The organism is Flavobacterium sp. Root186, from assembly GCF_001428525.1.
Lineage (GTDB): Bacteria > Bacteroidota > Bacteroidia > Flavobacteriales > Flavobacteriaceae > Flavobacterium.
This window is the reverse complement of record NZ_LMHW01000001.1, coordinates 1-57,671: the sequence shown is the minus strand read 5'-3', so window position 1 is coordinate 57,671 and position 57,671 is coordinate 1. Positions and strand designations below refer to the sequence as shown.

The window sequence follows — 57,671 nt, the reverse complement described above, 5'->3', positions numbered from 1 at the left end:
ATTCTATAAGTATCTGCCTACAATAATCTTATTATTATCTGCCTTTTAAGTAATCATTGGTATTTGATAAACTAACTAAAAAATAACAAGCATGGATATAGTTACTGATCTTACTGCAGAAGCGGTCTCTTATATTACACTATTTCAAGATATTTTAAAAAGTAAATCTAATTATGACTTTCCTGCTAATTTGTTGGATAAAAATGATTGGAAATCTCTTGGTGTAGATGACGTATATAGTAATGACTTAACAATTAGTCAAAAAGAGAAAATTATAGATCTAGTCTGGCACAGCCCTACAAAGGCCGATACCAGTAGTCTTATTAAAAAATATTTTTACAGGACGATTTCGCTTTTTCATTGGTTATCAGATATTGTTCCAGATGATGAGAAAACATCAGGCACATCTCTTTCGGTAGAAGAAACAGAAGAGCTAATTTTATTTAGACCTCCATTTTTTTGGAGGCAGGCAATTAGAAATTTTTTATATACTAATCCAGAGAAAAGACTTGAACTGGTTGAGATATTGCAATATATGCCCTTGCAGATAATTTTAGCCATTACAGGAAAAAGTGAATTAGATTATACTATTCGATTATACCAATTCTATGAAAAACCCGCTCAAAAGAATATTGAAAAAAAGGTAGAAAAAAAGGTAGAAACTAATAAATATGATCTTCTTGAATTTTGGGATAGAAAAAAATATAAGGATTTTTGGGAAACTAAAAGATTAGATGCTGAATCATATCTTAAAAATGATCAAAAATTACTAGAACAACTAAAAGATAAGGAATTTTCTCTTCCTTTTGAAACTCTGTTTCGAGAAGAATTAATTGAGATTTCCGCAGCTAGAAAATCTAGAAACAGAGAATTTAGGATTACTTCTAAAGAAGAGGATACTCAAAAAATATCACCATTATTGTCTTCGGAAGAAAAAGAAAAAAGACGGAAAGAGAAAAAAGAAAAAGAAGAAAAAAAATTAAAGGAAGAAAAGGAAAAAGTTTTTGATCCGCTGGCAAAAGCCAAGGATATGAAACTGATAGGAATTGCTTTGTCAGGCGGAGGCATTAGATCTGCAACTTTTAACTTGGGCATAATACAGAAATTAGCGAGTCTAAATGTACTTCACCGATTTGATTATATTTCTACCGTTTCAGGTGGGGGATACATTGGTTCCTGGCTCAATTCATGGATACACAGAGCAGGATCTGTTAGTAAAATAAGTGATCGCCTTTGCCCCGGAAAATCGGGAGATCCTTTAGCAGATGAAGTTCGTCCTGTTAGATGGCTTAGAATGTTTAGTAATTATTTATCTCCCAATGTTGGTATTATGTCACCAGATGCATGGTCATCAGGAATGACATGGCTTCGCAATACATTAATCAATCAAATAGTATTACTGCTGACTCTTTTGACAGTTTTATCTTTTATTTCAAACATATATTCTGCATGGGTTTTCATAAAAGACAGTATGTATAAACAAAGCCCCTTTAATATTTTCTGCTACAGTTTTGTTATGTTTATAATTGGAGGTTTTATGGCTGCAACGGCAATGCGTTCTTTTTATAATATTGAGAAAAAAGAGTCAGGCAAAAAATGGGTTAAAGAAGTTAAAATATTAATACTGCGCCTTACATGGAAATTCAACCAATCTAACTTAATCCCGCAGCTAATTGTGTTTTGGGGCGGAATCAGTGCCTTGATTATTAGTACATATTTTGTATCATGTAAGTTATCTTTTTATGATGAAGTGAAGTTTCCGCTTTTCATGGGGATTTTCTCTTCCGCTTTTCTTGCCTTTTTTTTGGTAGCGTTACGTGGTAATTATCATAAAAGATTGGACTTAATGCAAATGGGAATGAAAAATGTTGCTACAAAAGTCCATTTTGATAGAAACCTTTCTGGGCAAGTTCTGTTTGCAATAGTAGGATCTACTCTTGTTGCCTCGGCTGCATTGGTATTTCTTTTATTGTTTTTTTGGGAAAATGTAGATAAAATTAGCGGCTTAGCAGATCTAATTGAACTGGAGGATCATGGTGATAAAATGTTTTTAGTGATTGGTATTCCCATGATACTGGAAATTTTTTCTATAGCAGTAATTCTAAGAATGGCGCTTATGGGTAATCTGTTTCCGGATTATCGAAGAGAATGGTGGGGGCGTATGGGAGGATATATTCATCGCTTTATGCTGTTTTGGATTATTGTAAGTTTTGCTTCTTTGATTATGCCTCATTTATGGGATGTATTATGGGGAAAATGTAAAGATCAGCTAGTACCTTGGTCTCTTGCTTTAGCTGGTGGCAGCTGGGCAGGAGTTATTGGCTGGGCTTTAAAAAAGGCATTTGAATCCAGAGATGAGACCCAAAATGCACCAAAAAGCTATACTGCTACATTAATAAAAGTAGTGCCTTTTATTTTTATGATTGGACTATTATTGATAGGCTCATGGATCATGGAAAAAATAGGTGAATATAATTTTGTTTGGAATCCAAGAGATGTCTGGAGAAATGTATTTATTACTTTAATTTTATTAGCAATAACCTTGTTGCTCAGCTGGCGTATTGGTGTAAATGAGTTTTCACTTCATCATTTTTATAGAAACAGATTAATCCGTGCATTTCTTGGTGCAACACGAAGTAGAGAAGAAAGAATAAAAACAGCTAATGTATTTACAGGTTTTGATACTAATGATGATATTTTATTATCCTCGATGCGCGTAGATAATGGTTATTTTGGACCATTTCCTCTTATTAATTCTACGCTTAATGCTACCGTTGTTATTGCTTTAGACAGACAAGACCGTATGGGAGAATCTTTTGTTTTTTCGCCATTGTACTGCGGATACGATTTTAGTCCCACACGATCTTCAACCTATAATATTGACCATGTGTATGAATACGGATACCGACCTACAGCTCAATTTTCTAATGAAAAAGGCGGACCTACTTTAGGAACTGCGATGGCTATATCCGGTGCAGCAATTAATCCGAATTGGGGTTATCATTCTTCAGCAACGATTGCATTTTTGCTTACATTATTTAATTTGCGCCTTGGCTGGTGGATTGGGAACCCAAGATTGAATGAATGGAAAAGACCCGATCCTCCATTTGGACTTTTATACTTAATGCGAGATCTTATTGGCAAATCAGATATTGATATGAATTATGTATGTCTTTCAGATGGTGGTCACTTTGATAATATGGGATTGTATGAACTTGTTAGGAGACGCTGCCAATATGTTTTAATTGGAGATGCTGAACAAGATCAGGAAAATGCATGCGAAGGTCTTGCAAATGCCATAAGAAGATGCCGTATTGATTTTGGGGTTGAAATTGAAATTGATCTTGATAAAATCGTTAGTAAAAAAGAGCATATTATTAAAGGAACTATATTTTACCCAGGCGCAGCTAAGCAGGAAGGAACGCTTATTTATATAAAAGCAGTTTTAACAGATAAGACATCAGTAGATGTAAGGCAATATGCCATGACCAACGAAGATTTTCCTCAACAGTCAACAGGAGATCAATTTTTTGATGAAGCTCAATTCGAAAGCTATAGAAAACTAGGTTATGATTCAATTAAAGATGATATTAAGGAATTATATTTACCATAGGTAAATGAATTGAGAAACAAGAGAATAAGAATATTTCAAATTAATTTAAGGAGACTTAAACAATTTTTACAAAAATTTTGTCTCCTTAATTTTCATTCCCAAATTTTTAAAACATTCAATTTGTTCGAAAGTTCCAATTTTTGTTTCTTTAATTAAATATCACGCTCTTCTCGGATCTCCTTTTAAATACGTTTTACTGAATTTAAAATACTCAGTTGAGGTTCTTTCGCCTGCTTTTCCGTCGACTCTTAGTATAGCTCCGGCTTTATTAAGCAGTGTTTGCAAATCTTTAGCTTCGTTGGTAACAGTTCCAGTGTAATATAAAGTCTTATTGCCCTGCGCTAATATTTGTTCTACAATATGACCATTTGGGAGTGTTATCAGCTTTTGCTCGCTAAGACGTCGCAGTAATACCGCAGCCCCGCATTGTTTAGAAACAGCATTAGGATCATATTTTCCGTCTTTAACATATTTTCCTTTTGTATAATGATTCGAATAGCTCCATAAATAAGGTGAATTAATGCCTTGTTTATAATAGCCCAAGCCATTAAATAACTCTAGTTTATAGAGAATTCCGGCAATTTCCCAATTTGTCCATAAGTTTAGTTTATCAAAAATTAAAGCATCATTAGCACTAAATTCCCATGTAAATGGAGGATTTCCTGTTTTTGGACGCCCTGCAGGAACCTGAACGGTACGTGCGGTAAGCGGGTCTCCGTTATGCAAATGAGTATCAAACCTTAAGCTAGCTTCCATGCAATGTATTATTGCAATGACATACCAGGGAATATTTAACGGATCTCCCACAGCTTGATATCTCGCTTTGTTCGAAGCTATTTTCTCAACTAGTTTATCAATTTCAGGATATTTAGCTTCTTTTATAATGCAGGAAGCAAATAATTTTTCATAATTGGCTTTCTTGTCTGGTGGTACTATTGAACTCATAATCGTTGGTTTTAATTTATTAATTCATTTGATATCGTTATTTTAATTTCAAAAGTTTGATAAATAAAAGGGCAATGAGGTAATCAATATGTTATGCTGCCTGATTCATGCAAAAGCATATTAAATAAATTAAGCAGACGTTAAAAAGAAGGCATGTAGAATATTCTCTTTGTAGATGTGTATGAGAATAAATAATTTACTGATTGTAAATGTGTTATGTAAATATGATTCAAATTTATCACAATATGAGAAATGAAAAAAGGGTATAAACACCCTTTTTTCGATTAAAAACCCCAACGATCATCCCATCCTTTATATAGCTTGTTTTGTGACCAATAATTTCCGCTTTATGTCATTTTTTTATAATTGATTTTCTATCTCCAGTAATTTAGATTCATAACAATGCTTTTGAATACCCAGATTTACTAATCAAAAAAATAAAACTATGCTAAAACGAAAAAACGACGCTGATGAGTTAAACCTGCCTCATATAGCTCAAAATCTAGATGTAAATAAAAAAGAACTATTATTCGGAGCTGCCCAAGACAAGGAAAGTAAGGGAATATTAGGAGATTTGATGGATGGATATGCAAAAGTTCAAATTGAAGATCCAATTAGAGCTTTTCATGAAAATAATTTACAGCAAATTGTAAATAATGTAGATTATGGTATTTTAGAGGTATTGCAAGGAACTTGGGTGAGCTACAATCATAACGGACAAAATGATAGAAAATTAATAGGAAGCGGAATCCATACGACCATTATGCCATCACCGGGCACAAATGCAGGAACTATTCCCGGAAAATATAGTTTTGATTGTGAAGAATATATAGAAAAACTAACATTTGATTTAGTCCCGGGCGGAGTTCGTAATCGCGGCGGTGCAAACGAACAATTTTGCGGAGCTGTTAAATACGAGCAAAGTATAAAAAGTGTCAACACTGTAGAAGGAGAAGAAACTTTAAAATACACTCCAATCCACGAAGAGAATGGTATGTATTTATGGCTGAGTGATATATTTAATTATGCAGCAACAGAGAAAACGATTAAAGAAGATCGCGGCGTACATCCTGTATCACCAAAAAACCCGAATAAAGATTTATATAAAAGCGGGTATCAGGACGAAACTCTTTTTTTAGTTTATAATGATCTTGGAGAAAAAGAATACGTAACGTTAGAAAATTTAAACGGAAGACCTTATTCTGAAATTATAGCATCTAAAGAATTGAAGCCCGGAGCTGGACAAACAGGACCTTATTTTATTCCCGATTATTCTATTTCACGAAGTGGTGTAATTCCGCATGGAAGTACTATAACTTTATTAGGAGACTTGGTTCAGGGTGAGACAAGCTACCTGAATGAAGGTCCCCCTGAATTTCCACATGGAGATGCAGCCTGGAAATACGATCATCTTTCCATCTCTAGAACTATGGGTGGAGCGGGAGCAAGCGAAAAAAAGCCAATAAATCTTGACAAAGCACCGCCTGCCTGGGTATTTGAAAAATTGAATGATAAAAATGATCCCGGAGAAAACAAAATCTATACACAGCGAATTCTTGCTCACGATTTATATCCATATTCTGTAAGACCAGATTTACGACTGCGTGATTCTATTAAAGGAGAAAAAATAAAAAATCATGTGCTTATTCAGTTATCATCCAAAAATAAAACGGGAGCACAGGGAGGAATATTAAATGTTCCATTTGTAAATCGTTTTGTTACTACGGTCGAAATGAATATGAGCATGTGGGTTGAAACCGTTATAGAGGAAGGAAAAGAAATCCTTCAACTGCAATACGAGCAGATTATATTTTTCGAATTTGATTTTGGGGATGACGGCGGAACCACAAGCTGGCCGCACATTCAGGTAAACACACTTCGTAAATTAGAAGATGTTTCTCCAGAGCAGAGACGTTTAATTGAAGAACAATTCCCAAGCTCTAACACCATTAAACCTTCTGCAGCTACCGGATCTTCTGCACCTTCAGGATGTCCTTATCATAAAGAGTAATTTTTTTTAAACACGCTTTTTGTTCCAAATAAAACCTCCAATTTCATTTGATTTGGAGGTTTTTGTATTTAAGTCCTAATTGCATGATTAGGATAGAAATAAAGACTTAAATATTTAAAAATATTCGCATAATATTTTCAAAAACGTGTTTTTTATGCATTAATTATTAGCCCATTTTTGTTAAAAAAAAGTGATTCTTCTTTTTTTTATTTAAAAAACTGATAAATAAAGAATAAAACCCGTTTATGTTATTATTATTTGGAATAAATACAAATAATTTGGTTTGTTTTAACACAACACATAAATTTGCGCTATTAAAAATAATTCTAAATAACATGAAAGTAAAAATACTACTTCCGCTATTGAGCTGTTTTCTGCTGCTTATGGCTGCTACTTCGTTTGCACAGACAAGTACAATCAGAGGTACAGTTTCATTATCGAATGATGAAATTGCTGATAATATCTCTGTAACTTTGAAAGGAACAAAGATTGGAACTGTTACTGATGCTCAGGGGAACTATGAAATCAAAAACATTAAGCCGGGTAATTATACATTAAAGGCTTCTGTAGTAGGATTTTCGCCTAAAGAAGAAGGTATCACTGTTACAGCAGGAAAAGAACTTGTAGTAAACTTTACCTTAATAACAACATCTGAAGCGTTGACTGAAGTATTTGTTAAAGGAAATGCAAACAAGTATACTAAAGCAGAAAGTCAGTATGTATCTAGAATGTCTGTTAAAAACCTTGAAAACTCACAAGTTTACAATGTAGTAACTAAAGAATTAATTAAAGACCAGTTAGTAACAAACCAGGACGAAGCTTTAAAAAACGTTCCGGGTTTATATCAATTATGGGCTGCTACTAACCGTGCAGGTGACGGAGCTTCTTGGTATTCACTTCGTGGGTTTACTACACAGAGTTTAGTAAGAAACGGTCTTGCAGGAAAAGTAAACAGTAATACAGATGCTGTAAACCTTGAAAGAATTGAGGTTATAAAAGGGCCATCGGCTACACTTTTTGGAAACGTAGTTTCTTCATACGGAGGATTAATCAACCGTGTAACTAAAAAACCTTTTGAAACTTTTGCCGGAGAAATTTCATACCAAAACGGAAGCTACGGTTTTAACCGTTTAACTGCTGATGTTAATACTCCAATCAACGATGACAATACAGCATTATTCAGATTGAATGCTGCTTTTGGAAATGCCAATACTTTTCAGGATTTCGGTTACTCTAAAAGCTTTTTTGTAGCGCCATCTTTCTCTTATAAAGTAAATGATAAACTTACCATTTCTATTGATGCAGAAATAGGAAACCAAGATAACTCTGGTATGCCTCTAATTTATTTTGGTGCAGCTCCATCTCAGTTAGGAGTAAGCAATGCTAAAGATCTTGACATCAACTTTAAAAGATCATTTTTAGGAGACGAATTTGTGATGAATACTAAAACATTAAATGTTTTTGCACAGGCTTTATACCAAATGTCTGAACAATGGACTTCACAAACTGTATTTAGCAGCAGTTCTAATAAAGCAACTGGTTTACAAACATGGTTTTACTTGTTAAAAGACCAGCAATTTTCAAGAAATGCCTGGGATGCAAATGGTAGAGACAATGCTATTGAATTCCAACAAAACTTTAATGGTGATTTCAACATTGGATCAATGAGAAACCGCTTTTTAGTAGGTGGTGATATCTATTATGGTTCAAACAATTTAGTATTTAAGAATATCAAAGATTATGCTCCGTATGATGTAATCAATTATACAGGAACGGCAGCTAATTATTATGATTTTAATCCAACGAATGTAAGGGATATGCTTGCTGGAAATGGTAATAATCCATATACTAGCAACAGTGCTATAACAACTTACAGTGCTTATGTTGCAGATGCCATTAACATTACAGAAAGATTAATTCTTTCGGCAGCAGTACGTTTTGATCATTTTGAAAATCAAGGATCATTTGACCCACTTTCAGGTTCAGAGGCTGGTAAATTTTCTCAAAATGCATTCTCGCCAAAATTTGGTGCTGTTTTTCAAATCTTGAAAGATCAGTTATCTGTATTTGGTAACTACCAAAATAGTTTTAAAAATGTTGGATTTGCAAGTGCAAATGAAGGAGGTTCTCTTGTATTGAAACAATTTGACCCTGAAAGAGCAAACCAGTTTGAGTTTGGTGTTAAAGCAAATGCTTTCCAAAATAAACTAAGTGCTACAATTAGTTACTATAACATCAAAGTAAAAGATATCGTAACTTCTGACCCAAGCTTACCAAATGCAAGCATACAAAACGGTACACAATTCAGTAAAGGTTTTGAATTAGAAATTACAGCAAACCCAATCCCGGGATTAAACTTACTTGTGGGTTATGCAAAAAATGATTCTGAGTTAAATGATCTAAGACCTATAACTGCAGGGCCAGAAAATTTAATTAACTACTGGTTTAGCTACAACCTTCAAACAACAAAACTAAAAGGATTAGGTTTAGGATTTGGTGGTAACTATGGAGATGCTACATATGTTTACAATGCTGGACCAAGTGAAACTTTTGAACTTCCATCTTACGCTGTAGTAAATGCTGCATTGTATTATGATCAGCCTAAATACAGAGTATCATTAAAAGTAAATAACCTTACAGACGAATTATACTTTAACGGTTATTCAACAATAAACGTTCAGGCTCCACGTACATTAATGGGAAGCGTAGCGTATAAATTCTAAGAGAATTTTAAAAGCAATATAGAATAGAAAAAGGCTCGGACATTGTCCGGGTCTTTTTGTTTTTAATACCTTGAATCTATAATAATATTCTTGGTCAATCTATCAATTTAGTAAACAGAAGTTCATCAATAAACAACAGGCGTCTCATAAAAAGTTAATTTTTATGATTATAGGAAAAAAACTATTTTTTTGAATCTAATATCTTTAAATTTTATATTACTTTTGTTTAGACTAAATCTAAATAACAAAATGAAAAATTTCCTTATTGCCGATTCTGAAAACCTACACATAATTGGATTGAGGCACACACTAAAAAAGCTCGTCAAAACACCCAGCTTAAAAGTGGTAAATTCACGAGAAGAGTTGTTTAAATGTTTGGATAAAAATAATATAGAATGTTTGATTATTGATCCCAATAATATTTTTTTATTTTATGATGATGATCTTAAGATTATCAAAACAGAATACCCCCAATGCAAAATCATAATCCTATCGTATTTTAAAAACAAACAAACTATTGACAGTTTTTTAAAAGATAATATAAATGGCTTCATATCAAAAGATTGTGAAGAACAAACTATTTATGATGCCTTATATAAAATTCAGCACGGAGAACGTTATTTATGCCCCAAAACCTTAAATGCACTTATTGATGTTTTTGCTTTGCCAACTGCCGAAAGTGATGAAAAACTTACTTTAAGAGAGTTTGAGATTCTCAAACAAATAGCGAAGGGAAATAATGGAAAAAATATCGCATCTCAGCTTTTTATCAGCATTCATACTTTCAGGACACATCGAAAAAATATTATGAAAAAAACAGGCAGACATACAACATCTGAGTTGATATTGTACGCATTAGAAAAAAAAATAAAGTAATTTTCGTATTATTAATCTATATTTTATGCTTTATTTCCTACTATATTTGAGGTATTTTAACTACCTCAATTATAGAAATAATTTTCACTTTTTTATGGTATTGATTTAATTTTCGTACAAATCTACATTTGTGGAAAATTATTCTTTAGAATCAATCTAAATAAATACCACAAATGAAGGCACAAGAAAAATTAGAAACAATACTGCAAGAAGCTGCTATTAATAATGCGCACGATAAGCATGTCTTTTCTAACAATAATAAATCAATTGGGATTTATAAGAAGAGCATGAAAAAGGCCATTAAAACAATTGGAAACCATTTAAAAGAAAGAGATACCCCATTTACAGGAACCAGTATTTCGACGATCAAGAAAAAAATCGACAACATTTATCTGGAAGAAAATAAGAATGGAAAAAGCCTGGATTATGTTCTGGACGAATTAAAAGATATTTATTTAAATGATTGTATTCATTTTCATAATCCCAAATACATAGCGCATCTTAATTGCCCCATTCTAACGCCAACACTTGTGGCAGAAGCTTTTGTATCTTCATTAAATTCTTCAATGGATACGTACGATCAAAGTACCGGAGCAACTTTCATAGAATTAAAATTGGTTGAATGGACACTTGACAAATTGGGTTATCCTGAAAATGCAGACGGAATTTTTACGAGCGGAGGGACGCAGTCTAACATGATGGGATTACTGTTGGCAAGAGATCATTATATCAAAAAGCATTTCGGAATTGATCCAAAAATGGACGGACTTCCTCCTGAAGCCTCAAAGTTCAGGGTTTTATGTTCAGAAGTAAGTCATTTTAGTTTAAAGAAAAACCTAAGTTTGCTTGGCTTGGGGCAAAATGCAGTAATTCCTGTTGCTGTAGATCCTGATTTTAAGATGAATACTAACGCCTTAAAAAAGGTAATTCAGCAGCAAAAAGATTTAGGAAATATTCCCATTGCAATCGTAGGAACGGCCGGAACAACTGATTTTGGTTCTATAGATCCGCTGGCTGAAATAGCTTCAATTGCAAATCAAAATGATATTTGGTTTCACGTAGATGCAGCTTATGGCGGTGGTTTATTGATTAGTAATTTTCACAAAGAAAAATTGAACGGAATCGAATTATCAGATTCTGCTACAATTGATTATCACAAAACTTTTTATCAGCCCGTAAGTTCAAGCGGGTTTTTCATGCGAGATAAATCATTTGTAGATTATATCAAATACCACGCTGATTATCTAAATTCTAAAGAACAGGAAGACGAAGGAATTCCAAACATGGTAAAAAAATCAATCCAGACCACACGTCGTTTTGATGCTTTAAAATTGTGGTTTACGTTGAGAATGATCGGCACGGAAGGTTTGAGTTCTTATATGGAAAAGGCGATTGCCAACGCACAATTCACAGCAGATTTACTGAGAAACAGAGACGATTTCGAAATCATTCACAAACCGGAAATTAGTGCTATTGTATTTCGTTATACGCCTTTTACCGGAAACGAAAATTCGTATTGCGGCATCAACAGTTACATTCGTAAAGCTATTTTTAATGAAGGTAAAGCCATCATTACCAGTACAAAAGTCTACAACGAAGTATTCCTCAAATTCACTTTATTAAATCCGTTAACAACTCCAAAAGATATTGAAGAAATCATCGATTTGATTGTATATCACGGAAATGAATATTCATTAAAAAATTAAAATAAAATGCAAAACAAAATATACGATTTCATCGCAGTTGGAGTAGGGCCTTTCAATTTAAGTCTGGCTTGTTTAACCGCACCAATTGAAAACCTTGACGGATTATTTTTCGATAAAAATGAATCTTTCAACTGGCACCCGGGAATGCTGCTGCAAGACACGACATTACAAATTCCGTTTCTGGCAGATTTAGTGACTCTGGCTGATCCAACAAGTCCGTTTAGTTTTTTAAATTACATCAAAGAACAAGGCAAAATGTATTCGTTTTACATTCGTGAAAACTTCTTGTTACTGAGAAATGAATACAATCAGTATTGTCAATGGGCGATTAGAAAGTTACCCAATATCTATTTTAATACTGAAGTTACGGCAATTGAATACGATGAAAACCAGCAGCTTTATATTGTAAGTACACTTTCAACTAAAACAAATGATACTACAATTTACAAAACTAAAAAGATCGTTTTAGGTACCGGAACAGCTCCGCATATTCCAAAATCTTGTCAGTCTTTAAAAGGAAAAGCAATTCATTCCTCAGCTTATATTCAGAATAAAGCTTCACTTCAAAAACAAAAATCAATTACAGTTTTAGGAAGCGGACAAAGTGCTGCGGAAGTATTTAATGATTTATTGCAGGAAATTGATGTTTATGGATATCAGTTAAACTGGATTACAAGATCATCAAGATTTTTTCCGATGGATTACAGCAAGTTAACGCTCGAAATGACTTCTCCGGAATATGTAGATTATTTCTACAATCTTCCTTCAGACAAAAGAGATCATTTGCTTAAAAATCAGAAATTATTGTATAAAGGGATCAATAAAGATTTGATTGCGACGATTTTTGATACCATTTACAGTAAAAAAGTAATTACAGAGATTGATGTGAATCTAAGAACTAATGCGGCTTGTACCAAAGGAACTTATGATGAAACAAATCAATCTTTTGAATTAGAATTACATCAGGTGGAGCAAGATAAAAGATACCGCCATAAAACCGATGCATTGGTTTTAGCAACAGGTTACGGATATAAACTGCCCCATTTTTTAGAAGGAATTGCTAACCGAATTCAATGGGACGACAAAGGTCGTTTTGCAGCCAACAGAAATTACTCGATTGACAATAACGGAAGCGAAGTTTTTGTACAAAACGCTGAATTGCACACGCACGGTTTTGTAACACCAGATTTAGGAATGGCGTGTTACAGAAACTCATACATCATTAAAGAAATTACAGGAGTGGAACATTACGCAGTAGAAACCAAAATTGCTTTTCAGGAATTTGGCGTTCCCGCAGCAGAAGTGATTGAATCTCCGGCATTTGAAACTATTGCATAATTATGGAAACAGTACAACAAAAAAAGAGAGTTTTGGCAATTGATTTTGCCAGGGGAACAAGTGTAATCTTAATGATGATGGTGCATACAATGTTGATTTACGGAACAATTGCCACACAAACCAATACTGTTTTAGGGGAAATCATTTTATGGCTGGGCCGCGGAACAACAATGTTTTTGGTTAGTATGGGAATTTCTTTTGTATTATCAAGAAGACAAACTTTTACTGCCGTTTGCAAAAGAGCGTTATACATTCTGGCAGTGGGCTACGGAATGAATTTTTTAAAATTTCTGGTTCCTGAATTCCTTTTTGGAGGACTTCCAGAAGCTTTTATTTCGGCTTATGGTTTAAAATCAGGTACATTAGAAACAGGAATTTTCTTTTTGCTTTTGGGAGATATTTTGCAGCTGGCAGGAATCACTTTGTTTATCATGGGGCTTATCAATCATTTTAGTAAAAGCAAATATGTTCCGTTGATTGTGGCTTTATTGATTATTTCAATTTCAAAAGAATTGAGCGGTTTCAGGGTTGGAATTGCAGGATTGGATTATATCTGCGATCTGTTTTTCAGTAATCAGTTTAATGTTTATTTCCCGGTTTTTCCTTGGAGTGCTTTTATTCTAATCGGAATGTTTTTGGGAAGATGGTATAAAGAACTCAACGAAAATCAGTATCTGTTTTTCAAAAAAATGATGTTCGTTGGTTTAGCTTTTATTGTTACTGGCGGACTTTTAAATTTCTCTAATCCTGAATATCATTTTGGTGATTATTATCATTTAGGACCGGGCGGAAGTATTTTATTACTCGGAACAAATCTTGTTTTATACTGGTTTATAAACATCATTGTAAATCTGTTTAAAGCAAATAACCCAATATTTAATTTATTGACTTTTTGCAGTAAACATGTAACAAGTTTGTACGTAATTCAATGGGTTTTGATCAATTGGGGAATGTATGTTTTAGGCTTTTGGGAACATGATCAATGGTTTGTTCTGAGCTTATTTCCAGTTGTTATAGCCTCGAGTATAAGCATCCAGCTTGCTTATAATGGAATCAAACTATTGTTGAAAGCCAGATGGAGCAGTAAAAACAACAATGAATTAATTGTAAATAGTTAGTAGACTAAAGTCTAAAGTTTAAAGTCCAAAGTCCAAAGTCTAAAAATCTAAGAAGTCTAAAAATCTAAGAAATCTAAAAAATAAAAAAATGAATACATATAATCCTATTTATTCAACAACAATTCCTGATTTTGGAGTGATAGATTTTCGCCCATTACAACTGGAAAACGATGCCGAAATCATTCATGATTGGGTCAATCGTGATTATGCGCAATATTGGGGTATGCAGGGAAAAAATCTGGAAGAAGTTCGTTTAGAATATGACAAAATAACCAAAGAATCTGATGTTTTTATCGGACTCGTAAATGGCGAAGTTTCGTTTTTACTAGAACGTTACAACCCAAAACAAGATATTATTGGAAACTATTATACCGTTCAGGATTACGATTGCGGTATCCATATTATTGTAGCGCCATCAACAAAACCAGTACATCAATTTACGTGGCATATTTTTTCGAGTATAATGAAATTTATTTTCAGAGATCTTACTATTGAAAGAATCCTTGTCGAGCCGGACATTCGTAACAAAAAAATGTTTGATATCTGCCATCGTGTAGGTTTTGAAGATGCAGATGTTGTCCATTTACCACACAAAACCGCATTATTGGCCTTTTGTACAAGAGAACAATTCATAAAAAAAATAGATTCATTTAACCTCAATTACACCGAAATGAATAACGAAAATCAATTAGAATTTCCCGAAAAAGCGATTACACATATTCAGCCGGAAGTATGGGAAAAAGCCAATCGTTTATTGGTAAAAAAAGCCATTTGTGAGTTTTCGCATGAGCTTTTAATAAAACCAATATTAGAATCCGATAATAAATATTCGTTACTTTCTGACGATCAATCGGTAAAGTATATTTTTAAAGCAGAATTACTTGCCATGAATCATTTGAATATTGAAGCCAATTCGATTTCAAAATATAAAAATAATGAATTATTAGGTTTAGATGCAGTTGATTTTATTCAGGAATTCAGAACCAGTTTAGGAATTTCAGAACAATTAATTCCTTCTTATTTGGAAGAAATTATCAGTACGCTTTACGGAAGCTGTTACAAATTATTAAAGGAAAATTCCACTTCAAAATCATTGGCCAATTCTGATTTCCAAACCATTGAGCAAGCCATGATGGAAGGCCATCCGGGATTTGTCGCCAATAACGGAAGAATTGGTTACAACAGCATGGATTATAAAGCTTATGCGCCCGAAGCCGGAAATCCGTTCAGGATTTTATGGCTTGCCGGACATCGCGACAGAACCGTTTATGCAGGAACTCAAAAACTGGATTACGATACGTTGATTCAACAAGAATTAGGATCTGAAACCATAGCAAAATTCAATGCGACGATTTCAGAAAAAGGACAAAATCCAAGCGATTATTACTTTATTCCCGTGCATCCATGGCAATGGTTTAATAAACTGGCCAATTTGTTTTCGCCGGAAATTGCCAAACAAAAACTGATTTGTGTTGGTTATGGCCCCGATTTATATCAGGCGCAGCAATCCATCAGAACCTTATTCAACTTAAGTAATCCTAAAAAATTATATACCAAAACATCGCTTTCAATCCTGAATATGGGCTTTATGCGTGGTTTACCTGTATTTTATTTAGGAACAGCGCCTGAAATGGCAGAATGGTTAGATCAATTATTAAGTGGCGATCAATATCTTCAAAAAGTAGGTTTCGGAATGTTGGGCGAAGTAGCTTCTGTAAGTTACATCAATCCCTATTTTGAAAGTTTCGGAAAACACAATCCGTATAATAAAATGATTGCTTCCTTATGGAGAGAAAGCCCCGTGGCAAAACTCAAAAATGATGAACAATTGATGACAATGGCAGCATTTTTACATTTAGATAAAGATGGAAATTCGTTATTATCTGAAATTATAAAAGCTTCTTCATTATCTATAGACAATTGGCTTGCCGAATATTTCAAGGTTTATTTAAGCCCGTTGTTGCATTGTTTTTATCAATATGATTTGGTTTTTATGCCGCACGGTGAAAACCTTATTTTGGGATTAGAAAATCATGTTCCGGTACGTTCTTTCATGAAAGATATTACCGAAGAAGCCGTGATTCTGAATCCTGATGTTGTGGTTCCTAAAAACATTGACAGAATTTATGCAGAAGTTCCGGAAGACGTAAAATTACTTTCGATTTTTATTGATGTTTTTGATGGATTTTTCCGCTTCATGTCGGCTATTTTAGTTTCGAGTGATGGCTATTCTGAAGATCGTTACTGGGAATTAGCAGCGGAATGTATCTCTGATTATCAGGAACAAAACCCACATTTAGAAGCTAAATTCGAACAATATGATTTATTTGCCAATGAATTTCAGTTGTCTTGCCTGAACCGTTTGCAATTGAATAATAACAAAACCATGATCGATCTTGATGATCCTGTGGCATTGTTACAATTTCAAGGAAAACTGCAAAACCCAATTGCTCCGTATAAAAAAATAATAGCTTAATTCCTTAAAGATGAATAGTATAATAACTCATCCTGAAAATGATGTTGCAAACGACATTGTTTTTGTAAAAACAATTCCCGGTTTAGGGGTTTTTGAGCTGCGTCCGCTTGATATGGAAATGGATATTCCGTTGATTCATAATTGGGTAAACCGTGATTACGCCGTTTATTGGGAAATGAATGGATTTTCTGTAGAAGAAGTAAAAAATACCTATTATAATATTTTGGAAAAAGCGCAGGTTTATATTGGAAAATTCAATAACAATGTCACCTTTTTACTGGAATGTTATAATCCTGAAGATGATATTGTAGGTAGATATTACGAATCGCAAAAAGGCGATAAAGGCATGCATATACTAGTTGCACCGTCAGAAAAACCAATTCCGAATTTTACATGGACTATTTTTACGGTAATTCTTGATTTTATTTTTAGTGATGGAAAAAACCAGCGTATTGTAGTAGAACCCGATGCGAGAAATCATAAAATTCATTTACTGAACAAAAGAGCCGGATTTGTTTTTCAGTGTGTTCTTGATTTGCCGCACAAACAAGCACATTTGGAATTTTGCACCCGCGAAGATTATTACAAGGCATTACAATCGGTTTAATTTGATACAAATGAAAATACCAACCCAAAATATACAGCATTTAACGAAGAAGAATTGGGACAAAGCAAATATTATTTTGCTAAAGAAAACACTAAGCGAATTTGCACACGAATTATTGATTGTTCCGATAAAAATTGCTTCAGACTCCTACAGTATTTCTTCGCCCGATAAAAAGGCAGCGTATACTTTTGAAGCTTCAATTCTGGCTTTAAATCATTGGTCAATTGATGTAGACTCTATAAAAAAGACAATTGAAGGGAAAAATTCTCCTTTACGTTTATTAGAATTTATAATTGAATTCAAAGATACTTTAGGAATAAGCGAAAGCCTTTTACCGACGTATCTTGAAGAAATCACCAGTACTTTATACAGCACTGCCTATAAAATTGCCAACGAAAAATATACGTCGAAAGATTTACTGGATTTAGATTATCAAAAAATCGAACACGCCATGACCGAAGGACATCCGTGTTTTGTGGCCAATAGCGGAAAAAATGGTTTTAATATTGATGATTTTGCCACTTTTTCTCCTGAAGCGAATGCGCCCATAAAATTATTATGGATTGCCGGGTATAGGAGTAAAGCGACTTTTACAGCCATTGAGAGTTTAAATTATCAAAAAGTATTGCAACAGGAATTGTCTGCAGCAAACATTGCATTGTTCGAGAATGTACTGAAATCGCAAAATTTGAATGTTGATGATTATTATTTCTTTCCCGTGCATCCATGGCAATGGTTTAATAAACTGGCTTTAATTTTTGCACCGGATATTGCCGAAAACCATTTAATTTGTTTAGGGTATGGTGATGATGAATATTCGGCACAACAATCAATTCGTACGTTTTTCAATACTTCTTCACCAGAGAAATTTTATGCAAAAACTGCACTTTCTGTAATCAATATGGGATTCATGCGCGGACTTTCTCCATATTATATGGAAAGCACGCCGGCAATTACCCAATGGGTTGCAGATTTGGTTGAAAACGATTCGTATTTACAGCAAAAAGGATTTACACTTTTGGGCGAAGTGGCCACAATTGGTTATCGCAATTTCTTGTACGAACCTTTAGGAAGAAGTATTCCGCACAATAAAATGTTAGCTGCTTTATGGCGCGAAAGCCCGATTCCGAAATTATCGAAAGGACAGCATATCATGACAATGGCGGCTTTATTGCATGTTGATCAATCCGGTAATGCTTTTGTTTCAGAATTGATTCAGAAGTCCGGAATCAGCGCAAAAGCCTGGATCAGTAATTATTTAGACGCTTATCTTTCACCTTTGCTGCATTGTTTTTATGAGCATGAAATGGTTTTTATGCCACATGGCGAAAACCTGATTTTAGTCTTAGAAAATCATATTCCGGTAAAAGCCATTATGAAAGATATTACAGAGGAAGTTATGCTTTTTAATGGAGAAATTCCGCTGCCGGAAAAAGTAAAACGCATTCATATTGATATGAAAGAACCGTTGAAAATTCTATGCATTTTTAATGATGTTTTTCAGTTTTATTTCCGTTTTCTTTCCGCCATTTTATGCGAAACCAAAACACTTTCCGAAGAAGATTTCTGGTCTGCCGTTGCCGATTGTATTCACAAATATCAATCAGAACAACCGCATCTACAGGAGCAATTTAAAAAATACAATTTGTTTGTTCCTGAATTTGACTCGTGCTGCCTGAACCGTTTGCAATTACGAAATAACAAACAAATGTTAGATTTGGCTGATCCTATTGACAGCCTTCAGTTTATTGGAAAACTAACAAATCCTGTTGCTGTATTTATGCCAGTTATATAAAATCAATTTCTCTTTAAGCAGTAAATTTTTTAGCCAAATTAAAAAGATTAAAAAGATTTTTTCCGCCACGAATTCACGAATTATAAATAAAAAATTCGTGAATTCGTGGCGGATAATAATCTGCGAGAAACAAAAACTTTGCGGCTCTGCGACTTTGCGAGATTTCGTCAACCCAATATATAAAAAAACTTATCCCGTTGACTTTAAAATCATAAGCCAACAAAATCACCACACTCTATGTTCAAGCGTTTAAATAAAATAAGCCAATATGCAGAATCATTTGATTTCACTAAAGGAAGTATCAGAAAAGGACAAGGAAAATGGAAGAGAATTTTAGTTTGAGAAAATTTAAATTATTTCTTTTTATTCTCAAGCTGCACTGTGAATTTACCATAAAATGGATTATCAGCCATTTGCGAATGGCCTATTATTAAAACATAATTTCCTTTTTGTTCAAGATTTGTATTCAAATCGATTCCAAAAGGGCCGTCTGAGTTTTTGTTGGGAAAAATAATTTGATTGAAACGGATATTTCCTTTCCCTCCAGCTGGGACAATGTTTGCTTTTAATTCGCCTAAATCTTCATTTTTAAATTTCACATACACTCTCGAATGAATAGAATCTATCGCACCTTCAGCTATATAAAGACCCTTTTCATTTTTAAAATTCATGAAAATAGTATCGCCTATTTGTTTGTTTTCTTCTTTATCTTCTTTTAAATTTATTGAATCTTTTGCAACAATTGAGTCTGAAGTTTGAACAGAATCGCTCTTAGTTTGTTTTTGTTGACATGAAAAGAAGAAGATTGATAGTAAGAGTATTAAAATATTTTTCATAACAGTTTTTTTAGTAATGCATCTCAAATTTACTTCTGTTTAAAGATGTTTTGTTATATAATAGTATTTGGATTTTGTAAAATCCAGATATAAATTTAAATTTTTATTATTCTTAAGTAATAAAAAAAACGAGTTAATATATTTAACTCGTTTTTTCTTTAAATGTTTTAACTTCTTTATTTGATTATTTTTTGCTCAAAATTCAATTTAAGACAAATAAAAGAGGTTTAAATTTTGCTTTCATCTTCGACAGCATCCTGCCATTTATCCCAGACTTTAACACCTGCATTGTAACCATCATAACCAAAGTTCTGACTTAACTGACCTTTAATATTAGGCTCTATAGCAAGTCTATATGGGATTGGCCAGTAATTATTACGTTTGTCCATACTATAAAACTTTACACCTGGTTTAAGAGAAATACCGGCCGGATATTTGTTGTAAAGGGTATAATGCACAATACGCTGATACCAATAACTTCCTCCGGCTGCATCTGTTCCAGATTGTTTATCCCAATTGCTTATACTATAAGTATGTCCCCATTCATCTGGTTTTCCGCTAAGGGCAAGACAGTGTGAAATACGTTTTAACTCTACATTTCTCCATTCTTCCATATAAAGTTCTCTTCCTCTTTCTGCACAAATATCACCAATAGTTACTGTGGCATACATTTGTGAAGCTTTTGCTCTTGCTCTTACGACATTCACATCCTGAGCTGCTCCGGAAACATTGCCTTGATAAAAACGAGCTTCTGCACGTAATAAATAAGTTTCTGCTAAACGATAGATGTACATATGCGCGCTCGATCCGGCAGTAGCTCCCTGAAAATCATTTGCTGCTGGGTTACCTTCTGCTACGACATCATGATAAAAGATTTTATAATGAGGGAAATCAAACCAGTCACGAATAGAATCTTGTGCTAGCAGCTTGCCAGCTTCTCTCATTCTAAAATTTTGCCCAGCCCATGTAGCACTTCCACCTGGCCCGGGAGCGTATTTAAGGTCTTCCATATTTACCCAGTTTCCAACTGTGCTGTTATGTCTAAGATCCTGCTTATCTTCGATATTATTTACAACCCACATAGGGTGCTGTGAATAATAAGAACCACTGATAGTACCAATACCACGCCCAATTGCTCTTTGATAATCATATTTTGCGTTATAATTAGTTTTATCACTAAATGGAAAACGCGGTGCTGCTGTTTTACCGTCGGGAGTAATTAAATTGGCATCATTCCAGTTAGGTCCAAAAATTCTCATCGAAGCAAATGCTAAAAATGACTGTGCTCCTCCATTTGGTGCAACCAAGATAGCTTCGGTATTCCCAGATATCACCTTGTTCTCTGGTCTGTGCAAATCCCAGATTACATTTCTGGTTATTGGCCATGCCGTAGGATTTCCTCCCGGATCAAAAATTCCTAAATTGTTTTGTACCAAAGAGTAACCTGATTGTCCAATTAAAATATTAGCCTGTGCTTCTGCTTCAGCAAATCTTCCAGATGCTAAATAACATTTAATTAATAACTGACGGCATGCTCCTTTGCTAACCATACCTACATATCCTATTTTTGATTGCTCCGGCACATATTGTACAGCTTTCTCCATATCTGCTGTAATCATTTCAATGATGGCTTCTTTTTTAGTAGAATAATAGCTTTGCTTTGGTACAGACAAAATTTTAGTAATCAACGGTATATCCCCAAATTGATAAACCAGATTAAGATAACGGTATGACCTGTGAAAATAAGCTTGCCCAATATATTTATTTTTAACCTCCTCTGATAAACTTGTCACACTACCAATATACGATAATACGGTATTCGCATTTTTAATACCTGTGTAAGCTTCAGTCCACATAAACCCAAGATAAATAGATTCACCACCTGCGTCTCTTCGATAATCTCCGGTAGGAACAATAGTATTAGCATAATCAGCAATATTACTACCCGTATCCGTTTTTCCATATTGCGCCATGTCAGAGAAAAGATACTCTGTACCAATAGGTACACTAACACCAGAAAAACCAAAGTGAATATAGTTATTACGCAGCTGTTTATCGCACAGCGCTAAAGTTGCTTGTAACCCGGCTTCTGTAGTAAATGTAGTTTCGGGTTCGTAAAACGAAAGCGGATCTGAGTCGAGAAAATCTTTTGAACAAGAGCTAGACAGCACGGCCAATAGAACAAAAGGCACTAGTCTTGTAACTTTATTTTTTATATATCTTTTCATTGTTGAATAATTATTAAAGTTGGAAATTAAAACCTAAATTAAACTGTCGTGTAGCCAATCCTCCTGTTTCCGGATCTCCAAAATATTTCCATTCTTTAGAAGCAGACCATGTTGCTACGTTCTGAACAGAAGCATAGATTTTTATATTTTTAATATGCGCACGATCTAAAAGATCTCTGGGAAGCGTATAGGCTAACGAAATGTTGTCCAGACGAATAAAACTACGATCATACAATCTTCCTGGTGCAACCGGAGTTCCTGCAGGGCCTTTAGCATCAAGACGTGCCCAATCATTAGTTGGGTTGTCAAGTGTCCAATATGGGTTTACATATGGATTGAAGTTGAATTTATACAAACTTGCATCGTTAAAAGTGTTCATATAAATTGAACTAAGTGATTTGCCTCCCACATTTGAATACATGCTGATAGCCAAATCCCAGTTTTTATAAATCTTAAAATCATTGCGTAGTGACCACTGTACAGGAGAGTTTGAATTCCCTAAAAACTGCTTATCTTTTTCATTATAAACCGCTTTTTTATAAGGAGTACCATCTGCATCTACTGCATCTACATCATCTGCTGTATAGCTGTTTGCAACTTTTGGGTCTCCGGGACGCTGTCCATATCTTCGAGCCTCTCTCCACTCATCTTTTTGCCAGATTCCGGTTACTCTATAATCCCAAATTTGAGTGATAGGTCTGCCTATAAACCATCCATTAGCAGAATCATTTCCTTCTTGCGTTCCGATAACATTACCATTTTCATCTTTAATATCTACCATATTACCATATAATGACACAATTTTATTTTCGTTATAAGAGATTCCAAATGTAGTACGCCATTCAAAGTTTGGGTTTTTCATATTAAGACTGTTAATACTCAATTCGAGACCTTGATTTTGAACCTCTCCTAGGTTGGTTGCAATTGATGAAAAACCAGTGAAACCAGGAAGGGACTGACTCATAATCATATCATGAGTAGATGCCCTGTAGAGGTCTAGAGTAGCAGTAATACGATCATTTAAGAAACCTAAGTCAAGACCAATATTTGTTGATGTTGTTTTTTCCCATTCCAGATTTGGGTTTGCCAAACGATCAAGCGCTAAATATTTGATCTCAAGTGCTTTTCCGGAAGGATCTAAATACCCCATTGTTCCGGTATTTACTAAGTTTGCCAGAGAAATGTATGGATCTGCAAGCGACCTGTTTCCATTTTTACCCCAAGACAAACGTAATTTACCGGTACTCATTGCATCCAATGGAAACCAGTTTTCATTTTTAAAGTTCCATGCAACCCCAAAAGAAGGGAAAACTGCATAAGGATTTGAAGCCCCAAATGCCGAATATCCATCACGACGAACAGTCGCTGTAAGCATATAACGATTATCAAACGAATAGAAAAGTCTTGCCATCAATCCATCAGCCGTTTCATGTGTATCGTTCGATCTAATTGCACTATTTGCCATTGTTGCAGTATTTACAAGATGAAACCCTAAAGCATCTGAAGGCTGAATATTATAAGCATCCATTCCATCTGACCAATAACGGCGTTCTTCAGCTTCCTGAACAAAAGTTGCCACGATGTGATGTTTTTCAGCAAATGTATAATCCCACGTTATGGTATTATTCAGGTTATAATCAAATCTTATAGCACTATTTCTATTTGCTCCTGTAGTAGCTGCAGGCCAGTTTGGATTTTGTGTTGACCTGAAATAACGATCATGAAAAAATTGATAACGAGGAGCAATGTTAAATGAATATGTAATACCCAAAGGCAAAGTTACTTTTGTATTAAAAATAGAATTCAACGTTGTATATCCTGTCTCCTTGTCAATAAATTGACGTTCGTAATAATAGTTATAATTCTGTCCAGAGACATTTTTACCCATTGGCTGTCTCTCATAATTGCCATTTGCATCTCTAAAAGTTCCAAACGGGCTGGTTCTCATCATATTATTATCCCCGGCATTTGTACCTAAAGAAGGGGTAATATCTCCATCTGATCGATCCTGAAAATTAATGTTTGCCCCAAAGTCAAGCCAATCTGTAATTTTAGCATCAACTTTCATATTAGAACGAGCTGCTTTATAATCATTTCCAACAATTGCTCCTTCTGAGGTTAAATAACCAAAAGACATATAATAATTAACCTTTTCGCCTGCTCCGGAAATACTCAAATTATTGTCACGATTAATCCCTGTTCTAAATGAGCTGTCACTCCAGTCGTGTGTTTTATCTGCCAGGAAATTAGCCATTAGAGAAGGATCAAAATTCAATCCCAAACGTGCTCCCCATACTTCTTTCGAACTTTTTCCTGTTGTTTGAGCAGCTGGTTGATAAGCTAACCATTGTGCCTCGGTAATCCCCCATTTGCCCAAATCATTAGGATTTGAGAAATACCCAGGTTTACCAGCAGCAACTGTTCCTGATATCCATGCTTCGTATTGTCCGGTTGTCGTGTTGATACCATAAGTTTGGGCAGTTTCCCAATCTTCACGATATTTTAAATAGCCCTCTGGAGAATACACACCACGATAGGCACTTTTATTGCTAATTGTTGTGTTTGTAGTAAAACTAATCATAGGTTTACCCGCTTTACCTTTTTTGGTTGAAATTAGAATAACTCCTGCCGCCGCTCTCGATCCATATACAGATGCTGCCGATGCATCTTTTAAAATATCAAGCTGGGCAATATCATCAGGATTGATTTCTGAAAGTTCACCATAAAACTGCATTCCGTCTAAAATAATAAGCGGTGAATTATGAGGTCCTCCCGTTTTTTGATCATTACCGGTATATACAGAAGTCTGCCCACGAATTTGGATATTTCCACCTCCTTTTGCAGATGGGTCATAACCTACTCTTAAACCTGGAGTACCTCTTAATATATCCTGAACAGTCTGCGGATTTTGGTTCGCCAGTTTATCAGGTGTTATCTGAACAATTGCCCCCGTTAAATCCTTTTTCTTCATTTTACCATACCCTACAACCACAACTTCATCTAGTGATGTTGTTGCTTTTTGGAGTTTTACAGTAATTGAAGTTTCTCCTTTTAAAGTAATCTCTTTGGTTGTATAGCCCAAATAAGATATTATCAGGACAGCATTATCATTATCTGTTTTTAAAGTAAATTTTCCATCAAAATCTGTTAAAGTGGAATTTTTACTTCCTTTTTCTAAAATAGTAACTCCCGGCAGAGGCATACCATTTTCATCATTAACTTGTCCGTTGATGTTTTTTTGTTCCAGTACATTTTTTGGGTTTGTTGTACTCTTTGAACTAATTGCGTAGCTATGAACCTGAGATAAAGAAAATAACACACAGAGCATCATCATTTTCTTTTTCAAATTAAATACAGATTCGCAATCAGGACTTTTTTTAATCCTAATAAAATTTGTCATTTTTGGTTTTCATTTTTGGTTAATAATTAGTTAGTATGAAAATCACTATGGTTTGGGTTAAGTGGATAAGTGATTAACTGTGCAAAAATGAATAATAATGGGTTTTGTAAGGAGTAATAAAATACGAATTAGGGTATTTAAAAGTCTTGTGAGATCATTTTTGATATTTTTTTAGCTTTAAAAATTTATTATTGTAAGAAAAAGTATTAAAAAAATATTGAATACATAAAAAACTACGATTTTGCCCTGACCCTTAATGACTATTATGCTTTTTTAAAATCATTTAATGGATTTATAGCTGTAAAATTAGCATCCTGCAAAATTGGTGCATTTATTATACTGCCAATAAATAAATATTGGTGACAAAAGCCATAGCTGCGGTTTTTGAGTTGTTTTCTGTATTACTTTTTTTGAGTTGAAAAAAAAATGCATTTTGAAATAGGGGTAAAGTGTTATTCGGTTGTATTACTGCTGTAGCAAGAGTACAATTATTAACTTTTAATCTCAATTGCCTTATGACACCTGTAATTATCACTGTCGCATTACTATTTTGGTTATTTAAAAAATGCGTGTCCCTGCTTGAGATTTTCAGTTTTCTAACAATAAATCTTCAGGTAAAATCTGTCTTGTTCTTTTTTCTTTGTACAGCTATCTCTTACACGCAGGAAAAAATTGTAAACTATAATGTACTTCGAAATGGTACCGTCATTGGGCAAATGCAGTTTTATCAAAATAATAATAACGGTGAAGTCTTTTTGAAAATTTCTTCGGAAGTAAAAACCCGATTGATTTTTGGTATTAATGTAAAAACAGAAGAAGGTTCTTATTTTAAAAATGGAAAATTAATTTCCTCTTACGTAAGGCGTCATGTTAACGGAAAAGAAAAAGCCAATAAAACAACGCAGTTCATAGATTCAAATTATAAGATTTCAGATGAGAATCAAAAAGGAGAAATTAATCAAAAATATATCAATTATAACCTTATGCTGCTTTACAGTAAAGAACCTGTAAGTGAAGATAAAGTTTATTCAGATAGTTTTCAGCAATTTTTAACGATCAAAAAAACAGACAATCACTCGTATCGTATTGAATTGCCTGACGGAAATTATAATGATTATCATTTCCAGAATGGTATATGTCAAAAAGTCGAATTGCATCATTCATTATTTACAATCAACATTCAAAAAGCATAAATCAATCAAAAAATCATCATGATCAAAATCATCAATTACCTGTTTGTTAAGCTGACCATTTTTGGTGCAAAGCCCATTGCAATGGATAGAATTTATGAAGTAGAAAAAAGTGCGCCCAATTTAATTGTTTATGCACTGCCCGTTGTATTGTTTTTTACCGTACTGGAATTTGTTGTTTTTTATTTTTTAGAAAGAAAAGAATACGATAAAAAAGAAACTCTGGGATCTGTATTAATAGGTTTAGGAAATCTAACCGTTAATTTAATAATGAAAACGGGACTGCTTTATGCCGTAGTTGCAATCTATAATATTCTCCCTTATCGAATGGAATTTAATTGGTGGAGTTTAATTCCGTGTTTTATATTATATGATTTTAGTTCGTATTGGACACACCGAATTTCTCATTACTGCCGATTTTTCTGGGCGACTCATGTTGTACATCATTCTGCAGAACAATATAATCTTACGGTAAGTTTTAGGCAGAGCTGGTTTCAGTATATGAAAATTGTGTTTTTTATTCCGTTAATTTTTGCCGGATTTCATCCAGCCGTATTTTTCATTGCCAATCAGCTGAGTGTTTTATATCAGTTTTGGGTACATACAGAAGCTATTGGAAAACTGCATCCTTTTATTGAAAAATATTTCGGAACTCCTTCTAATCATCGTGTACATCACGGAAGTCAGGAAAAATATCTGGATAAGAACTTTGGTGCGACTTTTATGATTTGGGATCATTTATTTGGTTCTTTTCAATATGAAGAAGAAAAACCGCGCTATGGTATTACCAGTTTACTCAAAAGCAAACTCAATCCGCTATATCTCAATATACATGAATTTCAGGATATTATCAGCGATGTAAAAAAAGCAAAAGGTTTCCGGAAAAAGATGTATTACATTTTTGCAAGTCCTGATATTATTGCCAAAAGCAAATTAAAAAAAGAAACAACTCAACCTCTTAAACAGCCTATAACATGCCAACAAGTCAAGAAAAACAAACATTTCAACAGCAGCTATTCGAATACTTTAGCCGAAAAGATAATTGTGTAAAAACCATAGGTAACGAAATTGTAATTACCGAAGGAACAGATAAAGGATTATCGTTTACGTATCTCTCAGATCAGAGCTGTATTGTTCACTGTTATGAATTTAGCCTGAATACAGATCTCGATCCCGATACCACGATTGATGCATTTATTCAGCTATTAGCGAATCATAATATCGTATACGATCAGCCGTGTCCTTCTTACAATTAATCAAAAAAATAATATTAAATATAAAAAGTATATATCTTTGATTGAATGTCAAAACGTATTAGTGGAGTATAGTAATATAGATCCTATCAGTTCTATAAAGAACGGAAACGAAGCTGCTTTTGAAAAGGTTTTTAAAACGTATTTTAGAAACCTTCATGCTTTTGCCTATACTTTTATGAAAGATGATATCATTGCCGAAGAGATTGTACAAAATGTATTTTTTAGGATTTGGGAAAAAAAAGAGCAGCTTCAAATAGATGATTCATTAAAGGCTTATCTCTACAGGTCAGTTCATAATGAAAGTCTCAATCACCTCAAACATCTAAAAATAAAAAACTCTTTTCAACTGCAGTATTCAGGTAATATGGAATCCTCAAATCAAGATGCATCAAACCAAATGATGGCAGCAGAACTCGAAAACGACATCCAAAAAGCAATCAGCGAATTGCCTCCGCAATGCCGTACTATTTTTCAAATGAGTCGTTTTGAACAGCTTAAATATCAGCAAATAGCCGATCAATTGAATATCTCAATTAAAACAGTCGAAAATCAAATGGGTAAAGCCCTTAAAATATTACGATCCAAACTGGTTGAATATCTTCCTTTTCTATTATCGTTATTACATTTAATCCGAAGATCATGAGCCAAAATAATATGAATATGAACGATGATTTACTAGTGAAATACCTGGTTGGCGAAACTGATGCAGACGAAAATGCAGCAGTAGAAAATTGGCTTGACGCCGATGAAAAAAATCTAAACTACTACAATGGTTTTAAGAAAATATGGGAAGACAGCCTTTTAATAGCGGCCGAAAATAAAAACATTAATGAAGATGCAGCCTGGAAACGGCTGCAAAATCGTATTCATAATAAAGAGGTTCAGGTATTAACTCAAAAAAAATCTTCTGCCTATTGGCTGCGTATTGCGGCCTCGATTCTCTTAATTAGTACTTTAGGATGGCTTGGTTATTCTCATTTCGAAAATAAATCAAATACATTAATTCAGATATATGCTTCAAACTCTACTTTAAACGATACTTTACCGGATGGCACAACGGTTACTTTAAACAAAAAATCCTCTTTGTCTTATACCAGCAAGTTTAAAGGCAAAACCCGTCCAGTTACTTTAAAAGGTGAAGCTTTTTTTAATGTTTCTCCAGATAAAACAAAACCGTTTATCATTAAAATTAATGATGTTACGGTACAAGTCGTGGGAACTTCTTTTAATGTGAAAAACAAAAATGGAAAAACAACTGTAGATGTCGAAACCGGAATTGTAAAAGTGAGCAAAAATAAAGATCAGGTAGAATTAAGGCACGGTGAAAAAGTAGTCATTGCAGATAAAAAACCGGAATTATTAAAAAGCATAAGCAAAGGAAGGTTGTATAATTATTATCGTAACAAGGAATTAGTTTGTGATGAAACACCATTGAAGGAATTAGTTGAGGCACTTAACGAAATATACGATGTCAATATCATTATTAAAAATCCTTCTTTAAAAGAAAAACCATTAACAACCGTATTTAAAGATCAATCCTTAGATCAGGTTTTAGAAGTAATTCAAGAAACGTTCAGGATCGAAATTGAACGTAAAAACAACCAAATTCTATTAGATTAATTCCTTTTTTATATGCCCATTCCTTCAAAATTTACTTTTGTACAAGTTTTTTTCTTACTTATTTCAAGTGCTTTTTTCAGCGCTCATGCCCAATCTATCTTAGATACCGAAATGTCTATAGATGCAGATAAAAAGCCGTTAGGCCATATTCTGGATTTAATGGAACAAAAAGGAAATTTCAGATTTGCTTATTACAGTAAACTAGTCGTAAAAGATAGTGCGGTTACCATTCATTCTAAACAAGCTGCGATAAAAGATGTTTTAGATCAGTTACTAGGCAACAAGTACGAATATAAAGAATCAAAAGGATTTATTATTCTGCGTTATGCACCTTTGGAACTCGCACTTGTGTTAGAAAAAAACAGTGTTGTGGGTGAACATCAAGTTGTAAACGGTTACATTATGGATGTACAAACCAACAAACGAATTGAAAACGCGAGTGTCTATGAAAAGAATGCATTACAGTCTACGTTAACAGATAAGGAAGGTTTTTTTGAACTTAAGCTTAAAAATGTAGCCGAAACCATTGAATTGACTGTTGTAAAAGAAAATTATAAAACCATCACCACAATTTTTCTCTCTGAAGTTAAAATTCAAATGGGTTCCAGAAAATCAAACTCGGATTATGTTGATGGTGATTTCTCAGCAGTTGAACGAACAGGAATTGGCCGTTTCTTTATTTCTTCCAAACAAAAAATACAATCACTCAATCTTGGAGGATTTATTTCTGAAGTTCCGGTACAAGCTTCCATAATTCCGAGTTTGAGCACGCGCGGCATGATGAATTCACAATTAAACAGTAGTTTCTCTTTAAATTTATTGGGAGGATATACCGGCGGAGTTCGCGGTTTAGAAATGGCTGGTCTTTATAATATTACCCGAATGAATGCCAATGCTTTGCAAATGGCTGGTATATTCAACACGGTGGGAGGTTCTGTAAATGGAGTTCAATTAGCCGGAATTTACAATAATGTTTTTGGCGACCTGAATGGATTGCAAATGAGCGGAATTCATAATAGTATAAAAGGTTCGCAAAATGGTTTGCAGATAACGGGCATTTACAACAGTGTACAAAAAGATTCCAAAGGAATGCAAATGTCTTCTATTTATAATAGGGTAAAAGGCACTCAAAACGGATTGCAGATTTCTGGTATATATAATGCAGGAAGCGGAATTGTGCGCGGCGCACAAATTGCCGGAATTTTAAATTATGCTAAAGAACTAGATGGATTCCAGTTTGGATTAATCAATATTACCGATTCGCCATCAGGTTATAGTATGGGATTATTGAATTTCAAAAAGAATGGTTACAAAAAAATAAGTATTACCAGTAATGAAATTTCCGATATAAACCTTGCTGTAAAAACGGGAGATAATAAACTCTATACTATTTTAATGGCAGGAAGAAGTGAACGAAGTGACGAAGAAAAACTAACTTCTTTTGGAATAGGTTTTGGAAAAAATATCCTTTTAGGAAAACGTTTTACTTATAACCCTGAAATTAGTTCACAATATCTTTATTTAGGAAATTGGGATCGTTATAATTCTTTATCTAAATTCGATTCTCCTTTTACCTTTCGTATATTCAAAGGTCTTGCCATATCTGCAGGACCATCTTTTAATATCTATTCATCTGAAAGAAGAGATAAAAATGCTCCGGATAATAATACTTCAACTTTTGTTCAGGACCGAACAAAACGTTACAATGTAATAAAAGATAATGGTAAAGGCATAACCGGATGGGTTGGCTGGAGTTTTGGTCTAACTATTTTTTAAAATTTGCAGATGAACATAAGCGCTTAAATTTTCCAATGATTTTTCACTCCAATTTCTTTTTCAAAATAAGAAATATTCCGGAAGGCCTACAAGTATATGGTCAATTTAGAGGGACTTTATATATTATCTTTCTTCTGAATGATATTCAATTCTTTATTAAACGAATTCCTGTATTTTTTAATGTATTCTGAAGGTTTCATGCCAAACAATTTCACGAATTGCTGACGGAAATAACGCTGATCTTCGATACCAACCTGAGGCCCAACCTGAGATATATTTATATTTTCCGTAAGCATGATAACCGCAGCTCTTCGAATTCTGATTGATCGGATGAAAACATTCACGGTTTGTCCTGAAATGGCTTTGATTTTTTTATAAAGACTCGAGTGGCTCATACCCATTGCAGTCGAGAAAGTCTTAAGGTTAAAATCACTGTTTTCGAGATTGGCTTCGACGATTTCAATACATTTATCCAAAAAGTCCTTGTATTCAGTAGGAACCTTATTTACATTTTCCCGAAGTGTTATACTGTCTAAGAAATATTTTCGCAATTGTCCTCTGTTTCTAAGAACAGAATCGACACGAGCCAAAAGTATTTCACTGTCAAAAGGTTTGGTAACATAATCATCGGCGCCTTCGGTAATACTTTGTAGATGAATATCGTTGCTGGTTGTAGCCGTGAGCAATATCACCGGAATATGGCTAAAATCATCATTTTGTTTTATTTTTTTGCACAAATCCAAACCGTTCATGCCTTCCATAGAAATGTCGCTCAATACGATATCAGGCATATGTTTTTCGACGAGTTTCAATCCTTCGAGTCCATTTACAGCCGAATAAACAATATAATTTTTCAAGAAAAGCTGTACCAGATAATGATTCATTTCGGGATTGTCCTCAACAATCAGCAATACTTTTTTGTTACTGATTAATGCTGACTGTATATTTTCCGGGTTTGATAGTTGATTTCTATTTTGATTTTCTGCCGGCATTCCTTCCAGAAGTTCACCAACAAGCGGTGACATTTGCGGATGAATTTCATTGATGCTCATTTCTGCAAAATGACTTTTTCCTTTTGGAAGCGTAATCGTGAATGAAGTACCTTTTCCTACTTTACTTTTACACGTTATTTCGCCATGGTGTTTGGTCACAAAATATTTAGCTACGTAAAGACCTATTCCAAATCCATTGCTGGCTTTGGACTGAATTTGTTTGAATTTTTCAAAAATAGTATCAATATCATTTTCATGAATTCCGCTGCCGGTGTCTGATATGATAATAGAAACATCAGCCGTTTCTTCGATTATCTGAATACTTATAGATCCGTTATTTGGTGTGAATTTGAAAGCATTTGAAATTAAATTAAACAGCGTAATTTCTATTTTTTCATAATCGCCATATATTTCGGCAGCTGTTTTTTCTTCAATAAACTGATAATTTAAATTTTTAACCGCGGCCATTTGCGTAAAGCTGTCATAGATTTCGCGGCACAAGCTGTTTAAATTAATCTTAGAAATTTTGAGTTCATCAAGATCCGTTTCGGCTTTTCTAAACAACAATAACTGATCTGTCAGGCTCAATAATCTTTTGGCATTTTTATAAGCGAGATTTAGATCGAGATCATCTTCAGAACGTTTTTTTCTGTCCATGGCGCTTTTCAGCGGATTTATAATTAAAGATAGGGGAGTGCGCAATTCATGAGCCATATATGTAAACATCGAAAACTGCTTTTCGGCATGTTCTTTGTCTTTTTTATGCTCCATGCGGGCCAATTTTATTTCGTAACGCAGTCTTTCCTTGTTTTTATGATATTGTACGTATGCATAGATCGCGGCGGCGGCGGCAAGGAGATAGAAGGTGTAGGCCCACCACGTTCTGTACCATGGCGGAAGTATGGTCACCGTAGCCAAGGTTACATCATTCGTCCAGTTTCCAAAAACATCGGTTGTTTTTACTTTAAAAACATAGGTTCCTTCGGTCAGTCTGGAATAATTTGCCCGGTTGTTTTTTGAGGTATAGTTCCAGTCTTTATCCCATCCTTCGAGAAAATAAGCGGTATTAATTTTTTCGGAATTGATGTAATCCAAATACACAAAATCAAAACTCAGTGCCGATTTTTCATAAGGAAGTTCGGCGCTGCTGATCATTTCGAGTTTTTTTTCGGTGATATAAGGACTGTCCAATTTTAAAGACTGATTGTTTACCAGCAAATCATTTAATAAAAATTTGCCCGTATTTTTTTTGTCTTTGATATTGTCGGGATCAAAAACATTGAATCCGTTTATACCGCCAAAAATAAATTCTCCTGTTGAGAGTTCAGTTCCTGCATTCCAGCTAAATTGATTGCCCTGAATTCCGTCAGAAACTCCAAAATTTCTAAAAGTATTATTCTTAGGATTTAATCTTGAAATTCCGTGATAGGTACTCATCCATAAATTCCCTTTTTTATCTTCTAAAAGGCGAAGAACGGTATTGCTTGAAAGACCATTTTGTGTGGTATATTTTTTAGAGGTACCTTTTTTTCGGTCAAATAAAAGTAAACCGCCTTCAACAGTTCCAATCCAAAGATTTTTGTTTTGATCTTCGGTTATGCAGCGAATAGTGTAATCGGAATGATAGTTTTTTACTTTTTTTGTTTGAGGTTCAATTTCAAAAAAGGAATTGAATGTTCCGCCCCAGATTTTTCCGTCTTTGGTTTCGTACAGACAGGTGACATCGCGCAAAGTATTGCTGTAGCAAATGAATTTATTTTGTTTTCGATCCAATTGATATAATGCGCCAGAGTTCGTTATTGCAAGCCACAACCTCTTTTTTGAATCTAAAAACAGCAGCCATGATTCCTGTTCTGCTTTTTTAGTGAATTGATTATAAATGAAGAAATTCTGAATGGCTTTTGACTTGGGATCAATACGGCATACGCCGCCTTTCCACATCGCGACCCAGATGGCATTATCAGAATCCCTGACGATACTTGTAACAAAATTACTCTGAATTTTTCTGCCGGCAGTAGCTGTTGTCGAGTAAACCTCGTACGTATTTTGTTTTCTGTTCCAGTATCGCATTCCGGCGCCATCTGTACCAATCCAGATATTTTTCTTTTCATCTTCGCAGAAAGAAAGCATGAAGTTGGCGGCAGGATCTTCATCTTCTTTATTGGTGAGTGGATCTTTGCTTTTAAAATGATTAAAATCTAGCGGATTTTTGCCCATCATGCTTACACCTCCGCGAAGGGTTCCAAACCACATTTCTCCGGTTTTACTTTGAAATATATCATAAAGCGATGTACTCTTAAGCAGGGAAACAGGTCCGCTTGCACGATATAAAACAGGAACAGTCTCTCTTTTTGTAATGGTGAAAAGACCAGCTCCGTCAGTAGCGATCCAGAGTCTGTTTTCTTGCTGAAAAAAATCACGTACGACTGTTTTTTCCAGAAAATAATTTTTAGAATAAGTATTCAGGCTGTCATTGTATAAGTAAGCGCCTTCGTCAGTTCCAACCCAGAGTCCTTCATTGGTCAATTTAATGCAATTTGAACCTGTAAGGATGTTGTTGAGAAGTGTTAGTTTTTTTGATTTAACATCAAACTGACAAAGACCGGTTCCGGTTATAAAAACGTAAAAGGCTTGTTTTTTCGCATGATAAGAAATAGATCTTGCGATATAATTTAATTTTCCGTTGAAAGGTATTGCCGTTCCAATTTTCTCACCTTCTTTATAAACTACAATAGCTTCTTTTGTGGCTACCAGAATCAGGTGTAAAGAATGTACAGCGATTATTTCGTAAGTGGTAATGTTTAAAGGTTTGATTTTTTTATTTGTATCATAATATTGCAGCGGACTAAAAGCAGACCGTTCTGCATTAAAAACCACCGGTCCGGCAGTTGTTCCGACCCACAAATTATTTTCAAAGTCACCTTCGATACAACTAATTGCATTTCCCTGAATCGAATTTGGATCGGTGTGAATATGGCGGTAAATCTTAAAATCATTTCCATCATATCGGTTAAGTCCATCAAAAGTTCCAAACCACATATAGCCATTTTGATCCTGATAGATAGAGGCAACAGAATTATTCGAAAGTCCTGATGAAATATCAAGATGCCTGATCGGGTAATTCTGTCCAGATGCATTCAGGTGCAGAAGACTAATAACAAGAAAGAACTTTAATTTATTCATAGAAAATTTTTTAAAAAGCATGCTGCTCTTTGATATACGAAAAATAAAAGTGATGTAATTAGCGATCAGGATCAATTTTTTATGTGAATATATTTAAAATCTGTATACTATGCGAAATTAACATAATTATTATGTAATGTTCAAAGATGGGATTTGTTTTTTAGTGCAATGAAGGTTTCTAAGGTGGTTTTTTCTGAATTGTTTTTATAAAAAATTAAGATTTTGAGTGATTTTAAATTGTTTATTTAGTGGAATAGGAAGTGAAAAAGGCAGTTTTACCGATTATTAAATCTGTTATTAGAAAGGTTAATTATTTGTATTTTCATTTTTTTTAAAGCAAAAAAATAAAGAATATGTTTTTATTAAGTGTTTTGCGAACACTTTTACGAAATTGTCCCCTTTTATAAATGAATTTTTCCCTGTCGTAATACCGCGCTCTGTACTTAATTTGCAGTGTGAGTTGATGAGCTATAACGTTTGAGTAAAACTGTTTTATTTTTTTGTTCAGAGTAAGTCAACCAAAACAAACTAACCAATTATCTTAACCAAAAACAATTTAAACATGACCACAAATTCAATTAAAATTTATAGGGAGAAACCTTTTCTTATTGTAAAAAAATAGTAAGCTTATTTTAAAAGCAGGTTATAATCTTAAGAAATAATTTCTACAACCACTATTACCAAAACAGACCTTATTTTTTTACAGGTTATATCCTTGCCATCATTTTGTAACCACACTAATTTACCAATACTAACTTAAACCAAACCCATTAAAAAAGTATGAAAAGAATTAAAACCAAATTTTTACTTTTATTACTCTTACTGCCTTTTTGTGTTTTTGCTCAAAACACAATTAGCGGTGTTGTCCTGGAAAAGGATACCAAGCAGCCCATACCGGGAGTAAACATAAAAGTAGCAGGGGCAAACATTAGCACCTCTACAGACTTTGACGGAAAATTTCAATTATCCGGAGTAAAAACGGATAGTCAGATTACGTTTTCCTTTACCGGCTATAGCACTAAGACTATTCCGGCTGGCGGACAGAAAAATATAACAGTTTATCTTGAGGAAGATACCAATCAGCTAAAAGAAGTTGTAGTTCAGGTAGGTTACGGAAGTGTCAAAAAGAAAGACGCAACAGGTTCTGTAACCGCGCTTACTACCAAAGACTTTAATAAAGGAAATAATATTACAACAGAAAATCTGCTAAACGGAAGAGTAGCAGGTTTAACCGTAAATTCAACAGGTGCTCCGGGTTCTAGTTCACAAATTAGAATTCGTGGAGGAAGTTCGCTTTTTGCTAGCAATGACCCTCTTATTGTTATCGACGGATTGCCTCTTGATAATACTACAAATACGGGATCATCTTCGTTTTTAGCTTCGTTAAACCCCGCAACCGTAGAATCGATTACGGTTTTAAAAGATGCATCTGCTTCTGCTATTTATGGTTCCCGTGCTTCAAATGGTGTTATTATCATCACGACTAAAAAAGGAAGCAAAACATTATCTGTTGATTATAATGTGCAATATGCTGCAGGAACGCTGACCAAAACGGTTGATGTTTTTAGTGCAGATGAATTTAGAAGTGTTATCGCAGACAGAAGAAGCGATGATTTAAGCAAACTGGGAACTGCAAATACCGATTGGCAAAAAGCAATTTACAGAAACACCGGGACAGTTGATCAAAGTTTGGCTGTTAGAGGAAGTTTGTTTAATATCATTCCGACGAGTTTAACTTTAGGGAATACCGATCAGCAGGGTTTGCGTTTAACCAATACTTTTAAAAGAAACACGGTTGGTTTAGTAATGAACCCAACTTTTCTTGACAATCATTTAAAATTAAGGCTTTCGGCCAATTATACAAACGAAAAAAACAGGTTTACAGATGCTGTTGAGGGCGCTGCAATTGGTTTTGACCCAACGCAACCTATAAAAGTGGAGGGCGCGCCTTACGGAGGTTATTTCGAATATACTACCGGAGTTGATGCCGACGGAAATTATCCGTTAGTTTCAACTGCCGCCAGAAATCCGGTTTCGCAATTGTTGAATACCAATGACAGAGGAACGAATGACAGGATTTTTGGAAATTTCGAAATTGATTATAAATTTCATTTTCTTCCAGCTTTAAGAGCGGTTGTAAATGTTGGTTATGATGAATCGAATGGAGACAGAAGAAGATTGGTTGGTGCTGATGCCGGTTCTGCTCCTTCAAACAATAACATTCCGTATGGAACAAACGAATATACGGAAGCAACCAGAAAGAATAAATTATTAGATACTTATTTAGTGTATAATAAAACTTTCAATTCATTGAATTTTGAAGCGACCGGTGGTTATTCGTATCAAAAATTTCAAAGCTCAAGATTCGAAACCGGTAATATCCTAAACCCGGATTTACCATCAACATTTCCTGAAACTACTTTGGATACCGATGTTGTTTTAATCGGATTTTTTGCCAGAACAAATTTAAATTTCAGAGATAAATATTTATTAACGCTTTCTTACAGAAGAGATGGTTCATCCAGATTTGAAGAAGCCAATCGTTGGGGGAATTTCCCTTCAGCCGCTTTTGCCTGGAAAATCAAAGAAGATTTCTTTAAAGAAAGTACCGTATTATCAGACTTAAAATTAAGATTAAGTTACGGAATTACAGGACAGCAAGATATTCCAGAGCCAAACGGCTACCTGCAAAAATACCAGGTTGGCGGTGGAAATTCTGAATATTACTTCGGCGAAAGCCCGGTTCCGGTTGCACTTCCTTCAAAAAGAACAAACAATCTAAAGTGGGAAGAAACTACTGCCTATAACGCAGGTCTTGATTTTGGTTTTTTAGACAATCGATTAACTGCCGGACTTGATGTGTATTACAAAGAATCGAAAGATTTATTAGTAAATGCAGCGATTTCTGATGGTAGTAATTTCTCTAACCGCGTGTATCAAAACGTGGGAAGCTTTACTACGAAAGGTGTTGAGTTAACGGTTAATGCAAATGCGATCAAAACGGAGAATTTTAATTGGAATATGAATTTTAATTTATCCAAATTTGAAAGAAGAATCAAAAATCTGGTAAACGGAACTGACATCTTTTTAGGAGACAATATTGCAGGAACAGGAACTCCGGGGCAAATTTTCAGAGAAGGTTATACTCCTTATTCTTTCTATGTTTACAAACAATTATACAACAATGAAGGGAAACCAATTGAGGGCGCTTTCGCCGATTTAAATGGCGATAATATCAAAAATGATTCAGACAAATACATTTATAATAATCCGGATCCAGACTTTACATTAGGATTTGCTTCTACTATGAATTATAAAAAGTTTGACTTTTCATTCAATTTAAGAGCCAGTATTGGTAACCGAATTTTTAATGCCGTAGATGCGAGCAGAGCACAATACGATGCCATGGAAAACGGAGGAGTTTTAAGTAATGTTCCATCTCAAATACTGGATACTAATTTTCAGACTACTTCAAATGTGGTATTGTCAGATCTTTATATCGAGAATGCTTCGTTCTTAAAAATGGATAATATTACGTTAGGATACACTTTAAATAACTGGTTAAACAGCAAAGCTTCATTAAGGGTATCAACTGGAGTTCAGAACGTTTTTGTAATAACAAAATACAGCGGTTTAGATCCTGAAATCACCAATAACGGTGTAGACAAAACGATTTATCCTAGACAACGATCTGTTTTATTTGGTCTTAATCTTAAATTTTAATAAAAGATGAAAAAATATATTTTAATAACAATTTTAGCATTGACTGCCGTTTTTCAGTCTTGTACGGATGACTTAAATGTAGTCTCGAAAGATGATGATGTGCTTTCGTCTGATATTTTATTTTCGACTCCTGACGGATACAAAAAAGCTTTTGCAGGAGTATACGGAAACCTAACTTTGACAGGAGTTCTTGGTCCTGATAACTCTTCTCTTGAAGGTGTAGATGCTGGAACGAGCCAGTTTACAAGATGTTTATTGTATTTGCAGGAATTAACGACAGATGAACTGGTTTGGAGTTATGAAAATGATGGCGGAACGGCAGAGCTACAACGTAATATCTGGACACCAGCAAATCCTGTTATCTTAGGAATGTTCAGTCGAACGATGGTTTCTGTAGCTTACGCAAATGAGTTCTTACGTCAGAGTACACCTGAAAAGTTAAGCGAAAGAGGTCTTAATGATGCAGCTTTTTTGACTGAAATCGAGCTTGACCGAAAAGAAGTTCGTGTTTTAAGAGCATACGCTTATTACAACATGATGGATTTATTTGGAAAAGCGCCAATGTATACTGAAAATGATCCTATAAATTTTACCGGACCTGAGTTTAACAGAAAACAATTATTTGATTTTGTCGAAACAGAACTTAAAGCCGTTTTACCAGATTTAAAAACAGCCAGAACAAATGAATACGGAAGGCTGGATCAATCGATGGCACGTATGATTTTGGCTAAAATGTATTTGAATGCCCAAGTATATATTCAAGCAGATCGTTTTGATGACTGCGTTACTATGTGTAATGAAATTATTGCCGGAGGTTATACTTTAAAACTAAAATATCTGGACAACTTTAAAGCAGATAACAACACATCTCAGGAAATCATTTTCGGCATTCAGTCCGATGGTGCAGTTTCTCAAAACTGGGGAGCAACAACGGTTTTAACAAACGGACAAATTGGTGCATGGGAAAATAACGGTGCCGATTTTGGAATTGGCGGCTGGACCGGAGCGCTTCGAATTAGAAAAGAATTTGCTCAAAAATTTGATGGCGCAAAATTCAGCCAGGATACCAGAAATACGATAGGAAAAGGTGTTACGGGCGATCCGGGAAAACAAAGATCTATTGATATTGATGATATTGGTGTAAAAACGCAAGGTTATATTTTATCTAAATTTTCGAATAAAACTTCGACAGGAGTTAACGGAATCAGTTCTACTTATGCTGATACTGATTTTCCATTATTCAGATTAGCCGATGTGTATTTAATGTATGCTGAAGCTACTTTAAGAGGCGGAAACGGAACAACGGCTCAGGCTTTAAGTTATGTAAATGCATTAAGACAAAGAGCGAATAGTAATTTGACAGTTGGAAACATTACGCAAAGCGAATTAACGCTGGATTTTTTAATTGACGAAAGAGCACGTGAATTACACTGGGAAGCTCATCGTAGACAAGATTTAATCCGTTTTGGAAAATATACCGGAGGATCGTACAACTGGGCGTGGAAAGGTAATTCTTCAAAAGGAATCGCGATTGCTGCTCATATGAGTGTTTTTCCTATTCCGGAAGGATCACTGGGAGCCAATAGAAATTTGACTCAAAACCCTGGTTACTAAAACTTTTTTTTAAAACATAAACGATACGAAAAATGAAACATATATATAAAATTTTTATAGCTATTGCCTTAATTACAGGACTTTGGTCTTGTGAAAACGAAACAGATTTAATGATTTTAGAACCTCAGGAAGCTGCTTTTGCTTTGATAACCCCGGAAATGGGTTCTTCGACTATTTTAAATAAAGACACACCTAACAATACTGCCCTGACTTTTACCTGGGAAAAAGTGAGTTACGGAACGCCAACTATCGTTACCTATACAGTACAGTTTGCAGCAAGTAATACAGAATTTGCAGCACCGGTAGACATTACAACTTCAACTTCTACACACGCTTCTATTACAGTAGCAGAACTTAATACCAGAGCACTTGCACTTGGACTTATTCCTGGCGAAGAAGGAACAATCGATGTGAGAATTAAATCTACTGTTGGCACAACACTTTCTGAGCCAAAACTTTCTACGCCAATAACAATAAACTTAACTCCTTACAGAGGTGTATTCCCTAAAGTTGATTTGTTTTTAGTAGGACCGGGAACTGCTGCTGGCTGGAGCGTAACAAGCAATAATATGCCAATTTACAGAGATCCAAAAGAAAACGCAAAACAGTATTACACAGGATATTTCAATAAAGACGGCTTTAAATTAATAGAGCAAATTGGTTTCTGGGCTCCGTTATACGGAACAAATGGTGCTAGTGTGCAATATAGAGCAACAGAAAGTGATACGGATCCGGGGGTATTCCCAACTTCAGCTTCAGGATATTATAGTTTTGAAATTAATCTTGAAGAATTAACGTATAAAATTGAGCCTTACACAGGACCAATGACAACGTATGCAACAATTGGTTTGACTGGATCTGTATTAACAGGCGATGATACTGGTTGGAACACTGAAGTTCCTTTAGTGAAATCAGATTTTGATCCTCATATCTGGAAAGTTACTCAGACTTTTAAAGCAGGAAAAATGAAATTCAAAGCAAACAACAGCTGGGATGTAAGTTGGGGCGATAATGGCGGCGATATTATTGTTGAGGCCGGGAAATATGAAATCTGGTTCAATGACTTAGATGGTCGTTACATGTTTATTCCAACTCCATAAACTGAATTTAAAAAAGGACAGAAGCCTCAATGGTTCTAATTTGAGGCTTCTTCTTTATATAAAAAGAACTTGTTTTTAAGTTCAATTTTTCAATTCTTATAAATCATCTCATGAAAAAATATATAAAAATTCTTGGGTTACTTGCTATAACGGCAATGCAGTTTTCGTGCTCAGGTAATGATAATGCAGACACAGAAATTGTTAATCCGCCAGATGCAAATGATACTTTTATCAGGGCATCAGATGTTTCTTTTCTTCCTCAAATGGAAGCGTTGGGAACTAAATTTTACAGCAATGGCAAAGCCGAAGGAATGCTTACAACACTCAAAAATGCAGGTTGTAATACCGTTCGAATTCGTTTATGGAAAAATCCTGTAAACGGGCGTTCTGGCTTTAGCGAAGTAAAACAACTGGCTCAAAAAGCAAGACAAGCCGGTTTAAGAGTCTGGCTTACCGTTCATTACTCTGATGATTGGGCAGATCCGGGAATGCAGACTATTCCTGAAGAATGGGAAAAATTATCTTTTGCCGATTTAAAAACAGCCGTTTCTGATTATACCGCTACAATAATTACAGAAATCAATCCCGATATTATTCAGATTGGAAATGAAATTAATAGCGGATTATTGTGGCCGCAAGGAAATCTAATCAGTAACGAACAACAATGTATTGCTTTGTTAACTGCTGCAAGTGCAGCGGTTCGCAGTAAAGCGCCCAACACTAAAATAATGATTCATTATGCAGGTGTAAATAGCGGTGGCACAGATTGGTTTTTCAACAAAATGAAAAGTGTAGACTACGATTATATCGGGTTATCCTACTATCCTGTTTGGCACGGTAAAGATTTAACAGAAGTTAAAAATACTATTGATGCTTTAGGACAGAAATTCGGTAAAAAAGTTCTGATTGCAGAAACTGCGTATCCTTTTACTTTATTGCACAATGATCAGACCAATAATATTGTCGGAACAAACGATCAATTGGTAGCTGGATATCCGGCCACTCCGGCAGGACAAAGGACGTTTGTTATGGATATTAAAAACATAGTAAAAACATCCCAATTTGGGCAAGGATTTGCGTATTGGGGAGGCGAGTGGGTTGCTTTTAAAGGACCACAATCAACAAGCGGTTCTACCTTCGAAAATCAGGCTTTATATAGTTTTGATAACAACGCCTTATCTGTAATGCAGGCTTTCAGTAAAGACTAAAACATGAAAAAATCCCTTAAAATTTTATCTTTTTTAATGATGACCGCCATTATTTTTACTTCATGTAAATCTAAAATGGGGGCTGAAAAATATTCTTTTTCAAATGGAGCAGATGTAGGCTGGCTGCCGCAAATGGAAGCAACCGGTTATAAATTTTATGATACAGATGGTTCTCAAAAAGACTGTCTGCAATTATTAAAAGACCGCGGAATAAATACCATCAGGTTACGTGTTTGGGTAAATCCAAATAATGATAAAGCCAGCGGACACTGCAGTCCGGAAGAAACGGTTGTCATGGCAGTTCGTGCGCAAAAAATGGGAATGCGCATTATGATCGATTTTCATTACAGCGATTCCTGGGCTGATCCCGGTAAACAAAATAAACCTGCAGCATGGGCAAAACATTCTTTCCCGGAATTGTTAACCGATGTTTACCAACATACTTATGATGTTTTGAAAATGCTGAAAAAAGCCGGAGTAACGCCGGAATGGGTTCAGGTTGGAAATGAAATTCCGGGCGGTATGCTTTGGCCGGAAGGCAGTACAGACAATTTCAGTCAGTTGGCACAATTGCTTAATAAAGGATACGAAGCGACAAAAGCGATCGACCCAAAAATTAAAGTTATTGTTCATTTAGATGAAGGAAATAAAAGCGAAAAGTTCAGATGGTTTTTTGATAAAGCCACTGAAAATAAGGTGAAATATGATGTAATTGGATTATCATATTATCCGTACTGGATTAAAACCGATTATCAAAGTACTATATTAGATTTAGAAAATAATCTAAAAGACATGGCAACACGCTACAATAAAGAAGTGATGGTGGTTGAAGTTGGTGGTGATTTCGAACAAGTACAAAACACCAAAGAAATGCTTGAAGCCACTATAAAAGCGGTAAAAAGCGTACCCAATAATAAAGGATTGGGCGTTATTTATTGGGAACCACAAGGCGAAAAAAGCTGGAGTGGTTATCAATTAAATGCATGGCTTCCTGACGGAAAACCTTCGCCGGCATTGGATGCTTTCAAAAATTAAAAATTAAATTTCACCATTAAGATATTAAGATCATTTAGCTTTATGAAACTTAATATCTTAATGGTGAAAAAATAAAACATAAAATGAAATTAATTTTTAGATCAATATTATTCGCATTTCTTCTGGTTTTTTCGTCCGGAAAAATGATGTCACAATCAAGTACAGTTATTTTAAAGGACAATTGGCGTTTTTCTAAAGATGTAAAAGAAGAAGCATCTTCAGTAAATTTCGATGCTTCGAAATGGGAAAAAGTAAGCGTACCGCATGATTGGGCCATTTACGGACCTTTTGATAAAGAATGGGACAAACAAGTTTCGGCAATTGAACAAAACGGAGAAAAAATTCCAACGGAAAAAACAGGTCGTACCGGAGCGCTGCCGCATATTGGTACGGGCTGGTATCGCAATACATTTTCGATTCCGGAGTTTACAAAAGGAAAAAAAGCACTTCTTATTTTTGAAGGTGCTATGAGTGAACCTCAGGTTTTTTTAAATGGGAAAAAAGTAGGAGAGTGGGGTTACGGCTACAGTTATTTTTATATTGATATTTCCAAAGATTTAATAGCCGGATCAGAAAATGTGCTGGCGGTAAAATTGACTAATCTTCCATTTTCTTCAAGATGGTATCCCGGAGCCGGTTTATACAGAAAAGTAAGTATTGTGGTAAAAGAGGAGGAAAGTTTTGCGCAATGGGGAACTTTCATTACTACACCGGACATCACAGAAAATAGTGCTGTCGTCGATCTTAAAGCTGAGGTTAATGGCAATAATTTGTCGATGGTCACGGAAATAAAAGATGCCACTAATACTGTAGTAGCAACGCAAAAAGTTACTGAAATCAAAGACGGAAAATTTCATCAGGCTATTGCCGTTGCCAAACCACATTTATGGAGTCCTGAAACGCCTTATTTATATACAGCCATTACTAAATTATACGCTGCTGACGGAACTTTAAAAGACGAACAAAGTATAAAATTTGGTATCAGATCGATTAAATACGAAGCCAATAAAGGGTTTAGCCTTAACGGAAAAGTAACCAAATTTAAAGGTGTTTGTCTGCATCATGATTTAGGACCTCTTGGAGCAGCGGTAAATAAAGCGGCGCTACGAAGACAGCTTACGATTCTAAAAGATATGGGTTGCAACGCTATCAGAAGTTCTCATAATATGCCTTCTTTTGAACAGCTTGAATTGGCCGATGAAATGGGATTTATGTTTCTGGCTGAAAGTTTTGATGAATGGGCAAAGCCAAAAGTAGAAAATGGATATCATCGCTTTTTTGAAGAATATGCAGAAAAAGATATTGTAAATTTAGTGAGAGCCACACGAAATCATCCTTGTATTGTAATGTGGAGTTCTGGAAATGAAGTTCCGGATCAGTATGGAGCCGAAGGTTTGACAAGAGCCAAATTTTTGCAGGATATTTTTCATAGAGAAGATCCAACACGTCCGGTAACGGTGGGAATGGATCAGGTGAAGCAAACTATGGCGTCAGGTTTTGGATCCTTATTAGATGTCCCGGGACTGAATTACAGAGTTCATCTTTACGAGGAAGCGTATAAAGCATTTCCACAAGGATTTATTTTAGGCTCAGAAACGGCTTCAACAGTGAGTTCAAGAGGAATTTATAAATTTCCTGTTGTACAGGCGAAAAATAAAGAATATGATGATTTTCAAAGTTCGTCTTATGATCTTGAAGCTTGTAGCTGGTCCAATGTTCCCGATGAAGATTTTGTATTGCAGGATGATAAACCTTGGGTTATTGGAGAATTTGTCTGGACAGGTTTTGACTATTTGGGAGAACCAACACCTTATGATGAAAAATGGCCATCAAGAAGTTCTTATTTCGGAATTTCAGATTTGGCGGGACTTCCTAAAGACCGTTTTTATTTGTACAGAAGCAGATGGAATAAAGAAGATAAAACACTTCATATTCTGCCACATTGGAACTGGAAAGGAAGAGAAGGCGAAATTACTCCTGTTTTCGTTTATACCAATTACGACAGTGCAGAACTTTTCGTAAACGGAAAAAGTATGGGTGTTCAGAAAAAAAATAATTCGACTCCTCAAAATCGCTATCGTTTAATGTGGAATGATGTGAAATACGAACCTGGTACGGTAAAAGTAGTAGCATTTAATTCAGATGGAAAAATAGCCGCAGAAAGCGAGATTAAAACTGCCGGAGAAGCTTATAAAATTGTTCTTGAAGCAGATCGCCAAACTATTAAAGCAGATGGAGAAGATATTTCTTTTGTAACGGTTTCGGTAATAGATAAAAACGGAATTCCATGTCCTACTGCAGTTAATGAATTACAATTTAAAGTAATAGGCGCTGCAACTTACAGAGCTGCATGTAACGGAGATGCTACATCATTAGAAATATTTCATCAGAATAAAATGAAACTTTTTAGTGGTAAATTGGTGGTTTTGGTGAAAGCAATTAAAACTGCAGGAGCCATCCAATTGGAAGTAACTGGTAAAGGACTTCAGAAAGGCAAAATAAATTTAAAGTCAGAGCTTTAATATTAGAATAGTGTTATAATTTTTGAATACTAAAAGAGACGACCTATTGGTCGTCTCTTCTGTTAGTATTTTAGAATGCCATACTTTTGTTTGCCTAAGTATATCAAATTAGCTATTGTGCCAAACCTCTCTTAGATGTAGTTTGTTATTCTAATTACCTATATCCGGAATATAAAATCTTGCTATTTTTTCAATGATTTCTTCTGGAAAGATACCTGTAAGATTTGCAAAAAGAATGATTGTAAGATTATCTTTTGGGTATATAATAAAGGCTGAACGGCCACCGCCAAGAGGAGCAACTGCGGAATGGTTTTTTCGGGTAATTACTGGCCAGCCCAAAGCATATGCATTTAAAAGTCCGCCAAAACCATCATAAGATCCATTGTTCAGTTTTACAGGTTCCCAAATGGTATCAATATCTTCATTTTTTTTAAGAAGTTTACCTGATTGCAATCCAATTATCCATTTTGCCATTTCTTCAGCTGTTGTAAATGCACCGGCATCGGTTATCATTTTTGACGGGAATTCTTCATATGTTTCCTTTAATTTATTGCCTTTTATATATTCACCCGTTATTTTATCCTGATAATAAAAGGTATAGGTAGGGCATTTATTTTTAATTACATCATAGGAATTTCCATAGTATATCTGCTTCATTGCCACTACATCAAATTGATTTTTACGGACAAATTTTTCAAATGTTGCTGCACTACATTTTTCAATAATGCGCTGTAAAATATAATAGTTGGTAGCATTATAACTAAATTTTTCTCCAATTTCAGATTGTAATGGTAATTTTTTGACCTTTAACCACGCTGAATCTTGTCCCTTATCTCCAATCAGGCCTTTCTCATCTTCAATGTCAGGAAGCCCGGATGTATGGCTCATCAACTGTTTAATTGTTATTTTTTTCCAATTTTCCGGAATAGAATCTATATAATGGAAAATGCGATCATTAATATTGAGTTTATTTTGTTCTTGTAATTGCATTATGGCAACTGAGGTAAAAACTTTAGAGATAGAATTTATTGAAAAGATGGTATTCGTTTTTACAGGTATTGAAAATGGTATGTCAGCAATTCCAAGTGTTTCGGATAATAGAATCTTATTATCTTTAAGGACGACCAGCTGACAGCCTGGAATTTTTTTTTCCTCCATTTCTTTTTTGAGATAGTTAATAATTTCCCCTCTTTTATTTTGAGATAAAACAAAATTACCGGAAAAAATTACTATCAATAAAATAAAAATTTTGACTCTCATTATAATGTTAAGTTTCTCAAAGTTAAATATATTAGTTTATATGCAGCCATTCAATTTTCCCATTCTTGTTCTGTAATTATATTGATTTTTCCAAGAGAGCCCCATATAGACAAATTGCATTAGTTTCGATTGGCACTATTGGCTTGCCTGATTACTTTTGGATCGGTAAGATTAAAACGATAAACAAAACTAAGTCGGTAACGGGCAGCATTAGGGATATTGTTTTCAGTAAATAAATAGTCATTGCCAGTCGTGGTGCTCTTATTTTGTCGTAAACCAAAAGCATTAGTGATATCAAATACAATAGTGGCTTTGTCTTTTAATAAAATTTTGCTCAATCCAAAATCGAGAGATTGCAGTACTGCATTCTTAGTTTGCGCGTTTTGCTGCGCACCACGAAAGTTATAACGCCCCTGAAAACTGAATTTAGCCGGAAGTTTAATCTGCGTGCTTAAGCGTCCGGTAAAGGTTTCTCCGCTATAATCAAGGTTTTTTTGCTGATAAGTTCCTTTTTGATCAAAACGATAAAAATTTATTTCAGCATTTACCTGCAGCCATTTCAGAGGATTATATAGGACAGAAAACTCGATACCACTACGTATTTCATAATCGATATTAATTGGCGTTGTAAAAAAAATATCATTCTCACGATAGGTATAATCTTGAATATAACCTTTCTCCCGCTGGTAATAAACAGAAGGATTCAGCGTCAGCTTCTTCCAGGTTTTAAGAAAAGCCAGTTCAAATACATCTGAATAAGAAGGATTAAGATCAGGATTACCAATATATTGTGCGTTTAAATCGGTCAGTTCGTTAAAAGGATATAATTCATACAAGTCTGGACGATTTATTCGTTTGCTGTAATTGAGTTGTAAAGCTGCATGATCAAACTTATAACTCATATTAATAGTAGGAAACAGCTTATTGTAATTTTTTTCGTCGCTATAAGTGTTTTTTATATCTGAGATAGAAACTTGGGTCATCTCTGCACGCAGACCCAGCATATAAGTAAAGTGGCCGGCTTTATTGCTGAACTGCGTATAAGCACCGGAAATAGTTTCGGCATACTTCAAATGGTTGTCTATGTCTTGATAGGTTGCCCAGATATTATTTTGTTCTTGTTCAGCCAAAAAATCACTGGAGACTTTACGAATTTCCGTTTTAATTCCAAATTCTAATACTCCAGTACTATCAATGGGTTGTATAAAATCACTCTTAATAAGGAAATCCTTGCTGCTGCCTATTGAGCTCGTTCTAATACCAGGATAATTTAATAGAGTTGGAGATAAACGCTGTGTTAAGAGGTCCCATTTTTTATTACTGTTCCACCAGTCATACTGCATATCAATAGTCCATTTTTTTTCAGGCTGTTTAAATGTTCGGGTATAATTAAATTCTAATTGACTGTAATCCCGTTTTTCTAATGATTTGCCGTGTCTTGCCAAGGTACTGTCTACGGCAGTATTGGCATCGTCATTATAGTCGTACAGTAAATGTGTTTTATCATTATCATGTGTAGCATTCTTTAAGAAAGCGGTTGTAATCGTTTGATGTTCATTAATAAAATAATCAGCGCCAATGTAAAGCAATTTGCCATCATCATGGCGGTTTTCATTCTGCACACGATTCATTAAAGTTGGCACGCCATTATTAATACTGGACTGATTGGTAGTATACAGACCTACATAATCAGAAGAGCGTATGCTGAAATTAGAAAAAATGTTGACCTTATCTGATTTATAATTAATACTTGGGTTAAGGCGGCTATCGTTTGGAGATCCGGCTACTAATCGCACCTGACCGCTAAAACCACTTTTTTTGTTTTTCTTCAATATAATATTGATGATACCTGCTGAACCGGCAGCATCATATCTCGATGAAGGGTTAGTAATAACTTCTATCCGTTCAATCTGGTCGGCAGCGATTTGATCAAGCGCATTGCCTTGTGTAAGTCCTGACTGACGTCCATTTATAAGTACCAATACACTGCTGTTTCCACGAAGACTTACGGCTCCCGTCGGGCTTACTGCTACAGATGGAACACCATTCAAGACGTCATGAGCCGAGCCATTTTGTGACAACACATCTTTACCGACTTCAAAAACCTTTTTATCCAGTTTTAAGCTAATATTGGGCTTTTCACTATTAATTTCTACTGCATTCAATTGTATGGCATCACTATGCAGACTAATAACTTCCAGTTCTATTTTTGTCCTGCCGGAAATCACTTCCAACTGCTGTGTTAAAGGCTGGTACCCCATAAAGCTGAAGGTAATGGTCATTTTACCAATTGGTAATTCTTCAAGACGAAAAATGCCATGATCGTCAGTAATACCGCCGGCTACTGTTTTTAGGGTGCTGTCTTTTATTGCGACTGAGACATAGGGTAATGCCTCTTTAGTTGTATTATCCTGTACTTTGCCAGAAACAGTAGTTTGCTGGGCGTTGGCAAAAAAAGAAAATAATAAAATTAAAATATAGGTTATTAAAGCTTTCATAAGGATTGGTTTTATAGTACAAGATTAGTTGATAAAATAAAGTCCTGCCTTTTAAAACATGCAAACGGCTCAAAGAGCTTTTGAAATGCATTTCTCTATTCGATATTTATTTTATCTTTATCTCATGTATCGATTTTCCTTTTTTACCGCTTTTTTACTGCTCATGTTTACCTCATGTAAACAGTATAATGAGTATGTGAAATCAGATATAACCTATTATACTGATGATGATGATCTTCACGATTATCTGGGCGAATCAGGAGATTCTGTCTTTAAGGTTAATATAGAAGTAGAACTGATTAAACGAGAAAACAATTCGACACCGCTGGGTTTACAGGTTAATGCTTTTGGTGCTTTTGATATTTACTGGGACAATGTTTTGGTAGGAAGCAATGGTAAGATGGCCAAATCAGGGAAGGGCGAAGTACCGGGAACAGAAACAACTTACTATCAAATACCCGAAAAATTAGCTAATATGGGCAAACACGTTGTCACACTAGTTGGGACTCAATCGGATTTACAAGAGGTAAAACGCGGAATTGATGTAAAACTTGAAAGCTTTTTAAGACTTCATCGTGCACCGCTTATTGTGATGTCATATATGAACCTCATGGCGGGAGCTTTTCTGATTGCGTCTATTTATTATTTTTTTCTGTATATAAATAGTACCCGTAAAGAAACAACAGTTTTACTTTTTGGAATAATTTGTCTGCTTTTCTTCTGCTTGTTAATAATAGAATATGTCAAATTTTATATAGACATTCCTTATACCCAATTTTATATCCGTATGAAGATCGTGGGCTGGCTCACCTTTGCTATTTCAATATTGGTTCCCTGGTATTTCATGCTGCAGTTTGACTTCGAAAAAAAGCGATTGTTTTTATTTCTTTTATTTAGCAGTCTTATTGCGATATATATATTAAATTATCAACATTACGATCTTACCGCCATACTCTTTAGCGATGTGATGTGGCTTACGTCAATGGTGATAGCCAGTAATGCAGCTGCCCGAAAAATTAAAGGAGGTCTGATTGTTGTAGTCGGTTTATTTGCAAGTGCGGCTGTTAATTATTTTATGTTTTATGATTTTGGGTTGTTTATCGCTTTTACAATTATCGTACTTTCAATGCTTTATCTTCATACAATTAGAGCCAAAGCTATCGAAGAAGCTCACAATGCCTCATTATTGCTTTCCTCAAGGCTGCAGTTAGAATTAATTAAGAAAAATATCCAGCCCCATTTTCTTCGTAATACGCTGACTTCATTGATTGATTGGGTCGAGGAATCACCGCAGCAAGGCGTTGTGTTTATTCGCGCATTGGCAGACGAGTTTGATATTATGAACAGCATTTCTGAAGATGCGCTTATCCCGATCAGGCAAGAGATAGAATTATGCCAAAAACACCTTCAGGTAATGTCTTTCCGTAAAGAGGTTTGTTATGATTGGAAGGAAGAGGGTGTTGATGAAAATGAAAATATTCCACCTGCAATTGTACATACCATTATAGAAAACGGAATTACACACAGTATGCCGCCAAAGCAAGGATGCATCTGTTTCTGTTTAAGTTTTACTAAAGAAGATCGCTATAAACAATATACTGTAATGACATTGGCCAAAAACCGAAAAACAAGGAAAGATAAAAGCAATGGAACGGGGTTTAAATACATAAAAGCCAGATTAAACGAAAGTTACGGTAACAATTGGTCTTTTGACTCTCATGCGGTAGAAGAAGGCTGGCTGACTACTATTAAAATTTTTGATAAAATTGATAAAAGATGAAGATTCTGATTATTGAAGACGAAGCCCGGATTGCAAAACGGATAGAAAGAATGACTCGGGATTTCTTTGATAAAGATGTGCAGATTTTGCTTTGTGATTCGCTTGAGAATGGACTGAATACTATTGACCACCAGCAAATTGATCTGTTGCTGCTGGATTTGAATTTGAATGGAGAAGATGGATTTGATATTCTGCAGGTTTTTGCAGCTAAGTCTTTTCAAACCATTATTATTTCGGCTTATACGGAAAAAGCGATTACTGCATTTGCGTATGGAGTGCTGGATTTTGTACCCAAACCGTTTGATAAAACCAGACTTTCACAAGCCTTTACGCGCTTCACGACACCTGGAAAAGAATCAGGCCAGGATATCCAGTATTTAGCAGTAAAAAAAGGAAAAGCGATTAGGCTGATAAGCATTAAAGACATCATATATATTAAAGGTGCAGGAATTTATACCGAATTGCATTTGTCAGATGGTCGTATCGAGCTACATGACAAATCTTTAGAGTCATTAGAGAAACTGCTTCCCCAAACATTTGTTCGGATACATAAATCCTTTATCCTTTGTTGGCATGAGGCAGACAAACTTATCGTAGAAGCTGGCGGAAAATATAGTATGCAGCTTAAGAATGCAGGAGTTCTGCCAGTAGGCCGTTCTAAATACAAGGAAATCCGTCATAAATTAATCTGAATGATAATTCATTGCAGCTCTTTGATTAGTGGTGCTTACTTATAAGTATAGAAACGGGAGTACCATCGTAAATAAAACATTTATTATTTAAAATTTAATAAGCCCTGTCAATACCTATCTGACAGGGCTTTTATCGTTTGAGTAGTTTTTATTTGAGATCAGTTTTTGGTTTTTATAAGTCCAAAATCTATCATTTATTAGTGGTGTAAATTGTTTTATGGATAATTAAACGCCTTATATTTTATGTATTGTGTTTTTTTAAAGCTAAAAAATATCAAATTACAAATATGACCTTCTTTTTTTTCCAAATTACCCCTGCTGAAAAACTTATGTAAGACATTACTTTGTAATAATATTTTATATGAAAAGTAAATGCGGTGATGTTCAATGTTATATGATTTTATGAATAGAGCTGCAGTTACTCTCTGTGAGATGTTTTTTACTAACTAAACCAATAAACTTATGAGACCGTATGATTAATTGCAGCCAATGCACACTATAATGGACTTTTTTAATTTTTGAAGATGAATTTCAAATAAGAAAATAGAGTCTGATTATTTAGGTGCACAGTCTTGCTGTTATAAATAGTATTAAAAGTAAATTTTTCTGGTATTGTATAATAAGCAAGAAGAAGAAGAACCAAATATTAATTAACCAATTTAAACTATTTTATTTCAATGAAAAAAAGATATGCAGTTATGTTAGGCATCATTCTATGTGCCTGTTCCAAAGAAAATGATCTGGAAGTAAGTTCAGGAGATACAGCAGGCATTAAGCCTTCGGTTGAAAACACAGTATCAAACAGCAGTGCTTCTTCTGCTAAAGTCGGTGCTGCGTCGATAGCAGGATTAAACTGGGCGGATGGGAGAGATAATTTTGTAGACGGCTGGATTATTATCTCAGGATTGACCGCAGGGGATAGTTACAGTACAGTTGCATCGAAAACAGAAGCCGTGCTGAATGGGTTTTCCAGTAAAATAAGCGGGGTTAACACAATACGCATACCTATTAACCCACCTTCAGTTTCAGAGAGCTGGTGGGGTAGTTATCAGGGAGTCATCGATAAAGCGACCAGTAAAGGATGGAAAGTAATCATTGCATGCTGGGAGTCTTCCTCCTCAAAAGACGGTATAATTGATAATACTACAGCTTTTTGGAATATGTGGACTACCGTAATCAATAAATATCAAAACAATTCGAATGTTTATTTTGAACCATTTAATGAGCCTCATGGATATACGTTATCACAACTCACGAGTATTTATTCTCAATTTCTTTCTAATTATTCCGGTGTTCCAAAAGGAAGGATAATTCTGGACGGAACAGGATATTCTGAGAATGTTACCGGAGTTGGGGCAGACAGCCGTTTTAATGGCTGTTTACTTGGACTGCATAATTATGCTTTCTGGGCAGCCAGATCAGTTACTCAATGGAGAGCGGATTGGCGCAATCGCATAGGAAGTTATGGCGCTCGTACGGTGATTACTGAATTTGGAGCCACCATGAACTCAGGCAAAGACTACCAGAACGGGAATCAGTCTGATAATGAAATTGCTTATATTGTAGCAACCAGTGACGTCTGCAGAGATGATAAGATTGCAAGTGTTTACTGGCCAGGATTAAGAGATAATGATTCTTACAGTTTGTTTAACAGAGGAGGCAGCGGAACTAACATTACTATAAATACAGTAAGCGGCACTGGTGTATTTCGTATAAGATACGGCTGGGGTGAGAATTAATATAACCCTAAAGCTATTTTGAATTTAATAAGGAAGAAGGTCGGCACTGACCTTCTTTTTTTATTTCTGATAATCTGTTGATCTTTACTATATACTTTAACAAATAAGCAAACAAATCATACTGTTTTTTGATAGGATACAAAAAATTGTTAAATATAAAAATGGCTCATTTAAGAAAATAAATTAAATGGATAATTTCATTTGTGTATGTTTTGAACATTACTGGAAAAATTATTAGTAATACTGCCATTCTTTAGCTGTAATTAAAGTGGTAGTCCCAGAGCGGGATTCAAACTTAATATTCTGCATTTGACAATCTTTAAACTATGTGCTGCAATTTTGCGACGAAACTTAAAATACCAGTTTTTTAAGACTATCAAAATAAGGTAGATATACCTTTTAGTTTCATATTCTTTTGTTCTTTCAGATTGTTTAGTAGAATATTATTATTTGTTTTTTATTTCCTTTTTGAGGAATTATTGCATCTTCCAGAATACCTTATGTTTGTAAATGTAATCTAATCAAATAGTTAAAAGTGTTTTAATTTGGTTTAAATATTGACAAAGCACACAGCCTTTAATTTTTTTGTAACACAAAGATAGGAATGTCGTGTTTTGATTTATAAAAGCACCACTTTTATTTAATGATTTAATAGTCAGTTTATTATTTTTTTTATCTCTAAAAAAACTTCATATCTAAATATAGATACCCACTTCAAATACCCTAATCTATAACTTTAAAAGCTTATGGAGGTAAAACAAAAAAGTATTTAAGAAGAACTTGCAACTTCAAATTAGATGTTTGAATAAAAACACTAAGAAAATTAATTACATAATAATTGAATGTTATGAAAAATAGATTACTTCCTTTATTTGTTGTTTTAGGGTCTTTTTCTGCGTATTCGCAGGTAGGTATTGGAACAAAAAACCCGAGTCCTTCCACTCAGCTGCATGTATTTGGTGAGAATGGAAACAAGGGGATGTTGATTCCATCGGTTGGTTTAGAAAGTACCACCGATAAAGTTACCGTTACACATGACCCAAATGCAAAAGATCCCCTTGCGGTTGATGGTATTTATCAAGTAGGTTTATTGGTTTTTAATACCAATACAGCTGCAGACGTTACGCCAGGTTATTACTATTGGTCTGCTGGAAAGTGGAACAGAATGACTATTTCAGGCGAAGCAGGTTCTGGATTTTCTGGAATAGCTGGTGGAGATGGTGCGCCTGGTGCACCTGGAACCCCTGCGATTGATTCCAGTGTAAAAATGTACATTGACTATTTAACAAATATTGTATATGTACGTGATGCTGATGGTAAGTGGATGCCATTAAATGGAAAAGATGGAAAAGACGGTATTGCGGGAGCTCCAGGATTAGGAGCTGGGCCAGGGATACCCGGAAAAGATGGTACAGATGGTGCGGCTGGCCCGGGAATTACTACCTGGATTAACACAGATACTGGTATTGTTTATATTAAAGACACTATTACTGGAGAATGGATTCCGGTAAGTGGAAGAAATGGAATAGATGGTATTGCAGGACCAACTGGTCCAGGAGGTGCAACAGGAGCTCCTGGAACAGCAGGTGCTATTACAACACTTAATGCGATTATAAAAGATCCAGCTGGAAATATATATGCATATATTGGAACTAATAATACAGTGGCCGGCCGTGCTGCTGAATGGGAAGATAAATCACCAAACTGGGTTAAGATTAATGGCAATGACGGAGCAAACGGTGTTCCGGGCGCTGCTGGTTTAGCCGGAGGTCCAGGTGTACCGGGAATAGATGGAGTTATTGCTCCTGCTGGAACTGTTACATGGATTGATACAAAAACAGGAATCATTTATGTTAAAGATGAAAATGGTAACTGGGTTGCTGTAAATGGAAAAGATGGTATTGATGGAATTGACGGAGCAGCTGGAGTTCCTGGTACACCGGGAGCTATCACAACCCTTAACGCAATTGTAAAAGATCCAAAAGGAGATATTTATGCTTACATAGGAACAAAAAATACAGTTGAGGGTCGTGATGCTGATTGGGTTTCAAAAACAAACTGGATTAAAATCAATGGTCTGAATGGTGCAGCGGGTATTGCCGGAGCANTAGGAACAAAAAATACAGTTGAGGGTCGTGATGCTGATTGGGTTTCAAAAACAAACTGGATTAAAATCAATGGTCTGAATGGTGCAGCGGGTATTGCCGGAGCAACGGGTGAACCTGGTACAGCTGGTGCTATCACAACCCTTGATGCAATTGTAAAAGATCCTAAGGGAGATATTTATGCCTACATCGGAACTGATGCTACAATTGCTGGCCGTGCTGATGAGTGGGCTGAGAAATCACCAAACTGGATTAAGATTAACGGAAATGACGGGATAGATGGTCTTGCAGGATCTGCCGGTATTGGAGGAGCAGCTGGTGCACCTGGTACACCGGGTTCCATTACAACCCTTAATGCGATCATGCAGGATCCAAATAGGATCTGCCGGTATTGGAGGAGCAGCTGGTGCACCTGGTACACCGGGTTCCATTACAACCCTTAATGCGATCATGCAGGATCCAAATGGAGACATTTATGCTTATATAGGAACAAAAAATACAGCTGCCGAACGTGATGCWGAGTGGGTTTYAAAAACAAACTGGGTCAGAATTAACGGTAATGACGGAACAGATGGTCTAGCAGGACCAGCTGGTATAGGAGGAGCAACTGGTGCACCTGGTACACCGGGTTCCATTACAACCCTTAATGCGATCATGCAGGATCCAAATGGAGACATTTATGCTTATATAGGAACAAAAAATACAG

Annotated in this window: 33 protein-coding genes; 26 read left to right on the top strand and 7 right to left on the bottom strand. The window is 35.0% G+C overall.

Features of this window, described 5'->3' with window-relative positions:
* The first annotated feature begins 91 nt into the window (after positions 1-91).
* Positions 92-3,613 carry a patatin-like phospholipase family protein gene (locus ASD98_RS00170; RefSeq protein WP_056198398.1) on the top strand — a complete coding sequence of 1,174 codons (3,522 nt, stop codon included), beginning with the start codon at positions 92-94 and terminating at the stop codon, positions 3,611-3,613.
* Positions 3,614-3,772: 159 nt separating this feature from the next.
* Here ASD98_RS00170 and ASD98_RS00165 read toward each other — a convergent pair whose 3' ends face one another.
* Positions 3,773-4,558 (bottom strand): hypothetical protein, encoded by a 786-nt coding sequence (locus ASD98_RS00165; protein WP_056198395.1) that lies wholly within the window; start codon positions 4,556-4,558, stop codon positions 3,773-3,775.
* A 445-nt stretch (positions 4,559-5,003) separates the two neighbouring features.
* Between ASD98_RS00165 and ASD98_RS00160 the strand changes: the two genes are divergently transcribed.
* The 9 genes from ASD98_RS00160 to ASD98_RS00120 all read left to right on the top strand — a co-directional run bounded on the left by ASD98_RS00160 (position 5,004) and on the right by ASD98_RS00120 (position 19,208).
* Complete coding sequence (locus tag ASD98_RS00160) at positions 5,004-6,569, top strand: peroxidase, FMP-type (protein WP_056198392.1); 1,566 nt, start codon at positions 5,004-5,006, stop codon at positions 6,567-6,569.
* A gap of 335 nt (positions 6,570-6,904) precedes the next feature.
* Entirely contained in the window at positions 6,905-9,292 is a 2,388-nt protein-coding gene (locus tag ASD98_RS00155) for a TonB-dependent receptor (RefSeq protein WP_056198389.1), read from the top strand.
* 249 nt (positions 9,293-9,541) lie between these two features.
* Positions 9,542-10,168, top strand: coding sequence for a response regulator transcription factor (locus tag ASD98_RS00150; RefSeq protein WP_056198386.1), 627 nt, complete (start codon positions 9,542-9,544; stop codon positions 10,166-10,168).
* Between the two features lie 173 nt (positions 10,169-10,341).
* On the top strand, positions 10,342-11,874 hold the full coding sequence (locus tag ASD98_RS00145) for an aspartate aminotransferase family protein (RefSeq protein ID WP_082577759.1): 1,533 nt from the start codon (positions 10,342-10,344) through the stop codon (positions 11,872-11,874).
* A gap of 6 nt (positions 11,875-11,880) precedes the next feature.
* Positions 11,881-13,212 carry a lysine N(6)-hydroxylase/L-ornithine N(5)-oxygenase family protein gene (locus ASD98_RS00140; protein ID WP_056198381.1) on the top strand — a complete coding sequence of 444 codons (1,332 nt, stop codon included), beginning with the start codon at positions 11,881-11,883 and terminating at the stop codon, positions 13,210-13,212.
* 2 nt (positions 13,213-13,214) lie between these two features.
* Entirely contained in the window at positions 13,215-14,330 is a 1,116-nt protein-coding gene (locus ASD98_RS00135) for a heparan-alpha-glucosaminide N-acetyltransferase domain-containing protein (protein ID WP_056198378.1), read from the top strand.
* Positions 14,331-14,418: 88 nt separating this feature from the next.
* Positions 14,419-16,806 carry a GNAT family N-acetyltransferase gene (locus ASD98_RS00130; protein WP_056198375.1) on the top strand — a complete coding sequence of 796 codons (2,388 nt, stop codon included), beginning with the start codon at positions 14,419-14,421 and terminating at the stop codon, positions 16,804-16,806.
* A gap of 10 nt (positions 16,807-16,816) precedes the next feature.
* Positions 16,817-17,413, top strand: a complete 597-nt coding sequence (locus tag ASD98_RS00125) for a GNAT family N-acetyltransferase (protein ID WP_056198372.1) — start codon at positions 16,817-16,819, stop codon at positions 17,411-17,413.
* 10 nt (positions 17,414-17,423) lie between these two features.
* A complete protein-coding gene (locus ASD98_RS00120; RefSeq protein ID WP_056198368.1) occupies positions 17,424-19,208 on the top strand; it encodes an IucA/IucC family siderophore biosynthesis protein in 1,785 nt (594 codons plus the stop codon).
* Positions 19,209-19,561: 353 nt separating this feature from the next.
* Here ASD98_RS00120 and ASD98_RS00115 read toward each other — a convergent pair whose 3' ends face one another.
* From ASD98_RS00115 to ASD98_RS00105, 3 genes are all read right to left on the bottom strand, one after another.
* Complete coding sequence (locus ASD98_RS00115) at positions 19,562-20,044, bottom strand: hypothetical protein (RefSeq protein WP_056198365.1); 483 nt, start codon at positions 20,042-20,044, stop codon at positions 19,562-19,564.
* A gap of 227 nt (positions 20,045-20,271) precedes the next feature.
* The gene (locus ASD98_RS00110; RefSeq protein ID WP_056198362.1) at positions 20,272-22,272 is read right to left on the bottom strand and encodes a RagB/SusD family nutrient uptake outer membrane protein; all 2,001 of its coding nucleotides are present in this window, start codon (positions 22,270-22,272) and stop codon (positions 20,272-20,274) included.
* 13 nt (positions 22,273-22,285) lie between these two features.
* Positions 22,286-25,672 carry a SusC/RagA family TonB-linked outer membrane protein gene (locus ASD98_RS00105; protein ID WP_056198360.1) on the bottom strand — a complete coding sequence of 1,129 codons (3,387 nt, stop codon included), beginning with the start codon at positions 25,670-25,672 and terminating at the stop codon, positions 22,286-22,288.
* A 515-nt stretch (positions 25,673-26,187) separates the two neighbouring features.
* On the opposite strand from ASD98_RS00105, the gene ASD98_RS00095 reads away from it, so the two are divergent.
* The 6 genes from ASD98_RS00095 to ASD98_RS00075 are packed head-to-tail and all read left to right on the top strand — an operon-like array spanning position 26,188 to position 31,514.
* A complete protein-coding gene (locus tag ASD98_RS00095) occupies positions 26,188-26,865 on the top strand; it encodes a DUF6134 family protein (protein ID WP_128414756.1) in 678 nt (225 codons plus the stop codon).
* A gap of 18 nt (positions 26,866-26,883) precedes the next feature.
* Positions 26,884-27,912 carry a sterol desaturase family protein gene (locus tag ASD98_RS00090; RefSeq protein ID WP_082577758.1) on the top strand — a complete coding sequence of 343 codons (1,029 nt, stop codon included), beginning with the start codon at positions 26,884-26,886 and terminating at the stop codon, positions 27,910-27,912.
* Positions 27,837-28,118 carry a hypothetical protein gene (locus ASD98_RS23805; RefSeq protein WP_128414755.1) on the top strand — a complete coding sequence of 94 codons (282 nt, stop codon included), beginning with the start codon at positions 27,837-27,839 and terminating at the stop codon, positions 28,116-28,118. The genes ASD98_RS00090 and ASD98_RS23805 overlap by 76 nt, the downstream gene beginning before the upstream one ends.
* A gap of 37 nt (positions 28,119-28,155) precedes the next feature.
* Positions 28,156-28,761 carry an RNA polymerase sigma-70 factor gene (locus ASD98_RS00085; protein WP_242412044.1) on the top strand — a complete coding sequence of 202 codons (606 nt, stop codon included), beginning with the start codon at positions 28,156-28,158 and terminating at the stop codon, positions 28,759-28,761.
* Positions 28,758-29,738: a FecR family protein gene (locus ASD98_RS00080; protein WP_056198347.1), complete on the top strand. Its 981-nt coding sequence runs from the start codon at positions 28,758-28,760 to the stop codon at positions 29,736-29,738. The genes ASD98_RS00085 and ASD98_RS00080 overlap by 4 nt, the downstream gene beginning before the upstream one ends.
* Positions 29,739-29,750: 12 nt before the next feature.
* Positions 29,751-31,514 carry an STN and carboxypeptidase regulatory-like domain-containing protein gene (locus tag ASD98_RS00075; RefSeq protein ID WP_056198344.1) on the top strand — a complete coding sequence of 588 codons (1,764 nt, stop codon included), beginning with the start codon at positions 29,751-29,753 and terminating at the stop codon, positions 31,512-31,514.
* Between the two features lie 116 nt (positions 31,515-31,630).
* Here ASD98_RS00075 and ASD98_RS00070 read toward each other — a convergent pair whose 3' ends face one another.
* The gene (locus tag ASD98_RS00070; protein ID WP_056199583.1) at positions 31,631-35,689 is read right to left on the bottom strand and encodes a hybrid sensor histidine kinase/response regulator transcription factor; all 4,059 of its coding nucleotides are present in this window, start codon (positions 35,687-35,689) and stop codon (positions 31,631-31,633) included.
* A 780-nt stretch (positions 35,690-36,469) separates the two neighbouring features.
* Between ASD98_RS00070 and ASD98_RS00065 the strand changes: the two genes are divergently transcribed.
* From ASD98_RS00065 to ASD98_RS00040, 6 genes are all read left to right on the top strand, one after another.
* A complete protein-coding gene (locus ASD98_RS00065) occupies positions 36,470-39,412 on the top strand; it encodes a SusC/RagA family TonB-linked outer membrane protein (protein ID WP_056198341.1) in 2,943 nt (980 codons plus the stop codon).
* Between the two features lie 6 nt (positions 39,413-39,418).
* Entirely contained in the window at positions 39,419-41,026 is a 1,608-nt protein-coding gene (locus ASD98_RS00060) for a RagB/SusD family nutrient uptake outer membrane protein (RefSeq protein WP_056198340.1), read from the top strand.
* 32 nt (positions 41,027-41,058) lie between these two features.
* Positions 41,059-42,126: a SusE domain-containing protein gene (locus tag ASD98_RS00055; protein ID WP_056198337.1), complete on the top strand. Its 1,068-nt coding sequence runs from the start codon at positions 41,059-41,061 to the stop codon at positions 42,124-42,126.
* A 110-nt stretch (positions 42,127-42,236) separates the two neighbouring features.
* The gene (locus tag ASD98_RS00050) at positions 42,237-43,334 is read left to right on the top strand and encodes a glycosyl hydrolase 53 family protein (RefSeq protein WP_056198334.1); all 1,098 of its coding nucleotides are present in this window, start codon (positions 42,237-42,239) and stop codon (positions 43,332-43,334) included.
* A 3-nt stretch (positions 43,335-43,337) separates the two neighbouring features.
* On the top strand, positions 43,338-44,369 hold the full coding sequence (locus tag ASD98_RS00045; protein ID WP_242412043.1) for a glycosyl hydrolase 53 family protein: 1,032 nt from the start codon (positions 43,338-43,340) through the stop codon (positions 44,367-44,369).
* 83 nt (positions 44,370-44,452) lie between these two features.
* Positions 44,453-46,891, top strand: a complete 2,439-nt coding sequence (locus ASD98_RS00040) for a DUF4982 domain-containing protein (protein ID WP_056198331.1) — start codon at positions 44,453-44,455, stop codon at positions 46,889-46,891.
* Between the two features lie 150 nt (positions 46,892-47,041).
* Here ASD98_RS00040 and ASD98_RS00035 read toward each other — a convergent pair whose 3' ends face one another.
* Positions 47,042-48,151: a serine hydrolase gene (locus ASD98_RS00035; protein ID WP_056198328.1), complete on the bottom strand. Its 1,110-nt coding sequence runs from the start codon at positions 48,149-48,151 to the stop codon at positions 47,042-47,044.
* A 119-nt stretch (positions 48,152-48,270) separates the two neighbouring features.
* Entirely contained in the window at positions 48,271-50,649 is a 2,379-nt protein-coding gene (locus tag ASD98_RS00030; protein WP_056198323.1) for an outer membrane beta-barrel family protein, read from the bottom strand.
* 196 nt (positions 50,650-50,845) lie between these two features.
* On the opposite strand from ASD98_RS00030, the gene ASD98_RS00025 reads away from it, so the two are divergent.
* From ASD98_RS00025 to ASD98_RS00005, 4 genes are all read left to right on the top strand, one after another.
* Positions 50,846-52,429: a histidine kinase gene (locus ASD98_RS00025; protein ID WP_242412042.1), complete on the top strand. Its 1,584-nt coding sequence runs from the start codon at positions 50,846-50,848 to the stop codon at positions 52,427-52,429.
* Positions 52,426-53,121 (top strand): LytTR family DNA-binding domain-containing protein, encoded by a 696-nt coding sequence (locus tag ASD98_RS00020; protein ID WP_056198316.1) that lies wholly within the window; start codon positions 52,426-52,428, stop codon positions 53,119-53,121. Before ASD98_RS00025 ends, ASD98_RS00020 begins: the two co-directional genes overlap by 4 nt.
* Before the next feature lie 677 nt (positions 53,122-53,798).
* Entirely contained in the window at positions 53,799-54,860 is a 1,062-nt protein-coding gene (locus tag ASD98_RS00015; RefSeq protein WP_056198312.1) for a cellulase family glycosylhydrolase, read from the top strand.
* Between the two features lie 2,555 nt (positions 54,861-57,415).
* Positions 57,416-57,671 (top strand): hypothetical protein (locus ASD98_RS00005; RefSeq protein ID WP_056198306.1); only part of this gene is annotated, 256 nt, incomplete at its 3' end.

Coding starts and splice junctions, on each gene's coding strand:
- ASD98_RS00020 (WP_056198316.1), top strand. CDS start 52,426: ATGAAGATTCTGATTATTGAAGACGAAGCCCGGATTGCAAAACGGATA.
- ASD98_RS00035 (WP_056198328.1), bottom strand. CDS start 48,151: ATGAGAGTCAAAATTTTTATTTTATTGATAGTAATTTTTTCCGGTAAT.
- ASD98_RS00015 (WP_056198312.1), top strand. CDS start 53,799: ATGAAAAAAAGATATGCAGTTATGTTAGGCATCATTCTATGTGCCTGT.
- ASD98_RS00040 (WP_056198331.1), top strand. CDS start 44,453: ATGAAATTAATTTTTAGATCAATATTATTCGCATTTCTTCTGGTTTTT.
- ASD98_RS00070 (WP_056199583.1), bottom strand. CDS start 35,689: ATGAATAAATTAAAGTTCTTTCTTGTTATTAGTCTTCTGCACCTGAAT.
- ASD98_RS00170 (WP_056198398.1), top strand. CDS start 92: ATGGATATAGTTACTGATCTTACTGCAGAAGCGGTCTCTTATATTACA.
- ASD98_RS00135 (WP_056198378.1), top strand. CDS start 13,215: ATGGAAACAGTACAACAAAAAAAGAGAGTTTTGGCAATTGATTTTGCC.
- ASD98_RS00075 (WP_056198344.1), top strand. CDS start 29,751: ATGCCCATTCCTTCAAAATTTACTTTTGTACAAGTTTTTTTCTTACTT.
- ASD98_RS00130 (WP_056198375.1), top strand. CDS start 14,419: ATGAATACATATAATCCTATTTATTCAACAACAATTCCTGATTTTGGA.
- ASD98_RS00090 (WP_082577758.1), top strand. CDS start 26,884: ATGATCAAAATCATCAATTACCTGTTTGTTAAGCTGACCATTTTTGGT.
- ASD98_RS00115 (WP_056198365.1), bottom strand. CDS start 20,044: ATGAAAAATATTTTAATACTCTTACTATCAATCTTCTTCTTTTCATGT.
- ASD98_RS00105 (WP_056198360.1), bottom strand. CDS start 25,672: ATGACAAATTTTATTAGGATTAAAAAAAGTCCTGATTGCGAATCTGTA.
- ASD98_RS00065 (WP_056198341.1), top strand. CDS start 36,470: ATGAAAAGAATTAAAACCAAATTTTTACTTTTATTACTCTTACTGCCT.
- ASD98_RS00160 (WP_056198392.1), top strand. CDS start 5,004: ATGCTAAAACGAAAAAACGACGCTGATGAGTTAAACCTGCCTCATATA.
- ASD98_RS00145 (WP_082577759.1), top strand. CDS start 10,342: ATGAAGGCACAAGAAAAATTAGAAACAATACTGCAAGAAGCTGCTATT.
- ASD98_RS00030 (WP_056198323.1), bottom strand. CDS start 50,649: ATGAAAGCTTTAATAACCTATATTTTAATTTTATTATTTTCTTTTTTT.
- ASD98_RS00120 (WP_056198368.1), top strand. CDS start 17,424: ATGAAAATACCAACCCAAAATATACAGCATTTAACGAAGAAGAATTGG.
- ASD98_RS23805 (WP_128414755.1), top strand. CDS start 27,837: ATGCCAACAAGTCAAGAAAAACAAACATTTCAACAGCAGCTATTCGAA.
- ASD98_RS00140 (WP_056198381.1), top strand. CDS start 11,881: ATGCAAAACAAAATATACGATTTCATCGCAGTTGGAGTAGGGCCTTTC.
- ASD98_RS00050 (WP_056198334.1), top strand. CDS start 42,237: ATGAAAAAATATATAAAAATTCTTGGGTTACTTGCTATAACGGCAATG.
- ASD98_RS00110 (WP_056198362.1), bottom strand. CDS start 22,272: ATGAAAAGATATATAAAAAATAAAGTTACAAGACTAGTGCCTTTTGTT.
- ASD98_RS00045 (WP_242412043.1), top strand. CDS start 43,338: ATGAAAAAATCCCTTAAAATTTTATCTTTTTTAATGATGACCGCCATT.
- ASD98_RS00055 (WP_056198337.1), top strand. CDS start 41,059: ATGAAACATATATATAAAATTTTTATAGCTATTGCCTTAATTACAGGA.
- ASD98_RS00150 (WP_056198386.1), top strand. CDS start 9,542: ATGAAAAATTTCCTTATTGCCGATTCTGAAAACCTACACATAATTGGA.
- ASD98_RS00125 (WP_056198372.1), top strand. CDS start 16,817: ATGAATAGTATAATAACTCATCCTGAAAATGATGTTGCAAACGACATT.
- ASD98_RS00080 (WP_056198347.1), top strand. CDS start 28,758: ATGAGCCAAAATAATATGAATATGAACGATGATTTACTAGTGAAATAC.
- ASD98_RS00165 (WP_056198395.1), bottom strand. CDS start 4,558: ATGAGTTCAATAGTACCACCAGACAAGAAAGCCAATTATGAAAAATTA.
- ASD98_RS00060 (WP_056198340.1), top strand. CDS start 39,419: ATGAAAAAATATATTTTAATAACAATTTTAGCATTGACTGCCGTTTTT.
- ASD98_RS00095 (WP_128414756.1), top strand. CDS start 26,188: ATGACACCTGTAATTATCACTGTCGCATTACTATTTTGGTTATTTAAA.
- ASD98_RS00155 (WP_056198389.1), top strand. CDS start 6,905: ATGAAAGTAAAAATACTACTTCCGCTATTGAGCTGTTTTCTGCTGCTT.